Source organism: Alkalicoccobacillus porphyridii (genome assembly GCF_007293315.1).
Taxonomy (GTDB): Bacteria; Bacillota; Bacilli; order Bacillales; family Bacillaceae_D; genus Alkalicoccobacillus; species Alkalicoccobacillus porphyridii.
This window is the reverse complement of the sequence record NZ_VLXZ01000015.1, coordinates 1-57671: the sequence shown is the minus strand read 5'-3', so window position 1 is coordinate 57671 and position 57671 is coordinate 1. Positions and strand designations below refer to the sequence as shown.

The window sequence follows — 57671 nt, the reverse complement described above, 5'->3', positions numbered from 1 at the left end:
CTTTTGATTCACTTCAACTAAAAACCAATCGTCCACGCGCACATCTTTTAAAAGTAGGTTATGGCTTTCGGTGCTTCTCATTCCGACCATATTCCAGTTTTCTCGAATGGACAAGCCTGGTGTATCGCGATGAATGAGAAAGAATCCAACGGTTTGCTTTTCTTCGATCCAGACGCCAACAAGATAATAGGTTAGGTAGGGGGACATGGTTGTAAATGTTTTTTCTCCATTAATGACCCAGGAATCGCCATCACGCATGGCCTGTGTTCCCGGTTTGCCTCCGCGGGTCGGGCTACCTGTTTGAGCCTCACTTACGGCTCGGTTAATGACAGCCCCATTTCGCACTTCTTCAGCTAAAAATGAGAGCTGCTCGGCAGTCCATATCTTTTTATCAAAAATCTCTGCTAGGACACCCTGATGCCAGCTGATAGATAAAGCTGTAGCCCCATCCATGCTGCCGAGGGTTTCTTGAAAAAGTACAAGATCAGCCATACGAAGGCCAGCTCCCCCGTATTCTTCAGGAAGGGGAAGGGACGTATAGCCAATGTTAACTAATGCTTGTATATGCTGAGCAGGAAAGGTCCCTGTTTCATCATTTGATTGAGCAGTCTGTTCAATCTGGGGACGGAGATTCTCTAGTTTTTGCAGCCAATTTCTTTGAAAGGCTGTAGTGGCGAATAGGTTTTTTGACATGTTGCTCAGCTCCTCTGCTTTAAAATCGTTTATACCCTTTTTTATTATTATAAGTCAGTTAAGTCTCGGTCAAATCCTTACTATCTGTATAAATAGTAATACCGATGTCTATCTAAAACAAGCGAACGAAAATGAAGGGCCGATACCTGATAAAAATTAGGTCACTGAAAAGGAAGCTTTATATGATAGTAAGTCTTCTCTCAAACAAAAAACGGGAACATGAGCGGAAGGAGAAAACGAAGACTTCTACGGAACAGAACGTGGCAGACCGACATTGAAGTGGCGCTCTTCCACTTCAAGGGCTGAGGCCGTTCCCGTGGAAAGCGAAGTTTTCTCCTGTAGCGGTGTATGAGCTCATTACCTTCCCTTGGGTAAGTGCCCCCACCTTCGGTAGCGGCATCCGAAGAAACAAAACATGATCCGTCCTCTATTTCTTTACATCGATGTAATGAACACATAAGCATAGACTCTATCCTCTTACTCGGGTTGGCCTCTTAAAGATTGCATCCATATCTAAAGAAACGGTAAGATGCAGGTATAAAAACATAGGTATGGAGGGTAAATATGTTATTTGATACACATGTACATTTAAATGCAGATCAATTCGATGAAGACATAGAGGAAGTCATAGAGAGAGCTCGGGATGCCGATGTGGAACGAATGGTTGTCGTTGGTTTTGATGAGAAGACCATTCATAGGGCGCTAGAACTAATCGAAGCCTATGATTTCTTATATGCGGCGGTGGGTTGGCACCCTGTTGACGCCATAGATATGACAGACGACCATTTAATTTGGCTGGAGGAGCTGGCTGCGCATCCAAAGGTCGTCGCTCTTGGAGAAATGGGCTTAGATTATCATTGGGATAAATCGCCAAAGGACATTCAAAAAGAGGTGTTTGTGAAGCAGATTCACTTAGCTAAGAAGGTTAACCTTCCTATCATAATTCACAATCGAGACGCCGATCAGGATATTGTAGAAATATTGGAAGCTGAAGGTGCAAAAAAAGTTGGTGGCATTATGCATTGCTTTGGCGGAAGTGTAGAAATTGCGGATCGTTGTCTTAAAATGAATTTTTATATTTCATTAGGTGGCCCAGTTACGTTTAAAAATGCTAAAAGGCCTAAAGAAGTAGCTAAACACGTACCATTAGACAAACTTTTAATTGAAACGGACTGTCCGTATCTGGCACCTCATCCGAATAGAGGGAAGCGTAATGAACCGAGTTATGTGAGTCTAGTAGCTGAAGAAATTGCTTCACTAAGAGGGATGGAATATGAAGAGTTAGCTAAACAAACAACGCAAAATGCAAATAGATTATTCAAAATGTGATCTTCGTACAGGGACAATCCTTCTTCACCGTTTGACAAGTACTGACATTGTCCCTATGTAGACTTCTTGATTCTTGTTTCTTCAACATTTTTAGAACTGTAATGAAAATGTAATGTCGAGAAAAAAACCTTTTCTTTTAAAGGCTGTCAAGAGATAATGAGGTCATTCTTGTGGGGAAAAGTGAATTTTTTCTAAAGTTTATTTGACAAGGATGGGGACAATCGATATACTTCATAGCGTTAAGAGGAGGAATGTCTACATATGGAAGCGACAAAGACGTACAGGCTTCTGTTGGATCATGTTTCGAATCATAAGTACCTCATATCGATCATGGGGTTTGTCATCATTTTAGCAGGTATATTCTATACGGTGTATGAGATGACAAAGAATTCGGTTACCGTCAGTATCGATGGGAATGAAGATGTTACAATATCAACCCACGCTGACACGGTTGCAGACTTATTTGCAGAAGAGGATTGGAACCCTACACAACATGATGTAATAGAACCGTCATTAGATACAGAACTAATGAATGATACAGAAATACTTTGGAAACAAGCCAAAGAAGTAGCAGTAACACTAGATGGAGAGTCCAATGATGTTTGGACAACGGCTGATGATGTCAGCGGATTACTTGAAGAGCTTTCTGTTCAAGTGAAAGAGCATGATGAGATAGAACCAGCGTTAGATACTGATATTACAAATAATATGACCGTTCAATATGACCCGGCATTTCTTGTTACGTTAAAAAGCGATGGGGAAGAGCAGGAAATTTGGACAACTTCGACAACTGTCGCTGACTTTTTAGATAAAGAACAGATTGAACTAGGTGATCTGGATCGAGTTGAACCCGTTTTAGAGGATAGCTTAGATGAGAATACAGATGTTCAAGTAACGCGCGTTGAAAAAGTCACCGATGTGGTGGAAGAGGAAATTTCATTTGAGACCATCACTAAAGATGATGGAAACCTTGATAAAGGCAAAGAAGAAGTTCTTGAAAATGGAGCATTAGGTATTGTTAAGAATACCTTTGAGGTCATTTTAGAAGACGGAAAAGAAGTCTCAAGAGAACTTTTGGAAGAAGAAACCGTAAAAGAGAGCGTTGATCGAGTGGTGGCTGTTGGAACGCTTGAACAGGCCTCAACCGTAGCGAGCTCAGAGCCAATGAAAGAAGAGAAGACGAATACACAAATCGCTGGAGAAGTAGTCGAAGCGCCGGCGCAGAAGGAAGAGAAATCCTTTACAATGACAGCTACTGCTTATACGGCTGGTTGTGCAGGCTGCAGTGGAGTCACGGCGACTGGAATTGACTTAAATAGTAATCGGAACATGAAGGTAGTAGCTGTAGATCCAAGTGTGATTCCACTTGGCTCCACCGTTCATGTAGAGGGTTATGGAACAGCGATTGCCGGTGATACCGGAGGAGCGATAAACGGAAACAAAATCGACCTTCATATGCCAACCAAAGCAGAAGCGGAACGCTTTGGAAGGAAACAAGTAAAGGTTACGATTGTTGAATAGAATATAAATGTATGTTCGTTGAGCCGATCTGCCAAGCTATATTGGTATAGATCGGCTTCTTTTGTTTTGAGCGAATACAGAGTACAATAAGGAGCAGAATGACGGAGAGATCGGAGTCCCTATATGAAGGTGAAGGAAATTATTGTTGTTGAAGGTCGTGATGATACGACGGCTATTCAAAGGGCGGTAGATGCAGATACAATTGAAACAAATGGCTCTGCCATCGGAGAAGCCGTACTAGAAAGAATTGCTTTGGCAAAGGAGAGGCGAGGTGTCATTATTTTGACAGACCCGGACTACCCTGGTGAACGAATTCGTAAAATCGTCAGCCGGCATATCCCTGGCTGTAAGCATGCATTTCTGCCAATGGAGGAAGCCCTCTCCAAACGCGGGGACGACCTTGGAGTCGAAAATGCATCACCGGAAGCCATCCGCCAAGCGCTACAGACTGTTCATGAAGAGAGTGAGCAAGCACCTGCTCTTATTATATGGGAGGACCTCCATGCTGCTGGACTAATTGCTGGAGAGAATGCAAAGAAACGGCGAGAGAGACTGGGCAAGGAGCTTTCCATTGGATATGCGAATGGAAAACAGCTGCTAAAAAGGCTGCATATGTTCCAAATCACTAAGGAAGAATTTCGTACAGCATTAATGACCGTTTTTAAGGAGGAACATAAGAATGACTAAAGATATTGCCACGCCGCTACGAACGAAGGAAATCCTCGCAAAGCATGGCTTCCATTTAAAGAAAAGCTTAGGGCAGAATTTTTTAATAGATACCAATATATTAACGAATATAGTTGATGCTTCTGGTGTGGATCATGAAACGGGTGTGATTGAAATAGGCCCAGGTATTGGGGCCTTAACAGAACATCTTGCAAGAAGAGCTAAAAAGGTGGTAGCGATTGAAATTGACCAAAGGCTTCTTCCGGTTCTAGAGGACACATTATCACCCTACGAGAACACAACAGTTGTTCATTCAGATGTACTAAAAGCCGATCTTGAGCAGTTATTAATAGATCATTTTTCTGATGTGAAGCAGGTAAAGGTTGTAGCAAACCTTCCTTATTACGTAACCACTCCAATTCTTATGAGGTTTTTAGAAAGTAAAATAAATGTTCAGAGCTTGACGGTGATGATTCAGGCTGAGGTAGCGGAAAGAATTGCAGCAGAGCCTGGGACAAAAGAATACGGGGCATTATCCATTGCTGCCCAATATTACGCTGTCGCTGAAAGAACGATGATCGTTCCGGCTAGTGTATTTATCCCCCAGCCAAGAGTGGACTCAGCGGTTCTGCATCTGGAGGTCCGAGAAGAGCCAGCCGCAAAAGTGAAAGATGAATCCTACTTTTTTAAGGTGTTTCATGCTAGCTTTGCCAATCGCCGCAAAACCATTTTAAATAACCTGACACACAATTTAGGTACAAAGGAAGAGAAGCCAGCGATAGTAGAAGCTTTAGAGGAAGCAGGAATTGATCCGAAGCGTCGCGGGGAAACACTATCCATCCAAGAATTTGCGCTTTTAAGTGATGCCCTTTATACCCGGTTAAAAGCCTGAATACTGCACCGTTTTCCTCCTGTAATCATAGGCTGAACAGGAGGGGGCGGAGCGATGAAGCTTGTGGTGGGAGAAAGTGTAACGAGAATTTCCTATCAACATGATATGCTGTTTCGAATTGTTGAAATTGGGCAAGGAACAGCCATGCTTGCAGGTGAAGAGATGAGATTGCTTGCCGATGCTCCACTAGAGGATTTGCAGGTGGTCTCTGATATAGATAAGCGGAAAAGACGGCAGAAGGGCAAAGAAAAAGAAGACGTCTCGTATCGTCTGTTTCGCCAAGATGCCAAGTTAATGAAGAAACGTAACGAATATGATGCAACCTCAGGCTATGAGGCTGATGATGCTCAGTTTTTTGAGATGCGTGGTCGAGTGCTGCATCTTGACGGTGATGCATTTTATCTTCAACGCTGTACGGAGCTTTATGAACGGTTTGGTGTACCAGTATATGGCGTACATCTTGAGGAGAAAAAAATGCCTGAGCAGATTGAATCCCTACTTGAGATGGTGCAGCCTGATATTGTGGTAATAACGGGACATGATGCGTATTTAAATGATCGTGGGAATCAGGATGATCTGAGAGCCTATCGACATACAAAGTATTTTGCAGAATGTGTACGTATTGCACGCAGATATTGCTCTCATAGAGATGAATTAATTATTTTTGCGGGGGCCTGCCAATCACATTTTGAAACATTGATTAAGGCAGGAGCCAATTTCGCAAGCTCTCCAGAACGGATCAACATTCACGCGCTTGATCCAGTATATATTGCTGCAAAAGTAAGCCGAACCTCTTATAAAGACGCCATACGACTCTGGGAAGTCCTTCGGAACACGATAACCGGCGAAAAAGGCGTCGGTGGCATTGAGACAAAAGGCGTCATGCGTTTAGGAATGCCACTAAAGCAAGAGCATACGTAAGAAGCATTAAATAATTTAAGGACGCATTTAAGGGCCAACACCTGCAGGATGAACAGGAGGCCACTAAAAAAGTCATATAAGAATGAGCTGAATGACGCCGCTACAGGAGAACCCTGCGTTTTCCGCGGGAACGGCCTCAGACATTGAAGTGGAAGGGCGCCACTTCAATGTCGGTCTGCCGCGTTCTGTTCCGCAGGAGTCTACGGGTTCTCCTTTCGCTAACGTTGTGAAATAAACAATTGTAGAACTTCGCAGTCTTATAAAGATCGTTTTTCAATGACCTCGATAATGAGGCTGTTTAATATGAATAGGCTTGCCTAGTGCCTGTGGTAAGCGTGCCCCCAAATGTGTATAGATTATCTCAACACCTCAGTATACGAGGTGTTTTTTTAGTTTTACTTTTTATACATAAAATTCGACAAATTGCTTCAAACTAAGACAGACTAATAGTTGGAAGATTCTTTTTTTGTGCAAAAGCGTTGACATGATTCGAAGCATGTTGTTATAATTAAAAATTTATTTGACGAATTGTGGCGATTGTGCTATAATGAGCAAATAGCGAGGTGGGTGTCAGAATGGGAAAAACGTTGATCGATATCAAGCGAACACTGGATGCGAATGTTGGCAAGCGTATTACAATTAAAGCGAATGGTGGCCGTCGTAAAACCATGGAACGTTCTGGTCTATTGGAAGAAACTTACCCTTCAGTATTTATCGTTAAGCTAGATGAAGATGAAAATGCGTTTGAACGAGTATCTTACAGCTATGCGGATGTGTTAACTCAAACAGTTGAACTTCTATTATCTGAAGAAGGCGACAGTGAGGTAGTACTGAACGCTTAACATCATGATGAGACAGATGATTGTGACTTTCTGCTATATACAGGAAGTCATATTTTTTTTGGATTCAACCACACTAAGGATGCTGCCGTATTTCTTTTTTAAAAGGAGCTGTTCCTGATGAGTAGAAGACGCGGAGTCATGTCTGAACAATTGAAAGTAGAACTAGCTAAAGAGCTTGGGTTTTACGAAACAGTTGAAAAAGAAGGCTGGGGCGGCATCCGTGCCAGAGACGCTGGTAATATGGTGAAACGAGCAATTGAAATAGCTGAAAACCAATTAGCAAGCGAGCGAAACTCTAAGTAAAGATCGATCGGCAGCAGCTGCTCCATTCTCTGGGGCAGCTTTTATTATGTCCAAAGGTTTAAATTTATGGAGTGGGGGAATACTGAATCTAACAAACTACTAAAAAAGGAGGTTAGGATCATGAGTTTAAAAGAATATATTGAGTCCATCAACGAGATGCTTGAAGAAGCAAAGGACAATATGCAAAAGAGTGAAGATGCTCGCTCATAGGACTATGACCTAACCTCATACTTAATAGCAAGTAATATATGCTTTTCTACACGCAATGACTCTCAGATAAATTCTGAGGGTCATTTTTTTGTTTTTGGAGAAGATGTTTTTGGTCATGCTGTTAGATAATATGAATGGATGCGTGCCCCAATCTCGGTAGCAAAGCTGTAGCCACTAGATTTTTCTGTACGGAAATAACTAGCCGTTAGACCCCAGAATCGATCTGAGGTGGTATGATTAGGGAACTAGTGATAAAATAGCGTAAGCATAGGAGAAATAGAAGGTGAAGACGTGAAATGTTCAGTAAAAGCACCGGCAAAAATTAATTTGTCCCTTGATGTCTTAGGAAAAAGGGAAGATGGCTACCACGAGGTTGAAATGATTATGACAACGGTTGATTTAGCAGACCGTATTGACCTAACGGAATTGCCACATCCTCAAATAACGGTGGAAGTATCTGAAGGATATGTTCCAAGTGACCATCGAAACCTTGCGTGGCAAGCGGGTCATTTACTTCAAACGCGTTTTGGAGTAAAGAAGGGTGCTCACATTTATATTACAAAACGTATTCCCGTTGCAGCAGGACTTGCAGGTGGAAGCAGTGACGCAGCTGCAACCTTAAGAGGCCTGAATGAGCTATGGGGATTAGATCTGTCATTGGACGAGCTTGCTAAGCTTGGCAGTGAAATAGGCTCTGATGTTCCATTCTGTGTGTATGGGGGTACCGCCATTGCGACTGGCAGAGGTGAGATCATAGAACACATTGATGCGCCACCGCCGTTTTGGGTTATTCTTGCGAAGCCTCCCACTGGTGTTTCAACCGCAGACATTTATAGAGGCCTGCAATTAGATGCTGTGACACACCCTGATACACCTAAGATGGTTGAGGCTATTCGCGCTCAGGACTTTAAACAGATCTGTAGTCAGCTCCACAATGTGTTGGAGTCTGTCACTCTTGGTTTATATCCGGAAGTAGCGAATATCAAGAATCAGATGCAGAAGTTTGGTGCAGATGGTGTGTTAATGAGTGGCAGTGGACCGACTGTTTTTGGTTTAATTGAGAAAGAATCTAGAGTAAACCAAATTTATAATGGTCTGCGGGGGTTCTGTGAAGATGTATTTGCTGTAAGGGTGATTCGTTCCGCCAACACTTGCTTAAAACCGGATAAGAATGGTATCTTATAAATAATTATTCGGTTTTTGGCGGAGGTATTATGAAAAAACTTAAACGCAGTGGTCGCTTGGTAGACATGACATACTACTTATTACAGCACCCTCATGAAGTCATCTCCCTCTCTCTATTCTCTGAGCGATATCATTCGGCAAAATCCTCGATTAGCGAAGATTTAGTCATCGTCAAAGAGATTTTTGAGGAAGAGGGCTATGGTTCGTTACTTACGATACCTGGTGCAAGCGGAGGGGTTACGTTCATTCCTAGAATGAACAACCAGGATGCAGCAGACCTAGTAGAAAGGCTCAAGAAGCAGTTATCGGATCCTGAGCGAATTTTACCTGGTGGATACCTCTATATGATGGACCTGCTTGGAAACCCTCGTCTTATGAATGAAATAGGCCGTTTGTTTGCGTCTGTTTTAGCTGATAAGGAAATTGATGCTGTGCTGACAGTAGCAACTAAAGGCATTCCGCTCGCTTACGCGGTTGGCCACTTTTTAGATGTGCCTGTTCGTATTGTACGAAGAGATCTACGAGTCATGGAAGGGTCGATGGTAAGTATCAATTATGTATCGGGTTCCTCAAAAAGAGTACAAACCATGACACTTGCAAGACGCAGTCTCGCCCCAGGCGCACGGGTATTTGTCATTGATGACTTTATGAAAGCGGGCGGCACGTTAAAAGGCATGGTCGATTTATTAAAAGAGTTTGAAGCCAACTTAGTTGCAGTGGGTGTTTTAACAGAATCTGTGGGCGTGGAAGAGCGTTTGATTGATGATTATATTTCAATTACACGTCTGAGTGAAATGAATATTCGTGAGCGAACAATCCAGGTAGATGCAGGCAATGTGTTAGAAAAGGTGAAGGAATCACAGACATAGAGGGGGAGCTATTTTGAAAGCAGTTTATACAAATCAAGCACCTGAGGCGATTGGTCCTTATTCTCAAGGGGTTATCGTAAATAATCTATTCTACAGCTCAGGGCAAATTCCATTAAAACCGAGTGGAGAGTTATTAGAGGGAAATGTTCAAGAGCAAACGCATCAAGTGTTCGCTAACTTGAAGGCTGTGTTAAAAGAGGCTGGCGCGTCTCTTGATACTGTAGTGAAAGCTACTGTATTTATTAAAAACATGGATGAGTTTCCACTAATTAATGAAGTGTACGGTACGTATTTTGATACGCATAAACCAGCTCGTTCATGCGTAGAAGTTGCAAGGCTTCCAAAGGATGTATTAATCGAGATTGAGGTTATTGCATTAGTAAAATAAGCGGGACCGATTTGTTTCCTATTAAAGAAGAACCGAGCCATTATGTGATGTGTTAGCGCAATGGTTCGGTTCTTCTATGTTTCGACTAATTTCGTGGAAAAATTGGATATTTTCAGCGAAATTTTTTAATTATTTCATATATCAAGCAGGAATAACCAACTCTTCAGCGAATTCATGTAGTATCAAGAAAAGAATTTCACGGAGGGATAGCTACATGGAAATCACAGATGTCAGACTACGCCGCGTTCAGACTGATGGCCGAATGAGGGCAATTGCTTCAATAACAATGGACTTTGAATTTGTTGTTCATGACATTCGGGTTATTGATGGGAACAATGGTTTGTTTGTAGCTATGCCTAGTAAACGAACTCCTGAGGGTGAATTTAGAGATATTGCTCACCCTATTTCATCTAAAACCAGAGACAAGATTCAAGATGCTGTCTTAAAGGAATTTGATCGCGTTGGCGCAGCTGAAGAAGCATCTCTGGAAGAAGCGGGAGCGTCCTAACGGTTGACTGCTAGCCACTGCTGATTGTGCAGTGGTTTTTTTGATGCAAACGAAACTCATCTCATGTAACAATATATCCCTGTTGAAATAGGTCGATCTCTCCTTGAAATGACCCGGTATTTAGGATATATTCGTAAGGGATATAGAAGATGGGGAGGAAGCTATGAGTAATCGGTATGCGGTGATTTTAGCAGCGGGGCAAGGAACGCGTATGAAATCAAAGCTTTATAAAGTACTTCATCCAGTTTGTGGCAAGCCAATGGTACAGCATGTATCAGATATGCTTGGGCGAGTTGGGTTTGAAGAAACTGTTATTGTAGTAGGTCATGGTTCAGATGCTGTCAAAGCACAGCTCGGGGAAGACATGCATTATGTTCTTCAATCAGAACAGTTAGGAACTGGACACGCTGTCCTGCAAGCAGATGATCTTCTTAAGGATAAAAAGGGTATTACAGTGGTCTTAGCAGGGGATACACCACTGTTAACCGAAGAAACGATTACTGCTCTGATTGAAGAGCATCACAGTCAACAAGCCAAGATTACTGTGTTAACGGCCCTTGCTGATGATCCGAGTGGTTACGGCAGGGTCATTCGTGGTGAGGATGGATTGGTGCAACGAGTGGTAGAGCATAAGGACGCCACAGATGATGAAAGATTAGTAAATGAAATAAATACGAGCACATATTGCTTTGACAATGAACTTCTTTTTAAAGCGCTAAAGGAAGTAGGAAATGATAACGCGCAAGGAGAGTATTACTTGCCAGATGTGATTGAGATTCTTCAAAAACAAGGAGAAATTATTGCAGCGTATCAAAGTCCGGAGTTTTCGGAGACATATGGTGTAAATGATAGAGTAGCGTTAGCGAATGCCGAAACCTTAATGAAGCAGCGCATTAATGAGCGTTGGATGAGAGCTGGGGTAACCATTCTGGATCCTGCCAACACGTATATCTCTGCCAATGCTATCATTGGGCAGGATACGGTTGTGCATCCTGGTGTCTCCATTCAAGGAAATACTACGATCGGTCGGGACTGTATCATTGGAGCAAATAGTGAGATTGTGAACAGCTTTGTTTCCGATGGAGTGGAAGTTCGTCAATCGGTTATTCACGACAGCACAGTAGCTGAAAACGTAACAATCGGTCCTTTTGCTCATATTAGACCAGGCTCTGAGCTTGGAGCCGAGGTTCGAATTGGCAACTTTGTAGAGGTAAAGAAATCCTCACTAGCTAAAGGGGCAAAGGCTGCGCATTTAAGCTATGTAGGTGATGCGGAAGTTGGCGAGAATGTAAACTTAGGCTGTGGAACGATTACGGTTAATTATGATGGAATAAACAAACATAAAACAACGATTGAGGATGGGGCCTTCATTGGCAGTAACTCAAATTTAATTGCTCCTGTTCACATTGGTAAAGATGCATTGGTAGCAGCTGGGTCTACCATTACAGACGATGTACCCGGTAAGGCTTTATCTATTGCGAGAGCCAGACAAGTCAACAAGGATGATTATAAGAAAAACTAGCAGACGAACTAATGTGGAGGGAACGAATATTATGGCACAGTACGGTGATCCAAGTTTAAAGGTATTTACACTGAATTCAAATAAAGATTTAGCACAAGAAATTACTGAAAACATCGGTGTTACTTTAGGAAAAAACTCCGTGATGAGATTTAGCGATGGGGAAGTTCAAATTAACATTGAAGAAAGTATTCGTGGATGTGATATCTATTTAATTCAATCCACATCTGCTCCGGCAAACGAGCATATCATGGAGCTTTTAATCATGATTGATGCCCTAAAGCGTGCTTCTGCTCGTACCATTAATATTGTCCTTCCTTATTACGGATATGGTCGTCAGGATCGCAAAGCACGGGCTCGTGAGCCAATTACTGCTAAGCTGGTTGCTAACTTGCTTGAAACAGCAGGAGCGACACGTGTGTTAACTGTTGATCTGCATGCGACACAAATCCAAGGGTTCTTTGATATTCCAGTTGATCAACTAATGGGCGTACCTATTCTATCAGATTACTTTAAGGCTAAGAAGCTTGATGATGTTGTAGTTGTATCACCGGATCATGGTGGTGTAGTGCGTGCGAGAAAAATGGCTGATCGCTTAAAGACACCGATTGCTATTATTGATAAAAGAAGACCAAAGCCCAATGTATCAGAGGTCATGAATATTGTCGGTAATATTGAAGGGAAAACAGCAATCATTATAGATGATATTATTGATACAGCTGGTACAATTACGCTGGCTGCAAACGCGTTAGTAGAGCATGGAGCCAAAGAAGTATACGCGTGCTGTACACACCCTGTGCTATCAGGACCTGCGATTGAGCGTATTCGTAATTCTAAGATTAAAGAGTTAGTTGTGACCAATACCATTGCCCTTAAAGAAGAGCAACAAATTGATAAGATTTCCTCTTTATCAGTGGCGCCACTACTTGCTGAGGCAATTATACGTGTGCATGAGCACTCTTCCGTCAGCACTCTTTTTGATTGATTTAAAGCTTAAATCTTTTGTTTTTTTGTAAAGTCGGTTTGAAACGTTATGTTTAGGGGAACACATAGGATATAGACAGTGGAATCTAATCAGAGGTGATAATTATGGCAGTACTAAAAGCAGAAAAGCGCACAGATATGAGAGGTTCAGGTACGAGAAAGGTCCGTAATGCGGGATTTGTACCTGGAGTACTTTACGGTAGCAAAACTGAATCTACACCTGTCTCAGTTGAAAGTGTAGATTTCTTAAAAACACTTCGTGAAGTAGGAAGAAATGGTCTCTTTTCTCTTGAGGTTAGTGGAGGCAAAAAGCATCAGGTAATGGTACAAGAAGTTCAAACGGATCCTTTGAAGGATGCGTTTGTCCATATAGACTTTTTTGAGGTTGATATGAAGTCCGAAATGGATGCGGATGTACCAGTTCGTTTAGAAGGCGAAGCACCGGGAGTAAAAGAAGGCGGCGTCCTTGCACAGCTTAAACATGAACTTAGCGTGAAGTGTTTGCCAGCGGATATTCCTGAAGAGGTAGTCATTGACGTGTCCGAGCTAAATATCGGTGATGGCATCACAGTTGCCGACATTAAAGCAAATGTACCAGTTGATGTTACGAGTGAAGATGATGAAACACTTGTTACCGTTCAACCTCCAACTGTTGAGCCAGATCCAGAAGAGGGAGACGAAGAACCAGAGGATGTATCTCCTGAAGAAGTGGAAGCAACAGAGGAAAGACGTGACGAGAACAAAGATGGACGTGTAGAATAATATAAATAGATGAATCTTCAAAGGTATAGCCAGAAATGGTTATACCTTTTTGAGGAGTACGATTGTCAGGAAGTAGGGAGGATATGAAAGTTATCGCAGGTCTTGGGAATCCAGGCGCAAAATACGCAGGGACTAGACATAACATTGGGTTTGACATTATTGATTACACAGCTAAAGAGCTGGGGATTGAATTAAATCAATCAAAATTTAAAGGTATCTATGGGACGTATCTCCATAATGGAGAAAAAATAATTCTACTAAAACCCCTTACGTATATGAATCTGTCAGGAGAATCCGTCTCGGGGTTATTACAATATTTTGATATTCCGATTTCTGATTTGGTCATTGTATATGATGATATGGATTTACCTACAGGGAAGATACGACTTCGTCAGAAAGGCAGTGCCGGTGGTCATAACGGAATGAAATCGTTAATTGCCCATCTTGGTACAAACGAATTTAATCGTATTCGAGTAGGCATTGATCGCCCTGAAGCGGGAATGGGCATTACTCCGTACGTTTTAGGAACATATCGTCCCGATGAGAGGGAAGCTGTTCAGTCATCCATTGAACAATCTTCTAAAGCGATTGAAGCTTGGTTTGATAAGCCATTTCTTGAAGTCATGAATGCATTTAACTAACATACCTGTATAGCTGCTTTTGCCAATGCTTATACTAAACATAAGCAATAAAAGGGCAAAAGAGGTGAAACAAGTATGACGGTTTATTATCATTGTAGACATTGCCAGCTTCCACTCGGCATGCTTACACATTCGGTTCAAGCAAATGAGTTAGGTATACATCACTTAGAGAGCGATCACCGAGAGGAAGTATTGACATATATGGAGAACGGTGATATACATGTGAGAGCAATATGTGAGGACTGTCAGGAAGCACTTGCCTCAAACCCGACCCTCCACGAGCTCGATCATTTTATTCAGTAAGTGTAATGACAAACCATACATCAAGCTTTGGCAGAATAAGCCAAAGCATTTTTCTATTCAAATTACTGTCGCTATAGGCATAAGATAGATACCAAGTGAGTAGCAATAAATAGAAGTGTGCTTGAATCTTCTATAAAGGTTTGAGGAAACAGGGGGATCCACATGTTAGGATTGCAATCGTATTTTAGTAGTAGCCAGGAGTTTCACTCCGTTTCTACCAGTTTAGATGCGAGTATTAAGGAACAGTTAATTACCGGGCTGACAGGTTCATCCCGGACATTGGCGATGGCTTCTTTATTTCGTGAGACGAAAAAAAACCAACTAATTATTACCCACAATTTATTTCAGGCTCAAAAAATCTGTGAAGATCTAACCGACCTTCTTGGTGAAGAGCATGTATATCTCTACCCAGTGAATGAGCTAATTTCTGCTGAAATAGCTGTAGCCAGTCCTGAGATGAAGGCGCAACGATTAGATGTATTAAATACATTAACAGAAGGATTTTCTGGTGTAATTGTAGCTCCGTTAGCTGGAGTCAGAAGGCTTCTACCACCAAAAGAACTATGGATGAGTAGCTCCTATTCCTTTCAAACGGGATCGGATATTACATCCATTGATTCGTTGCTGACAAAGCTAATACGAATAGGCTATCGACGTGTTGATATGGTCTCAGCTCCAGGTGAAATCAGTGTGCGTGGGGGGATCATCGATTTGTATCCGCTCACAGAACCTAACCCTGTTCGCATTGAGTTATTTGATACAGAAATTGACTCCATTCGTACATTTGCTTTGGATACGCAACGATCACTTGAAAATATCACGGAGCTTAAGATTGGCCCAGCAGAAGAAATCATCCTTCAAGATGAGCACTTTTTGCATGCGGCGAATCAATTGGAGCAGCAGCTTGCAAATACCTTAAAACGAGTGTCCTCTAAAACAACACGGGCACTCCTAGATCAAAAGATTTCCTCTGATATAGACAAGCTTAAGCAACGCACCAGCTTTGAAGGAATGTACAAGTACATGTCCTTTTATTATACAGAGCCAGAGACGTTATTAAGCTATATGTCTGAAGATTCATTGATTATTATTGATGAGATGAGCCGGGTAAAGGAAATGGCTGACAGTTTGCAGAAGGAGGAAACCGATTGGAGCTTGTCGCTAATTGAGAGCGGTGATCTTGTCCACGATGTGGTCATGTCATTAGACGTTCTTTCGCAGCTGCAAAAAGGTAAACAGCCGATTTTATATCTGTCCCTTTTCTTAAAGCATGTACCATCCACTTCACCTCAAAATGTAGTTAATTTTAATTGCAAATCCATGCAGAATTTCCATGGGCAAATGCAACTGCTTGAGTCAGAGGTTAAACGCTGGAAAAAAGCTGGCTATGCGGTGTTATTTGTTGCGGGTACAAAAGAGCGGGCAGATCGACTAGCTCTTAACTTGGAGGATGAGCAAATTGAAACACATCTGGTGGATCGTTCAACAGAACTGACTGCCGGAACGATTAACATTATGCAGGGGCAGCTGCACTCCGGATTTGAGCTGCCATTACAGAAATTAGTGGTACTAACAGAGGAAGAGGTTTTCACAAAGCAGACGAAACGTCCACAACGACGCCAGAAGCTGACCAATGCTGAGCGAATTAAGAGCTATTCCGAGTTGAAGGTTGGTGACTTAATTGTTCACACCAATCATGGGATAGGAAAATATCTTGGAATTGAAACTCTTGAGATAAATGGACTTCATAAGGATTACTTGCATCTTCGGTATGCAGCCAATGATAAGCTTTATGTCCCAGTTGATCAAATTGATCAAGTGCAGAAATATGTGGGTTCAGAAGAGAAGAATCCAAAAATCTATGCACTTGGAGGAAGCGATTGGAAAAAGGTAAAGCGTAAGGTTCAATCCTCTGTAGAAGATATTGCTGATGACTTGATTAAGCTATATGCAGAACGCGAAGCAAGTAAGGGACACGCTTTCACGAAGGATAGTCATGAACAGCGTGAATTTGAAACATCCTTCCAATACGCTGAGACAGAAGACCAGCTCAGAGCTGCAGAAGAAATTAAAAAGGACATGGAACGAATCCGTCCAATGGACCGTCTTCTTTGTGGTGATGTGGGTTATGGAAAGACGGAAGTCGCGATACGTGCTGCTTTCAAAGCGATTATGGATGGCAAGCAAGTGGCCATCTTAGTGCCCACAACCATTCTTGCACAGCAGCACTATGAGACAATTATGGAACGTTTTTCTGAATTTCCTATTAATATCGGGGTTCTTAGTCGCTTCCGTTCACGTAAGGAGCAGAACGAAACACTGAAAGGTGTAAAAGCAGGATCGGTCGATTTAATTGTGGGAACTCATCGACTGTTATCTAAGGATGTTGTGTTTAAAGACCTTGGTCTATTAATTGTGGACGAGGAGCAACGATTTGGGGTAACACACAAAGAAAAAATTAAGCAGTTAAAAACAAACATTGATGTTCTCACCTTAACAGCTACGCCTATTCCACGAACTCTACATATGTCGATGCTTGGTGTGCGCGATTTATCTGTAATTGAGACGCCACCGGAAAACCGTTTTCCTGTACAGACCTATGTGGTTGAATTTAATGAATCACTTGTTCGAGAAGCGATTGAACGTGAGATGGCTAGAGGTGGACAGGTTTACTTCCTTTATAATCGTGTGGAGGATATTGAACGTATGTCTGAGAAGATATCCATGCTAGTCCCTGATGCAAAAGTAAGCTTTGCCCATGGTCAAATGAATGAAAGAGAGCTTGAATCTATCATGCTTGATTTCCTTGAGGGAGAAAGCGACGTTCTTGTAACAACCACGATTATTGAAACCGGGGTGGATATACCGAATGTTAATACACTCTTTATCTATAATGCAGATAAAATGGGTCTGTCTCAGCTCTATCAGATTCGCGGGCGAGTTGGTCGATCTAATCGTGTGGCGTATGCTTATTTCACCTACCAACGTGATAAGGTGCTCACAGAGGTTGCAGAGAAAAGACTGCAGGCGATTAAAGAATTTACAGAGCTAGGCTCTGGTTTCAAAATTGCGATGAGAGACTTAACCATTCGTGGGGCAGGGAATCTGTTAGGTGCTCAGCAGCATGGCTTTATCGAGTCTGTTGGATTTGACTTGTACTCGCAAATGCTGAAGGAAGCCATTGAAGAACGTAAGGGTGAGAAGCCTACGGAGCCACCATTCCAAACAGAGCTTGATGTGAAGATTGATGCGTATATTCCAGAAGCTTATATTACCGACGCGAAGCAAAAAATCGAGATGTATAAGCGATTTAAAGCGATAGAGGATGTTCAAGAATTAAGAGATCTAAAGGATGAAATGTTTGATCGTTTTGGGGAGTATCCTCAAGAGGTTCAGGATTTATTCCGATTAACAAAGATTAAGATGATTGCCGATCAGGAACGTATTGAGAAAATCACAGAAAGCAAGGATCAAGTGACGGTTCTTTTAACCGAAGAAAGTAGTAAGCAGATGGATGGAAGCAAGCTATTTGAGCTTGTGAATGCCTTAGGGCGCGAGGTATCACTTGGCACAGAGGGTCAAAAGATAAAAATAGTCATTAAATCAAGACGTTTAACAAACGAAGACCTTCTTACCATAATTGAAAAGGCCGTAGATGCCATTCCTAGCTCTAAGAAAAACACAGAAGCCACGCCTGCTTCTTAAATGAAACGCTCACTCCTTACAGAATGGCTAATGAATCCAATACACTCAAACAAATTCAAAAATTGGGGAATAGTTCTTGTTTGTAGACAAATACTATTCGTAACCCGAGCCTGAATGTTAGAGAAGAAAGTCCAGGGATTACACCATTGAAAGTGAGGAAACAGCATGAAAGCTACTGGAATTGTAAGACGTATTGATGATCTTGGAAGGGTGGTTATACCAAAAGAAATTCGTAGAACCTTACGAATTCGCGAGGGGGATCCGTTAGAGATTTTTGTCGACCGTGACGGTGAAGTGATTTTGAAGAAGTATTCACCTATCTCTGAGCTTGGTGATTTCGCAAAGGAATATGCTGAAGCTTTGTATGGCAGTCTTAACCACCATGTACTTATTTCAGATCGAGATACTTTTATTGCCGTTTCAGGGGCATCCAAAAAGGAATTTTCAAGTAAGGCCATCGGTGAGGTTGTGGAAACAGCGATGGAGCAAAGATCGACCAAATTGGAGTCGAATCCAGGAGAATATAATCTAGTTAGTGAGCACCATGATCATTATAAAGGCTTTGTGATTGCCCCGATTATTGCCAATGGGGACCCGATAGGAACGGTCATTATATTTAATAAAGAGCAACCACTTAACGGCGCATTAGAACAAAAAATGGCCGAAACGGCTGCGAGCTTTTTGGCTAGGCAAATGGAATAGAAGTAAAAAACCGTTTATCAGAGGGAGATACCTACTGATAAACGGTTTTTTTGATGGTTATTTTGGAAGCGAAGGACGAATGATGAGTCGCCTCTATCATAAAATCCTCAGGTTTATTTATACATAAACTTGGACACAGTCTTACTTCGTTGTGTACTTATCAATTTCAGAAAGGATCTGTTGAATAGCATCCGTATCTTGGGCGTCCGTCATGCTTTGTTTAAAGCTCGCTTCCTTCTCTTTAAGCTCAATCAGTTGTTCAAGCAAGCTTTCAGATGTAAGCATCTCTTCCTCAAGAGTAATGCTGTAGCCTTTTCGTTCAAATGACTGCGCATTTAAAATCTGATCACCACGGCTTTGAGCGCGGGATAGAGGAATAATAAGCATTGGTTTCTTTAATGCGAGAAACTCAAAAATAGCATTAGATCCACCGCGAGTCACCACATAATCGGTGGCCGCCAGTACATCTGGTAATTCATCATGTACATACTCAAATTGCTTGTAACCACTATGGTTGGAAAGGCTTGGATCAAGATGTCCCTTCCCGCATAGATGCACAATTTGGAATCGAGACAGAAGCTCAGGCAATGCTATTCGTACAGCGTCATTAACAGCCTTAGACCCTAAGCTCCCACCCATAATTGTTAATACTGGCACGCTTTTGTGAAAGCCCAAATAGTTCAAGCCCTTTTCCACACGGCCCTCTAACAAAGCTTTACGAATAGGCGATCCAATCGCTGTTGTTTTATCTGCCGGGAAATGAGCGGCCGCTTCATCAAATGAAGTAAAAATACGAGTGGTGAAGCGTTGAGCGATTTTATTTGCCAAACCAGGAGTCAAATCACTTTCATGTAAAAAAACCGGGATCTTTAAGCTGGATGCAGCGATCACAACGGGCACAGTGACAAAGCCTCCCTTTGAGAAAACGAGGTCCGGTTTAAGCTTTTTTAGTACCTTTCGTGCATCAAATATTCCTTTAACCACTCGAAAAACGTCTGTTGCATTTTTTCTATCGATATAACGTCTTAGTTTACCGCTTGAAATGGGATGGTAGGGAATATCGGTTCTATGAATGAGTTCTTTTTCTATTCCATTATGGGAGCCAATATAAGCAATATCCCACTCTGTACGATCTAGCTGTTCCATGATGGCTAGGTTCGGGGTAACATGACCAGCAGAGCCGCCACCTGTAAATACGATTTTTTTCATAATTATTCTCCTTAGATATAAAGCCTAAAAAAACGGCTTAGTTAAGCCAGATAACATACTCCTTCACTTTACTTGAAAATGAGGTGGAGCTCAACCTTTCAATTATGGTTGCTCTCATAGAACTACTTCAGCTCGCGCACATGAAATTTCAGATTGTCTGGCTAAAATAGTTTCGTTTAATGCCTGCCAAATAGTAAATCCCAATAGTAAATACATATCTCACCCAGCCAGTTATGGCGAATCAACTGGAAATTGAGTATGATAAGACTAGATAGATCTGTAGGGGGAAGGCGCTTGAGCATAGAAGTAAATCATAGAAAAACATTCCTCGGAGGCGCCGTATTATTATCAATTGCAGCCTTAATCACTAAAATAATTAGCGCGGGTTACCGCATTCCTTACCAGAATATGACTGGAGATTTAGGGTTCTACGTGTACCAGCAGATGTATCCATTCTACGGTTTTATGGCCATCGTTTCCTTATATGGCTTTCCCGTTGTCCTTTCTCGCAGGCTTGCCAGTGCAAACCAACGAGATGCACGCACAGATGCAGCTGCCTATTTTGTAGGGCTAATGATGTTCTCAATACTTGCGGCCTTGTTTATGATTGGAGCCGCACCTTGGCTAGCTATCAGCATGGGAGATCCGCAGTTAACAGGAGTCTTGAGAATTACCGGCTTTTCCTTTTTATTTCTACCATTTCTGAGCGTGACAAGAGGAATATCTCAAGGACAAGGAGATATGGTGCCTACTGCCGTTTCAAATGTCGGGGAACAATTGGTTAGAGTAAGTGCTATTCTTATTATTACGTATTTACTAATGAAATCAGGGGCCGATGCGTATCAATTCGGGACAGGAGCTATCTATGGCTCTTTGCTAGGTAGTTTCACGTCTGTTGTGATTCTATGCCTATTCTTGTTTAAAAGAGGCGGGTCATTTGGTTTAACTGAATTGAAAAAGCTCCCTATTTTATCAGGGATCAGACAAAGTGGGCATCTTCTAGCGCAGAGTGTATTTATCTGTATGAATGCGTTAGTGTTGATATTCTTTCAGTTTGCAGATGTGTTTACGATGATTCATCTGCTTGAAGGCTTCGGCATGAGTGAAGGACAAGCGTATCAAGTGAAGGGTGTGTTTGATCGCGGTCAGCCGTTTATTCAGTTGGGGACCATTCTGGCTACAACCATGGCTTTAGCGCTTGTGCCAGCTATCGCTCAGGCACAGGCGAATAAGAATCACACCTCGGCGCTTGCGTATCAAGATATGGCACTTAGACTCGCTCTACTTTTAGGGGGAGCAGCCACCATAGGCCTTATCATCATTATGAATCCAGTTAATCACATGTTATTTACTGATGAGCAAGGCTCTTCTGTATTAAGAATACTGGTGCTGTCGATTGCGCCTTGCTCCATCTATTTAACGACTGCAGCCATCCTGCAAGGGTACGGAAAAGTAAGATGGCCTGCGTTCATTATTTTAATTGGAGTTGTCGTAAAGCTGATTGCAAATGTCATCCTAATCCCGGTAATGGGGGCAATGGGCTCGTCATTGGCAACAACCATCGCATTTGTCTTGATGGCCACACTTGGTCTTTGTTTCATAAAGCGAGCGGCGGGGAATATATATACTCATTTCAAACCATACGGGGCAATTGCCGGAACCTTTGCAGCTCTAATAATAGTGGCTACCTTGTCATTATGGCTGTTGGACGGGTGGATTGGAATGGGTCAAACGAGAGCACTGGATACAGTGATTGCTCTAACAGTTAGCGTAATAGGAGGCCTGGCTGTCCTTATCTGTTTATTTACACTACCTATATTCACTGCAAGTGAGTGGGAACAGGTACCAAAGCTGAACCGATTAAAACGAGTGTTTTCAAGTAGGAAGGGTTGAATAAAGTGAGAACAATATATGTAGTAGGACTTGGGGCAGGGGATTTAGAGCAAATGTCCATTGGTCTGTATCGCCATCTAAAAAAAGCGCAGCAACTGTTTGTGCGAACTGAGGATCATCCAGTTCTACATGATCTCAAAAACGAAGGGGTGGCATGGACTTCCTTTGATGAAATATATGAGCAGCATGATCAATTTGAAGCCGTCTACCAAAACATTGTGCAGAGGCTCATTACTGCAGCGGCGAGCGGGGATATCACGTATGCAGTCCCGGGCCACCCTTTTGTGGCCGAACGGACCATCCAGCTTCTTTTGAAAGAGGCAGAGACTCAGGAGCTTAATTTAAAGTTTTTAGGAGGGGCAAGCTTTCTTGATTCCATGTACACGGCGCTACAAATTGATCCGATAGAAGGCAGCCAGATTCTTGATGGAACCTCTTTAAAGCGAGATGACTTTCAGCTTCAGCAGCATATCATTATTGTCCAAGTGTATGATGAAATGATTGCTTCAGATGTTAAGCTAACCTTAATGGAACGACTGCCAGATGATTATGAAGTAGTCATCGCTACTGCGGTTGGCTCCTCAAAGGAACAGTTGCTCCGAGTGCCGCTGTACGACTTAGATCGTGTGACGACATTAAATAACTTAACCGCTGTATATGTGCCGCCCGTTCGTGAAGAAGCGTTGCTGCAAGAGGAATTTGCAACATTACGGCAGGTAATCGCCCGGCTCCGGGGACCGGATGGCTGTCCTTGGGATAAAAAACAGACGCATCAGTCTTTAAAACCATATTTAATTGAAGAAGCTTATGAAGTACTTGAAGCTATTGATCAAGAGGACGATGAAAATCTTATAGAGGAACTTGGGGATGTGCTCTTGCAGGTTATGCTGCATGCCCAAATTGGTGAGGATAACGGCTGGTTCTCCATCCAGGATGTTCTGCAGTCCATCACAAGCAAAATGATTCGTAGACATCCTCATGTCTTTGGACAAGCAGCTGCCGATACAGCAGAGGATGTCGTGAGCAATTGGGAGGCAATTAAACAAGCTGAGAAGGGCGAACAGAAGGAAGGTCTATTATCGGGGATCCCGCAAGGCTTGCCTGGATTGATGAAAGCCATATCTATGCAAAAAGCCGCTGCAAAGGTTGGATTTGATTGGACGGAAGCCCAACCTATCTGGGACAAGTTAAATGAAGAGCTTTCCGAATTTAAAGAGGAAGTGGAAGCGGGTAGCCAGGAAGATCAGCTAAAGGAGCTAGGAGATGTTTTGTTTACAGTGGCTAATCTAGCTCGCTTTTATAAGCTTGATGCCGAACAAGCAATTGCCCAAACGAATCATAAGTTCAAGCGTAGGTTTGAATGCATGGAGCATCAGACTGAGTCATTAGGTGAAGACATGAAGGCTATGTCTTTGGATGAGCTAGAAGCGATGTGGCAGGAAAGTAAAAAAACAGATCAATAAAAAGGAGCAAAAACAATGAGATTAGATAAATTTCTAAAAGTATCACGCTTAATTAAACGCCGTACATTAGCAAAGGAAGTCTGTGATCAAGGTAGAATTTCGATCAATGGCAATCAAGCAAAGGCTGGCTCAGATGTAAAAGCAGGCGATGAGCTCATCATTCGTTTTGGTCAAAAGCTTGTTACGGTTTCAGTTGATATCGTAAAAGAAACCAGTCGCAAGGATGAAGCAGGAATGATGTATACGATTGTGAAAGAAGAGCAGGTGAATGGATAAGTGAAAGCTTTTATCTTTGATATGGATGGTGTCATTATTAATAGTGAACCGCATCATATAGAAGTGGAAATTGCTACAGCTGCAAAGTACGGAGCGACTATTACGGAAGAAGATCTTAGTAAGTATATGGGAATGGTAAGCACGGAGATGTGGGGCAGCGTGAAAACAGAGCACGGATTAACAGGCGAGCTTGAAGAGATTCTAGAGCATCAAATCACAGAAAAGCTACGTAAGCTAAAAGAATCGGATCTTGAGCCAATTGAAGGAATTAGAGAGCTGATGCAAAAGCTCTCTAAGGCAAATATCCCAATGGCAGTAGCCTCCTCCTCCCCAAGAGTGTATATCACGGCCGTTCTTGAGAAGTTTGGAATTGTTGATCAGTTTGCCTCTATTATTAGTGGTGAAGAAGTGAACGAAGGAAAACCGGCACCAGATATTTATCTTGAAACAGCGCGAGTATTAGGCGTTGAGCCAACGGACTGTGTTGTGTTGGAGGATTCTCGTAACGGCGTACGGTCGGCAAAGGCTGCGGGTATGACATGTATTGGATATTTGGCGCCAGATGCCGGCAGTCAGGACCTGTCCCAAGCAGACACCATTGTCTCTACGATCCGCGATATACAAATAACTAACGATTAGATTCGTCTGAAACGGAGGCTGAGATGAAACCGCATTTATTTGGGTCTGTTCATTTGTTGATTATACAAGAGCATCAGATTCTTATGCTGCAGAGGCAGAATACAGGCTTTGAGGATGGGAATTGGAGCGTTGTGGCAGGCAAAATTGACTTTGGAGAGGACATGCTCTCTGCTGTGCAGCGTGAGGCAAAAGAAGAAGTTGGGATTACGATTCAACAAGATCAAATTGAGGTGGCTGGTGTGCTGCACCGTTCCTCAGAAAATCTCAATTGGGTCGACTTCTTTGTTCGGATTCAAGAATGGGAGGGTCAACCATATAATGCGGAGCCAGACAAATGCAAAGCCTTAGCATGGTACCCATTAGATGAGCTGCCTAAAAACACGATTAACTATGTAAAAAAAGCGATTCACAAACAGGACTCAACAATGTGGTATGACAGTGACGGCTGGAGATAACATGGCTGAAAGGGGAGCTTCACATGAAAATAGGATTAGTCCGACACTTCAGAGTATCACGTGGATATCCTGAACGGCATTTTATTAACAGTCGTGACTTGGTTGAATGGGTGAAGGAATATGACGCATCTGATGTGGAGGAGAATCCAGTGGATCTCGGGAAGGTAAATTGGAAGGCTTGTTATTCTAGTGATTTACCCCGAGCCAAAACGACAGCGAAATCCATTTACACAGGGCCGATTAAAGAAACAAAAAAGCTCAGGGAAATTGAGTTGGTTCCGCCATTTAACGCGCCGTTCCGACTGCCTTTATTCTTACATCTCATATTGATTAGGCTGGCGTGGGTATTCACTCATGCATCTCAGCCTGAAAACAGACAACAAACAAGAGCCCGGCTCAATGATATTTTGACAAAAGCAGAAGCAGAGGGCAAAGACTGTTTAATTGTCAGTCATGGTGCCGTCATGGACATTATGAGACAACAGTTACTCAAACGCGGCTATAGAGGTCCTTATTTTAAATTACCTAGTAATGGCAAGTTGTATGTGTTTGAGAAATGAATGTAAGCTTCATAAAGTAGACTAGCCCCCTTCTGCCGTTTTAACATAGAAGACCCAAACGATAGTATGTTAAATCAACCTAATCGTTTGGGTCTTCATGATTTATTTAGATAGAGAAGCTTCTCCAGGTAGAACATACTCTTCTTTTACCACAGGCTTTTTGCTTACATTTCCTTGTTTAAAGTAACTAATGATTCTAGAGGTGACTGCAATGGATACAATGGAAAAGAATCCTTTTACAATGCCGATAGTGTAGACGCTTGTTAACACAACCATCAAATCAAATAAAAAGTTTGTTTTCCCAGGGTCAAATCCATAACGCTTCTGAAGAAAAAGAGCGAGAATATTCGATCCTCCAAGTGAGGCTTGGTTTCTAAACAAGAGACTTAGTCCCAAACCAATAAGTACCCCGCCTATTAAAGCCCCACTCCAATACGAAATCACAAACGAAGGAAGCCATACATCCGCCGCCGTTAGCACGGACAGAAGGGAAACCGATAAGATGGTGGTTACCGTAAAGGACAAGCCCATCCGAATCACAGAAAAAATATAAAACGGAATGTTAATAACAAAAAATAAAAGCGCAAACGGTAGCTGTGTAAGGTAACTTAAGCCCAAAGATAAACCGGCTGTGCCCCCGGTAACCAAATCTGAATGCTTAAGAATCAATACGCCGCATGCCACCACAAAACAGCCCAACCAAATGTGTATCCATTTTCTCATATATTCGTGCCACTCCTTATCTGTACAAACCGATCCAATTCTACTACCTTAATAATATAAAGATATAGATGGTAAACCCATATAAATATGAAGGAATATCTTACGATGAACCTTTTTATTGCAGGATTATCGCTTATAATAAAATAAAAATGAAGGGAGAGGTTGAGATGGACCTTATTGATTGTAAGATTCTCACCCATTTACAAGAGAACGCCCGGATATCGGTGAGCGAGCTTTCGAAATTATTAGCTCTTAGTCGACCAAGTACAGCAGAGCGTTTGGTTAGACTGCAGGAGAAGGGTATTATTGATGCCTTTACAGCACGAATTTCTCTACCAGCCATTGGCAGAGAAATCATGTTGATTATTCAAGTTAGTGCATTAAAAGTATCGCTTCAAGAATTTGAGGAGATGATCCAACAAGAAGAGGCGATCATTGAATGTCACCGTGTCACTGGTGAAGTGAGTTATTTTTTGAAAGCAGCTGTTCATGATATGAATACGATGAGGATGTTAATAGACCGGCTGATTCCATTCGGAACGATTAATACATCTACCGTGCTCACCTCTCCAGTTCCTTATCGAATTCTAACTCCTTAATTAGAAAAGAGGAGGTAGCGCTATGTTTGTTGAATAGAATAAGAGGATAGCTCGAATTTTGACTTAGGAAGGATGTTGTATGAATGAAGTTTTCGGAAATGCCCTACAAAAGACCAGAGAAGGAAGAAGTGGAAAGTACCTTTACGAAGTATTTGAAGGTATTCAATGAGTCTACAACCGTAGAGGAGCAGGTCGACGCATTAAAAGATATTCAGTCCTATAGCAATTGGTTGGAAACACAATCAAATCTAGTCACAACCAGACATTCAATTGATACAGAGGATGCTTTTTATAAAGCAGAAAAAGAATACATAGATGACATTATGCCGATTATCCAAGAGTTTGTAACTGACTATTATAAGGCGCTGCTTCAATCGACATTTCGTGATGAGCTCGAAAAGAGATGGGGGCGTCAGTTGTTTATGCTTGCGGAGCTTCAGCTAAAAACATTTAGTCCCGATATCATTCCAGATCTACAGCGGGAAAATAAATTAACAACAGAGTATGGACAGCTTATTGCTTCAGCAAAGGTTCACTTTGACGGGGAAGAACGTACGCTTGCTCAATTAACTCCTTATGAACAGTCAAAGGATCGTGGCACTCGTAAGCAGGCATCTACTGCTAAGTTTCAGTTTTTGGCTGAGCAGGGCGAGCAGTTAGACCGGATCTATGATGATTTAGTTAAAGTACGTACTCAAATGGCAAAGAAACTCGGCTACGAAAGCTTTGTGGAGCTAGGATATGCAAGAATGACGAGAACGGATTATAATGCTGAAATGGTCGCCAATTTTAGAAAGCAGGTAGAGGAATATATTGTGCCTGTAGCTACAAGGCTGAGACAGCGTCAGCAACAGCGGATCGGTGTAGACAAACTAAAGTTCTATGATGAGAATTTTAGCTTTCAATCCGGTAATGCGGTTCCTAAAGGGGATGCAGACTGGATTATTGAAAATGGAGCAAAGATGTACAAGGAGCTTTCACCTGAAACCCATGAGTTCTTTACTTTTATGGTAGAGAATGAGTTGATGGACCTAGTAAGTAAAAAAGGAAAAGAAAGTGGGGGATACTGCACGTATTTCCCTGAGTACGGCTCCCCCTTTATTTTCTCTAACTTTAACGGGACCTCAGGCGATATTGACGTACTAACCCATGAGGCCGGACATGCCTTTCAGGTTTATGAAAGCCGTCACCTGGGAGTACCTGAGTACAGCTTTCCAACCATGGAGGCTGCAGAGATTCACTCAATGAGTATGGAATTTTTTGCGTGGCCTTGGATGGACCAATTCTTTAAAGAGGATACGGAAAAGTACAAATTCTCTCATCTTGCCGAATCCTTGTTGTTTATTCCTTATGGAGTAGCTGTAGATGAGTTCCAGCACTTTATCTATGCAAATCCGGAAGCGACACCCGAGGAGCGTAAGCTGCACTGGCGGAAGCTAGAAGAGAGATATCTGCCACATCGTGATTATGATGGAAACAGCTATCTGGAGGCAGGCGGTTTCTGGCAAAGACAGTCACATATCTATCAGGTTCCATTCTATTATATTGATTATACGCTCGCCCAAATTTGTGCACTGCAGTTCTGGCAACGGATGCATCAGGATAAAGAGACTGCATGGCAGGATTACCTGCAGCTCTGTCAAAAGGGAGGAAGTCTATCCTTTGTAGAGCTAGTCAAAGTGGCAGGCCTCCGCTCTCCATTTGAAGATGGCTGCGTGGAATCAGTCATTGGTGAGATTGAAGAATGGCTCAATAGCATACAAGATCAAACATTATAAACCTCCTATAAACAACCCCGTACTGCATGAAAAAATGTGGTGCGGGGTTTTGTCGTGTTGCAATGGGTAAAGGGGCTTCGGCTGCCGCTCCCTGGATGGAGGGGCACGCTTTCCGCGGGCGGGCGTTGAACTAAAACTGGCTGTGCCAGTTGTATTTCAACCTTGCCCTTTCCTCCCGCAGGAGTCGGCCCTTCCATCCCGGCCGCTAATTACGTCTATGATCTAGTAACCGAACATTTGCCCTTTGAATACAGCCCTTACTTTCTTAGAACACCAGCTAAGGCACGGAGAAATAAATGAATGAATACCACTATGAAAATTGAAAACTATAATCTGATTATCTTTTAGGATATACGTAAGCATCATGGACTCCCCTCTTCTCAAGCGGACGAAATTGGAGGGCCGACGCCTGCGGAAGGAAAAGGAGGCTACTGAAAAAGAAGTTTTTTATTACAATGAATCTTATTTCTAATTAAAAACAACCTTGATTTCCTTAAATAGGAATGTTGGTCATTTGTTTAATCCAAAACATGAGCGGAAGGAGAAACGTAGACTCCTACGGAACAGAACGAGTCTGAAGACATTGAAGTGGCGCACTTCCACTTCAAGGGCTGAGGCCGTTCCCGTGGAAAGCGAAGTTTTCTCCTGTAGCGGTGCATGAGCTCATTACTAGATGATTTTTTCAGTAACGTCGATAAAAAGGTTCATTGAGATAAATCGACGTAGGCGGGTTAGCGCGGATACTCCCGCGGAAAGCGTGCCCTTTCATCCAGGTAGCGGCAGCCGAAGCACAATACACTCATTCACTAATAACCACCTCTCTTTTTTTCCAATTGTTCATGTATTTCGCCTTTTCTTCTCGATTAAAGCTTGCTATAATTAAGAATGAGAATCATTTTTAATGAAAAGCGTGAGTAATTATAGATAGTACGTTCTGATCAGGAGGGAAGACGTTTTGGGAAATCAAGAGGATATATATGATGTGACCATTATAGGCGGTGGACCTGCTGGCTTGTATAGTGCGTTTTACAGCGGTATGCGTGACTTAAAAACAAAAATTATTGAATATCAATCTCAGCTCGGTGGAAAAGTTCTACTCTATCCCGAGAAGATCATTTGGGATATTGGCGGTTTGCCTCCTACACCTGGGCAACAGGTCCTTTCTAACCTAAATCAACAGGGCAGAACATTTGATCCGACCATATGTTTAAATGAACAAATTAAAGAGCTGACCCGGCGTGAAGACGGTGTCTTTCTCCTACGTGGATCCTCTGGGGAGACCCACTACTCAAAATGTATTATTTTAGCTGTAGGTCACGGTATTTTTAAAACGACCAAGCTTGAAATTGAAGGTGCCGATCGATACGAGGTCACAAACCTGCATTATACCGTGCAGCAGCTGGATACATTTAAAGGCAAGAATGTCCTAATATCCGGTGGAGGGAATTCAGCCGTTGATTGGGCCAATGCGTTAGAGCCGATTGCTTCGTCTGTGAAGGTTGTGCATCGCAGGGACCAATTCGGAGGTCATGAAAGCAATGTAAGGCAGATGAAGAACTCATCAGTTGAGGTGTTAACGCCATATTGTGTTGAAGAGCTACATGGTGATGCGGAAGGGACTCAAATTGAACGAGTAACCTTAAAGCAGCTTGAAACGGAAGAACGTGTGGAGCAGCAGGTGGATGCAGTCATTGTTAATCACGGTTACAAAATGGACCTTGATTTTCTTCTTGAGAGTCCTCTAAATTTTGAGACTCAAGAAGGGATTCTGACAGTAAACGAAAAGATGGAAACGAGTGTACCAGGAGTGCTTGCTGCAGGAGATTTAGTGAGTAATGATGGTAAGCTGCGACTAATTGCAGGAGCCTATGTAGATGGGGCGAAAGCCGTTAATCAGGCTAAGCTGTTTATTGAGCCGGAGGCCACTGAGCAGGCATACGTTTCCTCACATAACGAGCGGTTTAAGGAAAAGAATGAAGAGCTTACTAAAAAAGGTCTACTGGCGTATGCAGGGGGAAGCAAGTAGGGTTTATGATAAAAAGGGAGAAACGCATCGGCGTCTCTCCCTTTTTGAGGTTTATCGAACCTCAAAGGTTTTACAATCGGTTTCGGCAGAATCCTTTGCATCGGATTTCGAATGGTGATTCACCACATAAATCTCTGATGCGCCGCAATGATTGTCACCAGCCCAGTGTAAGCAGCTAGATACTTCACACAATATCTGTTGTGCCATCTTACATCGCCTCCTGTGATTCCTAATTTTGTACCACCAGAAGTAGGAATGCACATGACCAGAGTAAGGCTTTTTTTAAAGCGGACCGGGTGATAAGTCCGGTCGAACGTATCATAGCAGATCGGTACCACCTAATCAAGAAATGATTGGTATTATATGTAATATCAATATTGGGATTTTAGCCATATATTCATACAAATTTATGTGTAATAATAGAAGTATAAGATAAAAGGTTTGTAGGGGCGAGATGAAAGGAGAGAGAAGGGTTGTTTGATGCAGTCATCGATTTTTTAAGGGATTTTGGGGCATGGGGATTATTTATACATTCCTTCGCTGATGCAGTTATCTTTCCAATCCCTGCTTTCTTTCTTCAGGTTTCACTCAGTTTAATTAATCCTTCCCAAGCATTATGGCTGGCGACCGTTGGATATGTGGCCTGTATACTCGGAACGCCTCTTGGTTATCTCATTGGTCGCCTCCTTGGAGACTCCGTGCTTCAAAGGTTTCTAAAGAAGGGCTCTATGCAGTCGGCTCAGGCCATGTTTACGAAAAATGGGGAAGCTGCGATTTTAATAGGAGCATTCACTCCCATCCCATTTAAAGTGTTTACTATTATGGCAGGGGCTATGAAATTCTCAATGTGGAAGCTAATTGGCTATGCTTCTATTGGCAGAGCTGTGAAGTTCTATGCTGTTGGGTTTCTGTTTTATTTTTATGGAAGAGCGGCAGAAAATTTAATTGACTCTTATCTAACATACATTTTCCTTGGTATTGCTGTGTTAATTTTTATCGCGGTTGTGATGAAAAGAAAAATTCAAAAGAATAAGCAAATGACCACGGAAGAAGCAGGCTCTCAGGAGAAGGCAGTAAAATAAGGCTGTCCAAAGCGATTTTCCATGTGGAAAAATACCCCCTAGCTCAAGTAAATGTGCTAGGGGGTATTTATTATACCTGTGTACGGAAGCGTTCGAGGAAGTTTCTAAGTCGATCGCTTTTCGGATTATCAAGAACCTCACTAGGCTTGCCGTGTTCAACAAGCTGTCCGTCTGCAATAAATACAATTCGATCCGAAACCTGCCACGCAAAATCCATTTCATGTGTCACAAGGATCATGCTCATATCACCTTGCTGAGCTAAATCCTTAATAACTTCTAGGACTTCGCCAACAAGCTCTGGGTCTAGGGCAGAGGTAGGCTCATCAAAGAGCATAACCTTGGGCTGCATGACTAGTGCACGGGCGATCGCCACACGTTGCTGCTGACCACCTGATAGCTGCATAGGATAATTATCCACCTTGTCACCAAGCCCTACTTTCTCAAGCATCTCTTTTGCGCGCGTTTCAGCTTCTTTTTTTGATAAACCCAGTACATGAATAGGAGCCTCTGTACAATTTCTAAGAATCGTCATGTGAGGGAAAAGATTAAAGTGCTGAAACACCATCCCAACATTTGAGCGAACCTTACGCAGATGCCTTTCATCCGCTGGAACAAGCTTTCCTTTTGACTCCATTTTCCATAGGTTTTCGCCTTCTACGATAATGTCTCCGCCAGTCGGCTTCTCAAGTGTCATAAGCATTCGAATAATGGTTGTTTTACCAGATCCACTCGGGCCGATAATAGAGACAATTTCTCCTGGATCTACATCTAAAGTGAAATCCTTCATTACTTCTAATTCATCAAAAGATTTGCTGATTGATTTAAATTGAACGATGGGCTCTGTCATGTCGTCGCCTGCTCCTTTTCAACTTTTTTTGCTTTTCTGCTAATGCGATTATTCATACGTTTCTCTGCATAGCCAACTAAGAGAGAGGATGGATAACTAAGCAGAAGGAATAGCAGACCTACAATCGTATACACCTCTGTATATTGAAAACTCGATGCCCCGATCTCGCGGGCTGCAGCTAGCATCTCATATACAGAAATAGCCATCAAAAGCGGCGTCTCCTTAAATAATACAATTAAATAGTTCCCCATCATAGGAATAACAGGTGGTATGGCCTGTGGCAAAATAACTTTGATCCAGGTTTTGGTTCTACTGAAATTTAACGCACGACTCGCTTCCCACTGACCTTTAGGTACAGCGTTAATGCCTGAACGATAAATCTCCGATAGATAGGTGGCATAATGAATGCCTAGCGTTGCAATACCTGCAGTGATAGGACTCATAGATACCCCAATCACAGGAATCTGTGGCCATGCATAATACACAAAGAATAACTGTACAAGTGGTGGTGTACTTCTGACAAACTGAACGAATCCATACACTAGCCAAGCGAGTGGTTTAAAGGAGGATCGTCCAAGTAGCGTTAATACCAAACCAAATGTCACTGATACAAGGTAGGCACCTATTGTGATACCAAGTGTCATAAACATTGCCCTAAATATCATAGGGAATGAATCAACAACTAGTTGCCAATCGATCATGTGCTAGCCACCCCCCGTGAAGCTCTCTTCTCAAAGTATTTTGAGAGCAGTATGAGTGGTAAGGCAACAAGAAAGTACATCATTAATAAAATAGCAAATACCGGAAGAGCAATGCTGAAGTCACCACTGCGTAGGTTTTGTCCCCAATACATCATGTCCTGTAAGGCAATTAATGCAACAAGGGATGTTCCTTTAAGTAACTCAATTGAATTATTTGTTAATCCAGGAATCATTGTTCTAAAAGCCTGGGGTAAGATAATTCGAAACATTTGTTGTCTACTCGACATATTAAGAGCAATACCTGCCTCAGATTGTCCTTTTGGTACAGAAAGAATGGAGCTTCTGACAATTTCAGAACCGTATGCTCCGTAGTTCAAACCTAAGGTAATCACACCGGCTAAAAAAGGATCAAGCCTTACGCCAAACGCCTCAGGTAGTACGTAATATAGCCAAAAGAGCTGAATAAGAAGGGATGTCCCTCTAAAAAATTCAACATAAACAAGCGTGCCGACACGAATAAATTTAAACCTTGAAACCCTTGATATACCGGCAATAAATGCAATAGCAAAAGCAAGTGCAGTTGCCGCCAAAAGAAGTGAAACGGTAGTTGGCAGTCCTCGCATGATTACGCTTATGATATCTGCTGTGCTCAAAGTGTGTTCACTCCTTAGATTAATTAAAAAAACAGGGATATCTCATAAAAGACGAAATTCAAGCGTCCTTTAAGTAATAGAGACATCCCTTAAGCTAAACTTATTAAAACGTTATCCTGCGCAAAGCTCTTCAGTCGTCATATCTGTAACCATGTTATCCTCTGTAAAGCCAAACGGCTCCATAATTTCAAGGACTCTTCCTGACTCTTTTAATTCAGCAAGGACTTCATTATAAGCATCTCTAAATTCTTCATCATCTGGATGGAACACGGCAGCTCCATAGCCGTATACTTCTTCGCCATCAATAACAGGCTGCTCAAAATCCTCAACAATTTCAAAATTGCCGTCATCCTGATCCTCAAGTGCTGTTCTTAATGTAAGGTCGGTCATCGTAATAGCATCAGTTCTTCCGGCAGTTAATGCAGAGATATTATCGGTGATGCTCGATACCTGATCAATTTGCGAATCATCAACACCCATTGCACGTAAATACTCTAGTTCAATCGCCCCGGACATAACAGTAACTGATATATCAGGGTTATCAGCGATATCCTGATAGCTAGTGATATCATGTGGGTTACCAGGAGCTACGGCTAACCCTTCACCAATTCGGTAGTCTGGCTCTGAGAATATCGCATTCTCACATCTTTCAGGGGTTACATAAACGCCTGCTGTCACAATATCAAAGTTCCGTGAATTTACCCCGTTAATTAACGCATCAAAATCTACGACATTTCCTTCAATCTCGTCGATCCCTAATTCAGTTAGTACAGCTCTAGCAACTTCTACTGAAGCTCCAGTTACTCCCCCTTCTTCACCGCTTTCTTCATAGCCATAAGGGCGTTCGTTCGCTACCCCAACGTCGACACTGCCTCTTTCCTGAAGATCCTCTAACGAATTTTCGCCTACACTTGTACATGCACCGAGTGTGATAGCTGATAAGATAATGCCTGTTATGTACCCAAATCTCTTCAAATAAACCAACCCCTTCTAATGGAATAAATGTAAATGATAAACTTACTATGTTAGATTTTTCTCTAATTGCACTATATTAGCTTAACAAAATCAAGGACGTAAGACAAAACGCTTAAAGTCGCATATTGGCTAAACATATGGCAAGAGAGAGTATTAGGTGGGAGGAAACTGCTCTTTCATAGATTCAAGGCGGGAAAACGTCCGAATCATCAAAATTGCGGAAAAAATAGAGAAGTTACATGAACTAAGTCTGATACATGGATACCCTTAATAAAACAGGTGTAAACCTTAAAAATGAATTTTTCTTTTTTACAACGATCGAGGTTACTTTGTAAAGGTATGTAGGAATGACAGAGGGACAAATGAATAAAATGTAAGAGGGGGTGTCTTTATGCCAAATCGTTCGATTGTCGTTAGCCTTTCTGGACATCAGTTAACATTATTAAATGACGGACAGCCGGAAAAAACGTATCCAGTTGCAGTTGGAAAAATCGCAACAATGACCCCGCACGGTCAATTTACCATTATAAATAAACAAGCAAATCCTGGAGGACCCTTTGGCGCATTTTGGATGGGGCTATCCAAGCCTCATTATGGCATTCACGGAACCAATGACCCTGATTCAATAGGGAAGTCGGTCTCTCATGGCTGTATCCGAATGTATAACGATGACGTACTGGCACTGTCTAAATTGGTCTCTGTTGGTACACCGGTGACTATTGTTCCTTAATTCACCTATTCAAATGAGAAAGAGGTCCGGTCGGGACTCTTGTCACAAGGATATCGGGAATGAGAGGTAGATCCATCGGGAGGAAAGCCGAATACATCGCAAAGTGCAGGAAATACATCGGAAGACGATCTAAACTCGCGTTCGTAATTCGGTAAGCACAGCCAATCCACCACCATCCCGACCCCACGGATGGAAAATGCGCGATAATAGGTGGGGTATGCGCGAAAAAAAGTAAAATGCGCGAAAAGCATCGGGTCATGCGCGGAAAGATCAAGCCAGTGCGCGAAAAAAACGAGAATGCGCGAAAAGCGTCATCTGAGGCGCGGAAAAGCGGAGTGCGTGCGCGGAAGCCAGTAAAAGCAACCAATCGGAATGTTGGTCAATTAAATTATCTGATTGGAAACATACGCGGAAGGAGAAAACGAAGCTTCACCGAGACAGCACGTGGCAGACCGACATTGAAGTGGCTCCCTACCACTTCAAGGGTTGAGGCTGTATCAATGGAGATTCCTGTAGCGATGCAAATGAGCTCAGGCACTCCCGCGGTAAATGTGCCCCCGTTTTCGGGAGCGGAAGCGAAGAAGCGATATTTAGATACCCTCCAATTCCTCTATCTACTTACGCAAGTAAAATGTACTAAAATACTAGCCTCCCTCTGTAGGATAGTTATCTAGACTCAGCTTGTGTATTTACTCATAAATTTGCTGCCCGCCACTCATCAAGCGGAGACTTTTTTAGAAGCTACAGTCAATGGGCATGGTTTATGGAATACCTCAATGGGTACACATATACATAAATAATGCTTTTTGAGGGAGAGAAGAATTATGGGACACTATATAGAAGTAGAACCAAATGTAAAGGTGTTTGTAGAAGACATAGGTGAAGGGAAGCCTCTTATTTTTATCCATGGGTGGCCAGTCAGCCATAAGATGTTTGAATATCAGCAAACGGAGCTGCCAAAGCACGGGTACAGATTTATTGGGATTGATTTAAGAGGGTATGGAAAATCAGATGCTCCGTGGTCGGGTTATGACTATGACACGATGGCGTCTGATGTACATGCCGTTGTAACAAAATTAGAGTTACAGGACGCCGCATTAGCCGGGTTTTCCATGGGAGGGCCGATTGCCATTCGCTACTTGGCTAATCACAAGGACAATCCAATCTCTCAGCTCATCCTACTTGGTGCAGCTGCGCCAAGTTTCACTCAAAGAGAAGAATATCCATATGGGCTTGAGAAGTCGGGTGTGGATGACATTATCTCCAACCTTAAAAAGGATCGCCCGGGTATGCTTAAAGACTTTGGAGGGATGTTCTTTCATCAGGACATGTCCGATGCGTTTAATGAGTGGTTTCTGCATTTAGGCCTAACTGGTACGCCTCATGCAACCATTCATTCAGCTGAAGCGCTTCGAGATGAAGATGGGCGCGTTGATTTAGCGAGCGTCCATGTACCAACCTTAATCCTGCATGGTAAACACGATGAAATTTGTCCATTTGACTTTACCTCCGTTCTTAAAGAAGGCATTGCAGAATCTAAGCTTGTCGCCTTTGAAAATAGTGGGCATGGACTGGTATTTGAGGAAACAGAGAAGGTTAATCAAGAGATTCTAAAATTTTTACAAACATAAAGCCTATTAAAAGCTGTCGTCTTAAGGCGGCGGCTTTTTTGGTGCGTATACTTGGCTTGTTCTATTTTTGATTCCTTCATCATATCTTGTAGTACTAAGTTTGTTGGAGGGGATTCGGGATGGACCAGTATGAATTTGGGGCACCGATGGGCAGGGCAAATGAAAGCAAAGATCATGATGTTACACTTGTTGGACGTAAGCAACTCGATATAACCGGGGTAAAGCAGGTTGAGAGTTTCGATAATGAAGAGTTCCTAATGGAGACTAATATGGGCTTCCTCTCTGTACGGGGTCAAAATCTTCATATGAAGAATCTAAATGTAGAGCAAGGGTTTGTTTCAATAGAGGGTAAGATTCATGACATGATTTATTTAGATCAAAATCAGCAAGGCAAGTCAAAAGGCTTCTTAGGGAAGTTATTTAAGTGAGTTTGACCATTCAGCTTCAGACGATGTTGTCGATGCTGGCTATGGGGGCGTGGATTGGTGCATCCTTGGATACATATGGGAAGCTAACATACCAACCACGCTCCTTCCGCTGGACGGTGGCCATTCGTGATCTTTTGTTCTGGTGTGTCCAAGCTTTACTCGTTTTTTATGTTCTGTACCAGGCTAACCTTGGTGAACTACGAGGGTATATCTTTGTAGCACTTCTTTGCGGGTATGCCGCCTATCGTGCTTTATTACAGTCTGTTTATACGTATCTATTGGACAGGCTTATTATGTTGGTTGTTTCGATTGTTCGCTTTATTAGAAAAAGCGTGTATTACATTCTTATTAATCCTGTCAAATGGTTATTGAAACTGACATTAAGCTTATGTATGATAGTATTAACTCTAGTTTGGAAGATTTGTCTAGTTATAAGTTCGATAATCTGGAAGCCGCTCTGGTGGCTATTTCGGCCACTTTTTCAGAGCCTGAGTAAATCAAAGATTTATGGAAAAATGGTCCCTTATTTTAGAAAGTTGAAGGAAAAGAGCCAGTCTGTATGGAAGAAGAACGACAAGAGGTGATAGCATGGCTAACAAGCAACCGTCCATTAGAGAATTGGATTCAGCATATATTAAGCAACGTGAGCAGGAAAAAGAGCTACAATCTAAAAGACGCCGAGGGTTAATTAGGCGTCTAAGTGCACTAGGTATCATTGGTGCCATTTTGATCGGAATCATCTCTGTAACATTAATGGCTCAAGCATCAACCATTAATGAGAAGAAAGAGGAGCAAGCTTCTTTACAGGAAGAACAGGAAGCGCTGTTGGCTGAACAGGAAAGGTTGGAGCAGGAGATAGAGAATTATAATAATCCTGATTACATAGGAGAGGTGTTAAGGAGAGATTACTTTTTGACCCGCCCTGGTGAAACATTATACAAATTACCTGAATCATCATCAGATTGACACATTTTTTTGCTTTCGGGTATACTATAATTCAAAGTGATTTTTTTACAGATATTTAAGGAGGATCTATCTTTTCATGTCAATAGAAGCAGGCAGCAAGGTGCAGGGCAAAGTGACAGGTATTACACATTTCGGTGCATTTGTTGAGTTACCGGGCGGAACAACAGGACTTGTTCATATCAGTGAAGTTGCTGATAATTATGTGAAAGACATTAATGAATTTCTAAAGGTTGGCGAAGAGGTCCTAGTTAAGGTTGTAAATGTAGAGAAAGATGGCAAGATTGGGTTATCTATTAGAAAAGCCCAAGACCGCCCTGCAAGTGCGCCGGAACAGACTTCGCGTCCAAGTGCCGCCTCACGCCCTTCAAGACCATATAATAGCCGTCCACAGGGTGGAAATCGTGGAGGAGCAAGAGGAAACGTAAGGCAAACTGTTACATTTGAAGACAGGGTAAGTCGCTTCTTAAAAGATAGTGAAGAACGATTGTCTACGATTAAGCGCCAAACGGAATCAAAACGTGGTGGCCGTGGTGCCAAAAGAGGGTAGACATTGTTTCTTTCAGGCTCCTTATGAATAAACGAAAAGACAGACGCAGAGTCTGTCTTTTTTTTATAGAAAAAAGATTGACTTATAGGCAGGTAACGAGGTATATTTAGTCTTGTCGTCATTGGCGGCTAGGAATTGAGGCGGTGTAGCTCAGCTGGCTAGAGCGTACGGTTCATACCCGTGAGGTCGGGGGTTCGATCCCCTCCGCCGCTATATATAAATACAAAAAGAAGATCAACTGAGACGTCTCGGTTGATCTTCTTTTTTGTCGTATGCCTGTCTTTACAGTGTTTTAATTCATTTTTAAGGACTTCTAACAAAACCGTCCGTCAAATTATCGCAGGCGTTTGTATAATGAACGGTAATGTGCGTAGTGGGAAGCAAAAAAGGTAAATAACTATGTGTCATTGCTATACATTCAGCCGAATCTAGTCGAACGATTCTTTTTTGTTGTACTGTGATTATGACAAATTCTTGCTTGGAAGCGTGTTTATAATGAGACCACGAATCTAAGAGGGTGGTGGGTCTATGTTAAGAAAGACAATGAAGTTTTGGGGAGAGCCTGCGTGGGCACTAAGGGCTGGTCAAATCTATCAAAGTACCACGGATTCATTTAAGCAGCAATGTGCGTCATGGTTCCAAACGGTGTTTTATCAGTGGGGATTGCTAATTGCCATTATGGGCTTTTTGCTTGGACGAGCTGTGATTTTGACGGAACTCACTCCGTTTGTCCTGCCATTTTTAGCAGCTGTTTATCTATTAAAACGAGATAAAGCTGCCATCGCATCCTTTTCTCTTCTGGCAGGAGCTATCTTCAGCTACCACGGCCAAATCGGCTTTGTTATTGCTGCCATTATCGTTTATATTCTTCTCCAAAAAGCGGTGGCCCGGCATGTGAGAAGTCCAACTCAAGCCCTTCCTTACATTGTTTTTTCTGCCAGCTTACTTGCTCGACTGAGTTTGGTCTTCTTTGAGTCAGGAACGATCACAGGCTATGCCTGGATGATGGCGGCGGTCGAATCAGGATTAAGCTTTATCTTAACAATGATTTTCCTTCAGAGTGTTCCTTTTATTACAGCTAAACGGGTACAACGCCCTCTAAAAAATGAAGAAATTATCTGTCTTATTATTTTGCTAGCTTCTGTTATGACCGGAACGGTCGGTTGGGCATGGAATGATGTAACGATTGAACATATATTGGCAAGGTATTTGCTCTTAATCTTTGGTCTTGTTGGTGGAGCTGCGATTGGATCTACGGTTGGTGTCGTAACAGGTTTGATATTAAGCCTAGCGAGCTTGGCCAACCTTTATCAAATGAGCCTGTTAGCTTTCTCGGGATTATTAGGTGGACTGCTAAAAGAAGGGAAGAAAGTAGGTGTCGCTGCAGGTTTATTAATCGGGACGTTACTAATTGGTATGTATGGAGAAGGAGGGCCGGGAATTTCTGCCACCATCATAGAATCGTTTGTAGCGATAAGCTTATTCTTTCTAACCCCTAATCGAATCATTCATAATATAGCGCGCTACATACCGGGCACAGTAGAATATGCTGCAGAGCAACAGCAATACCTTAGAAAAATACGTGATGTGACAGCTGGGAGGGTTGAACAATTTTCAACCCTATTTCAAACTCTATCAAAAAGCTTTCAAATGCCTACACAGACGGAGGAAGCAGATCGTGATGAAAGAGAGGTGGACTATTTTCTAAGTAATGTAACGGAAAAAACATGCCAAACCTGCTTTAAAAAAGAGCGGTGCTGGGTGCAAAACTTTAATAAAACCTATGATTCTATGAATAAGATTATGACTGAAACGGCCAAAAATGGTGAATTAAAAGATCAACTGCTTCAGCTAGAGTGGAATAAGCATTGTATTAGGCCAGATAAGGTAGTGCAGGCCATTCTCACAGAGCATAGTCATTACCAAGTGAATCAAATGCTAAGAAAGCAGGTGAATGAAAGTCGTAAGTTAGTGGCGGACCAACTCTTGGGAGTTTCACAAGTTATGGGTGATTTTGCAAAAGAAATTCAACGGGAAAAGGAGGCGCATTTTCAGCAGGAAGAGGAATTATTGGATCTGTTGAGGGGAGCAGGTCTGGAAATAGGGCATTTGGAAATTTACAGCTTACGACCTGGACAGGTTGAAATTGAATTAAGTACGTCCTTTGACAATGGTCAGGGCATAGGAGAAAAGATTATTGCTCCCATGCTGTCTTCTCTATTAAATGAAATCGTTGTTCTGCAAAAAGAGGAGCAGCAGTTTTATTCTAATGGGCATAGTCATATGGCCTTTCGCTCAGCAAAGCAGTTTGTCGTTGAAACGGGTGTAGCCAATGTGGCAAAAGGGGGGGCATGGGTATCGGGTGACAGTTATTCTACGCTTGAGCTTGGATCAGGGCAGTATGCAATAGCCATCAGCGACGGCATGGGGAATGGGGAGCGAGCTCATTTAGAAAGTACGGAAACATTAAAGCTGCTTCAAAAGGTGCTGGAGTCAGGAATAGAAGAAATGGTGGCAATTAAATCCGTAAATTCGGTTTTGTCGTTACGGACCACCGATGAAATTTTTTCGACGCTTGACTTAGCGATGATTGATTTGCAGACGGCCAAAGCAAAATTTCTGAAGATTGGATCCATTCCGACGTTTATTAAGCGGGGAGATAAAGTGATAAAGATAGATGCCAGCAATTTGCCGATGGGCATGTTTCAGGACTTTGATGTGGATGTCGTAAGTGAGCAGTTAAAAGCAGGTGATGTTCTCATCATGGTCAGTGATGGCATATATGATTCCCCTTCCCATGTTGAGAATAAAGATCTATGGATGAAGCGAATGATCATGGAACTCGATCTGGCCCAGCCACAGGAGATGGCTGACATGATCTTAGAGCGAGTCATACGCTCAGAGCGAGGCATTCAAATCGAGGACGACATGACCGTTATTGTTGCTCAGGTGAAGCGGAACACGCCGAAGTGGGCCTCTATTCCACTTTATCAATCAACTCCTCCTCTAAAAAAACGAGCGTAAAGAGACTTAGAAGTATAGATTCCCTCTAAGAAGTAAAGGCTGTTACCATTCATGAAACTTGGAGGGATGAAGGGATGAAGGGCTCACTTAAACAAATTCTATTAATCACAGATGGGCATTCCAATCAGGGGGAGGACCCCATTGCGATTGCAGCAATTGGTAAAGAACAAGGGATTACAGTGAATGTCATTGGTATCGTTGATGGGGATTCACTAAATGAGCAGGGGATCCAAGAGGTTGAAGCCATAGCCCTGGCTGGTGGGGGCGTGAGTCAAATTGTATATGCCAAACAACTTGCTAAAACCGTACAAATGGTTACAAGAAAAGCGATGACTCAAACACTGCATGGCGTGATTAACAAGGAGCTTCAAGACATACTGGGTAAAGATCAAGTGCTAGAGGATTTATCACCCGAAAAAAGAGGGCAAGTCATGGAGGTAGTGGATGACTTAGGGGAAACCATTACCTTAGAGGTATTAATCTTAGTTGATACGAGTGCTAGTATGAGAGATAAGCTGCCTATGGTGCAGGAGGCATTAACTGATCTTTCAATAAGTTTAACATCTCGTGTAGGTGATAATCGTTTCTCTCTTTATTCTTTCCCAGGAAAACGGCGTGAAGTCGATCGCCTTCTCGAATGGACACCTAAATTGAGTAGTTTGACAAGTACGTTTCAGAAGCTCTCACCTGGAGGAACGACTCCAACAGGACCAGCTATTTCTGCAGCTATACGAGTCTTTACGCAAAAAGGTTCGAGAAGGAGCTTATTAGACCATGAGGAATCATTCTTCGACGAAACGGCCGATTAAGTGTACCCCCGGCACGATATTAACTGGCAAGTGGCATCAGCATAACTATACGATCATTCGTTTACTTGGAGAAGGGGCGACCGGTGTTGTTTATCTAGCTCAAACGACAAAGGGGTTAGTTGCAGTTAAAGTAGGAATAGACAGTATGGCTATCACAACAGAGGTGAATGTGTTAAGACAGTTTTCCAAGCAAAATAGTGTTTCATTAGGACCGGAGCTGCTTGATGTTGATGACATCCTATTTTCGGGGCATACCTACCCTTTTTATGTAATGGAGTATCTAAGTGGCGAACCCTTCATTACATTTATGAATGGAAAGGGACCAGAATGGCTTGGACTACTTATTATGCAATTGCTGGGAGACTTGGAAAGACTACACCATAAAGGCTGGGTCTTTGGTGACCTAAAGCCGGACAACCTCCTTGTATCGGGCCCACCCACTAGAGTTCGTTGGCTGGATGTAGGAGGTACGACCTTGCTTGGGCGGTCTATCAAAGAATATACGGAGTTCTTTGATCGAGGTTATTGGACGCTAGGATCAAGAAAGGCGGATCCTGCATACGACCTGTTTTCGGTGGCGATGGCTATGATTAATTGCGCATATCCTAGGCGTTTTGATAAAAAAAGCGGCGATGCGCTTAAGCAATTAAGAACAGTCATCAAAGGTCATGCACTGACAAAGGCTTTTGAGCCTATTCTGGTGAAAGCTTTAACGGGAAGATATGCTAGCGCTTCTGAAATGAAATATGACCTGACACGGTATATGCAGCAGTATCAATCAGAAGTGCAAACACAAAGCACACAGAGTCGATTGAAACAAACGAGAGTCCAAAAGCGTCGCTCGGGTTATAAAGTAGAACTTATACTTAGTGGCTTCTTAGTCCTAGTAGGCTGTCTTGTATATGTATTTATCATAACGATGTGAGAGGCCTATGAACGTGATGGCCTTTTCTTTTTGCAAATAAAACATGTTTCTTCTAAAACGCGTTATAATAATATACAAATCTAAAAATTAAAAGGAGTCGTGTGATCGTGGAAGCAGTGGTCAGGGCTTTTTTGAAGCAGAAGAACCTGCTTTCAGAGGGGCAGCATGTGGTGGTAGCTGTATCCGGAGGACCTGATTCTCTTGCATTGTTACATTTTTTATGGAATGAAAGAGCAAGCATGGGTATTCGGGTTACAGCCGCACATATTAATCATCAGCTTCGAAAAGAAGAATCTGATGCAGAAGAAGAGCTAGTTCGCAGGTTTTGCCAAAATAATAAAATTCCCTTTGAACGAGCAGCTGTTGATGTTAGAGCCTATGCAAAACAGCATAACAAAGGGATGTCTCTCGCGGCGAGAGAGCTAAGATATGAGCAGCTGAGCCATATCATGCAAAGCGTAGGGGCAAAGCGACTGGCTGTGGCACATCACGGAGATGATCAGATTGAAACGGTATTTATGAAGCTGGTCCGTAGTGCAAATGCTTTGCAAAGGCCCGGGATGGACGCCATGCGCAGGATAAATCAAGGCCAAATAATACGTCCGTTATTATCTGTGACTAAGCAGGATATCTTAGATTATTGTAAGAGACATCACCTGCAGTATGCCCTGGATTCAAGCAATACGTCACCTGCCTATACGCGTAATCGGTTCAGAGAGTCGGTGTGGCCGTTTGTAACCAAAGAAAATCCAGCGTTATCTAAGCATATACAGAGATATCATGAATGGCAGACAGACGATCAAGAGTATTTGTATGTATTAGCTGAGGAACAATTACAAGCTATGTTGGTTCATAAAAGTGAACATTTACTTACAATTAAAAGAGATCGCTTCCTATCGGTGGGACTCCCTTTACAAAGAAGAGTGATTCATCTAATATTAAATTATCTTTACAACGAGTCTGCCCTTATTACATCTGTACATATTGAGCAAACCATTAACATGTTACACGCTGATAACCCCTCTGCAACATTAGAACTTGCTAATAGAACAACGGTGCTTCGAGAATATAACGACTGCCACTTTTCAGTTGCCAGCCAAGAGGTTAGCATCCAACCTTCAGAGATCCTTACTATACCAGGACACGTGAGTCTTTTAATTGGAGAACTAAAGACAGAATGGTTACAAAAGCCATTGGAATCACACAGCCTTGAGCGCATCCATATAGATACGGACAATATTTCACTTCCTCTATCTGTCAGGTCTATCCGACCTGGTGACCGAATGGCTCCCGTGGGTATGGAAGGTTCAAAGAAACTGAGCAGAATCTTTATTGATCGAAAAATCCCCAAATCAATGCGTTCGAAATGGCCCGTAATTGTGGACGCGAATGATCAGATTTTGTGGCTTCCACTATTACAAAAATCACGTTTAGCAGAAGGTAGAGCTTCATCAGGCAATGTCGTAACATTAACATTTTGTGGAGAAACAAAATACTTGCTAAAACAGCAGGAGCTGTATTAATAGGAGGATAAATTGTCTTTGATGAGAGATGAATTGAAAGAGATATTAATTTCGGAAGAAGAAATTCAGAATAAAGCACGTGAATTAGGTAGTGAAATTTCGGAACACTATAAAGAATCCTTTCCTTTGTTTGTTGGTGTTTTAAAAGGAGCATTGCCTTTTATGGCAGAGCTGATTAAACATGTTGATGTACATTTGGAAATAGATTTTATGGATGTTTCAAGCTATGGAAATGCAATGGTTTCAAGTGGAGAAGTCAAAATCATTAAAGATTTAAATACTTCAGTTGAAGGTCGAGATGTCTTAATTGTAGAAGATATTATTGACAGTGGACTTACGTTGAACTATTTAATCGAGCTTTTTCATTATAGAAAAGCAAAGTCGGTTAAAGTTGTGACGTTATTGGATAAGCCAGAAGGACGCAAGGTAGACCTCGTCCCAGATATGAGCGGTTTCACTGTTCCAGATGAGTTTGTTGTAGGCTTTGGTCTGGATTATGCGGAACGATATCGAAATCTTCCGTATATCGGTATACTGAAACCGGAGATTTATGAGGGGTAATATTTGTGGACTTAAAGTCCATTGTGGTACTATTATTGCAGCTTTGTTGGACGTGGGAGGAGGTCTAGAATGAATAATCGTGTTTTTAGAAATACCATCTTTTATTTGCTTATCTTTTTGGTCATTATTGGTATTGTGAGTGTCATTAACACGGATCAAAGTGACATTGAAGAACTCAACTACAATGATTTTACTCAACGACTTGAACAAGGTGACGTTGATACCTTCAGTATAAAACCGGAACGAGAAGTTTATTTGATTCGAGGTCAGTTTGAAGGAGCAGAAGATGATGCGTACTTTGAAACGTATGTCTTACGTAGTGAACAAACATCTGAACTTTTAGCTCAGGCTCAAAGTGATGTAGATATCTTGCCTGCTGATGAAACAAATAGCTGGGTAGCTATCTTTACATCGTTAATTCCGTTTGTCATTATTATTATCCTGTTTATTTTCCTTATGAGCCAAGCACAAGGTGGCGGTAACCGTGTCATGAGCTTTGGTAAGAGTAAGGCGAAAATGGTAAGTGACGACAAGAAAAAAGCAAAATTCAAAGACGTAGCAGGTGCTGATGAAGAAAAAGCAGAACTGGTTGAAGTGGTTGAATTTCTAAAGGATCCACGTAAGTTCTCAGCTATTGGTGCGCGTATCCCTAAAGGGGTCCTTCTAGTGGGTCCTCCGGGTACAGGTAAAACGCTACTTGCACGAGCTGTTTCGGGTGAAGCGGGCGTTCCATTCTTCTCTATTAGTGGTTCTGACTTCGTCGAAATGTTTGTAGGTGTAGGTGCTTCACGTGTTCGTGATTTATTTGAGAACGCTAAGAAAAATGCACCGTGTATCATTTTTATCGATGAGATTGATGCAGTTGGTCGTCAGCGTGGTGCCGGACTTGGTGGCGGACATGACGAGCGTGAACAAACACTAAACCAATTGCTTGTTGAAATGGACGGATTTAGCTCAAATGAAGGAATTATTATCATTGCCGCGACAAACCGTTCTGATATTCTTGACCCTGCATTATTACGTCCAGGTCGTTTTGACCGTCAGATTCAGGTAAACCGTCCAGATGTTAAAGGGCGTGAGCAGGTACTTCATGTACATGCACGTAATAAGCCTTTATCTGATGACGTTAAATTGGATGTTATTGCAACTAGAACACCAGGATTCTCTGGTGCCGATCTTGAGAACCTTCTAAACGAAGCAGCGCTTGTAGCTGCCAGGGACAATAATACTCAAATTGGCATGACTCATATTGAAGAGGCCATTGATAGAGTTATTGCCGGACCAGCTAAGAAAAGCCGTGTAATCTCTGAGAAAGAGAAAAACATTGTTGCTTGGCATGAAGCAGGTCATACGGTTGTTGGTGTAAAGCTTGAAGGCGCAGATATTGTGCATAAGGTAACCATCGTTCCTCGTGGTATGGCTGGAGGCTACGCCATGATGCTACCGAAAGAAGATCGTTACTTTATGACAAAGCCTGAGCTTATCGACAAAATTATTGGATTGCTTGGTGGACGTGTAGCTGAGGAAATTCAATTCGGTGAGGTAAGTACTGGTGCTCATAATGATTTCCAACGTGCAACCGGTATTGCCCGGAAAATGGTCACTGAATATGGTATGAGTGAAAAGCTTGGACCGATGCAATTTGGTCAAAGCTCAGGAGGCCAAGTGTTCTTAGGCCGTGATATTCAAAATGAACAGAACTATAGTGATGCAATCGCTCACGAAATAGACTTAGAAGTTCAAAAAATCATTAAGGATGCATACGAGAAGTGTAAGCAGATCCTTCTTGAAAATAAAGAAAGCCTAGATCGAGTGGCTGAATCATTAATTGAGCTAGAAACACTTGATGCAGAGCAAATTCTTTCATTGGTTAACGAAGGTAAGCTACCTGAGAATCATCATGGTAACAAACCAAAGGGTACTGATGTTAAAGTGAATATTAATGGTAAGGATGACCAGGCAAGTGGTACTCCATACGAAGAAACAACCAACCTGGAGCAAGGTGAAAATGAACCACCTGCTGAGGGCGGAGATCAGGATATTGATCGACGTTAATGCTGTATGAATTAGAAGGTGCCCTTATTGGGTATCTTCTTTTTCTTTTTCAGGCAGTTTTTTTGCCGTGTTGCAGGTTTAAGGGCATAATAAACTAGAGAGCAAGAAGGATGTGAAGGGTAAATGATTTTGGTCATGGATGTGGGCAATTCATCAATCGTTTTGGGAGTATATCAAAAGGGTACACTGATTAGATCGTGGCGGGTAGCAACAGACCGCCAAAAAACATCGGATGAGTATGCGATGCTTCTCCGTTCGTTATTTGCGGACGAACAAATCACATTTGCTGATATCTCTGGAATTATCATGTCTTCCGTTGTTCCACCCATTATCTATACATTAGAGCGGATGTGCAATTTGTATCTGAAGCAAAAACCAATGGTCATTGGGCCAGGGGTGAAAACCGGACTGAACATCTTATATGAGAACCCTCGGGAAGTAGGGTCTGATCGCATTGCGAATGCAGTTGGCGCAACCACCTATTATGGATCCCCAGCTATCATAGTTGATTTTGGTACGGCTACTACGTATTGTTATATCAATGAAAAGGAACAATACGTGGGAGGGGCTATCGCGCCGGGAATGACGGTGGCTGCTGAAGCCCTATATCAAAAAGCATCAAAATTGCCAAAGGTTGAGCTTGCAAAGCCGAAGCATATACTAGGAAAAAACACCGTTCATGCCATGCAAGCCGGTACGTTTTATGGCTATATCGGTCAAGTAGAGGGTATTATTGCCCGTATAAAAAAAGAAGCTAAGCCTCACACCAACCCAACCGTTATTGCAACAGGGGGATTAGCGGAGCTATTAGGACCAGAGACCACATCCATTGATGTTGTTGATCCTTTGTTAACGTTGAAGGGGCTTAAAACCATTTATGAAAAAAATACGTGAAGTGGAGTGGACAGCATGAAGGATTATTTAGTGAAATCAACAGCATATAATGGAACCGTTCGCGCATACGCCTTAGTAGCTACAGACATGGTAAATGAAGCGGTAAAACGACAAGGCACGTGGCCTACCGCCTCAGCGGCTCTTGGAAGAACCATGATGGCAAGCTCTATGATGGGTATGATGCTAAAGGGGAATGAAAAACTGACTGTGAAAGTGGAAGGTGGCGGTCCTATTGGCGCGATCGTCTGTGACAGTAATGCACATGGTGAGACCCGTGGTTATGTGTCTAATCCCCAGATTCATTTTGACTTAAATCAGCATGGGAAGCTTGACGTCGCAAGAGCAGTGGGTACAACTGGCGCACTCTCCGTTGTGAAAGATCTTGGCATGAAGGAACCCTTTACGGGTAGCGTGCCTATCGTGTCTGGAGAGCTTGGCGATGATTTCACCTACTACTTTGCAAATTCCGAACAAACTCCTTCTTCTGTAGGGGTAGGCGTGTTAGTTAATCCCGATAATACTGTGAAGGCAGCTGGGGGATTTATTATTCAGTTAATGCCGGGGGCTACGGATAAGGTTATTTCTGAAATTGAAAAGCGTTTGTCGAGCATCCCTCCAATTTCTAAGCTAGTTGAGCTTGGTATGCCACCTGAAGAAATGCTTTATGCTATTTTAGGGGAAGAGGCCGTGACCATTCATGAAACGATTGATATCCTCTTTAACTGTACGTGCTCGAAAGAACGAATTGGTCAGGCAATTATTAGTCTTGGTCAAGCGGAGATTGGTTCTATGATTGAAGAGGATGGCGGTGCTGAGACGGTTTGTCATTTTTGTAATGAGAAGTATCAGTTTACCGAAAATGAATTAAAAGAACTGAAGCTGCAAGCTGCGAAGTAATTGGTAAAATCCTTCAATTCTATTAGTAGATTCATTGACTTATCTAGGGAGTTCTGCTAAGATTATTTTATTAAACCAATAAAATTACTAGGAATTAAGGAGGCACATTATGACTGCTGTAAATTCTGTACTTGATTTGATTGGAAATACGCCGTTAGTGAAATTAAATAGGTTAACAAGTGACAAACATGCTGATGTTTATTTAAAGCTTGAGTATTATAATCCTGGAAGCAGTGTAAAGGATCGCATTTCTCTAGCGATGCTTGAAGCTGCGGAGGAAGCTGGTAAAATTAAGCCTGGTGATTCATTTGTTGAGCCTACAAGCGGTAACACAGGAATAGGCCTTGCTATGGTAGCGGCCGCAAAAGGTTTTAAAGCGATTTTAGTTATGCCTGAAACCATGAGTTTAGAGCGACGTAATCTTCTTCGTGCTTATGGTGCAGAGGTTGTTTTAACACCTGGACCTGAAGGTATGGGTGGAGCTATTCGCAAAGCGACAGAGCTTGCAAATGAGCATGGCTACTTTATGCCTCAACAATTTGAGAATGAAGCTAACCCGGCTATTCACCGTTCGACAACGGGTAAAGAATTGCTTGAACAAGTCGATGGTCAACTGGATGCTTTTGTTTCAGGTATCGGAACAGGAGGAACCATTACGGGAGCAGGTGGCTTGTTGAAGGAGCACTTTCCAGAGGTGCAAATTGTTGCAGTTGAGCCAGCGGATTCGCCTGTTCTGTCGGGTGGAAAGCCTGGACCACATAAGATCCAAGGGATTGGGCCTGGATTTGTACCAAAAATATTAAATCAAGAAATTTATGATGAGGTTATCCAGGTGACAACGGATCAATCGTTTGAATTTGCTCGCAAGGCAGCACGTGAAGAAGGGATCCTGGGTGGAATTTCTTCTGGTGCAGCGATTTATGCAGCACTTCAAGTCGCTGAGAAGCTTGGACCGGGTAAAAAGGTTGTAGCTGTGATTCCTTCAAATGGAGAAAGATATCTAAGTACAGCTCTTTATCAGTTCGAAGAAGAATAATGAAAATGGCTCTCGGGGACTCCTCGGAGCCTTTTTTATTATGACAGTGCTGGAAATAGAGATAGTCCTGTGAGGTGGGACTGTCTTTTCTTATGTGCAGATGTCATGTACAATAGAAGCCATATCTGACAGGTGAAAGAGGGAGAACACGTCATGGCTGCTCCGAAAAATACAGCGTCAAGAATTACCAGAGTCTCGTCCTTTTCTCTTACTGAATCGAACTGGTTCACTACCTATCAAGCGTTTGCCGAACAGTCCGAGAGACATGTTCTCTTAGAAAGTGGAAGAGGTGGGCGCTATAGTATGATGGGGATCGATCCATTTGCAGTAATTGAAGGCAGAGCCAAGAAACTAACACTTACGATCGGCGAAGAGAAAAAAGTTTGGGAAGGATCATTATTAGAAAGTCTAGAAGAAGTAATGAAGCCATATGCTATTAATCCATCAGAAGTAGCTGAATATGATATCCCTTTTCAAGGCGGAGCTATTGGTTACTTTAGCTATGATGTGGTACGTGAGATTGAAAAGCTACCAAATTCATCAAAAGATGATTTAGGATTACCGGAAGTATTCCTCATGCTGTTTAATGATGTATTTGTTTTTGATCATAGAGAGAAAACGTTGAGTATCTGCGTGAACGGTGAGGCGGAGGAGGAGCAGGATCTTCTCGCAAAGCTAGATCGCTACCAAGAAGCATGGAAGCAGAAGCCATCCAACGTTTCAAAAGTAAAAGGCCGTCACGTTCAGGTACGTGAGGAACAAAAGCCATCTGCTAGTATGTCGGAAGAACAGTTCGTTCAAGCGGTGAAGGTTATTCAAGAATATATAGCGCAGGGAGATGTGTTTCAGGTTAATTTATCCTTGCGTGAAACAAAGCCACTTCATGTTGAACCGATGCACGTCTACGAGCAGCTCAGAAAACTAAATCCCTCACCTTATATGGGCTATATGCATACACCGGATTTTCAATTGGTAAGTGCCTCTCCTGAATTGCTCGTAAAAAAGAAGGGTAGTGAGCTAAGTACAAGGCCTATCGCAGGGACGCGCTCCAGGGGTGAAACAGAGCAAGACGATCAAAGGCTCGCACATTCATTGTTCTCAAATGAAAAAGAACGAGCAGAGCATGTCATGCTCGTTGACCTGGAACGGAATGACCTTGGCCGAGTCTCGGAATACGGCACGGTTCAAGTGGATGAACTAATGGTTATTGAACGATATTCCCATGTGATGCACCTAGTTTCTAATGTCATTGGAAAGCTAGCAGAGAATTTATCCGTCTATGATGTGATAAGAGCTGTATTTCCAGGAGGAACCATCACGGGGGCTCCCAAAGTAAGAACGATGGAAATTATTGAAGAGCTAGAGCCTGTGCGTAGGGGGATTTATACGGGGGCTATTGGCTGGATTGGTTTTCATGGCGACATGGAGCTAAATATTACAATCCGCACAATGATCTGCTATGATGGGTGTGCACATGTACAAGCTGGTGCAGGCATTGTAAGTGATTCAAATCCCTATCAGGAATACAAGGAATCGTTTAAGAAGGCACGTGCCCTTTGGCGTGCGCTTGAGTTGAGTGAAGATGAGCATAGGAAGAAAGAAAAACAGATGAGCTGAGGAGGAAAAGCAAAATGATTCTTATGATTGATAACTACGATTCGTTTACGTACAATTTAGTTCAATATTTAGGGGAAATGGGACAGGAGCTTGTTGTAAAAAGAAATGATCAAATCACCCTTCAAGAAATTGAAGAGCTGGCTCCAACGATTTTAATGATTTCGCCAGGTCCTTGCAGCCCTAATGAGGCAGGTATTAGCATGGAAGCGATTCGTTATTTTGCAGGCAAGATCCCTATTTTCGGAGTATGTTTAGGTCACCAATCTATTGCTCAAGTATTTGGTGGCGATGTCATCCGTGCAGGGCGTCTGATGCATGGCAAGACCTCAGAAATTAACCATGATAAGCAAACAATTTTTGCGGGACTGCCATCCCCGATGGTTGCTACGCGATACCACTCATTAATTGTAAAAAAAGAAACGCTTCCTGAATGCTTTGTTATCTCAGCTGAGACGGAAGAAGGCGAAATAATGGCTATTCGTCATAAAGAGCTGCCAATAGAGGGTGTACAGTTCCATCCCGAATCGATTATGACTGGTGAAGGGAAGCAGCTTCTACGTAATTTTATTGAAATGCATACGGGAGATCATGCATGTACATCTATTTAAACGGGGAATTTGTGGAACAAACAAATGCAAAGATCCCCATTATGGATCATGGTTATCTTTATGGGCTAGGACTATTTGAAACATTTCGTATATATAACGGTCATCCTTTTTTACTGGATGACCATTTTCAGCGTATGGAAGAGGGTTTAAAGGAAGTAGGCATTAAATGGTCGATCTCAAGAAAGGAAGCACTACGTATTCTTCAACGCCTTCTTGAGCTTAATCAATTAGAGGATGCCTATGTCAGGTGGAATGTGTCAGCCGGTAGTGAACAGCTTGGCCTTTATACGGGATATTACGAGCAGCCGACGGTTTCGGTTTTTATGAAGCCACTGCCAAAACAAATAAAGGATAAATCAATTGTTATACTTAATCAAAGACGTAACACACCAGAGGGAACGAAGCGATTAAAGTCACACCATTACCTGAATAATGCTCTTGCTAAAAGGGAAATTGGAGATGCTCCACATAAAGAAGGCATTTTCTTGACGGAGGCTGGCTGGGTGGCTGAAGGGATTGTATCGAATGTGTTTTGGGTAAAATCAAATAAGGTATATACTCCTGCTGTAGAAACAGGAATTCTGGATGGCGTGACCAGAAGGTATGTTCTCGCTCACTTAAAGAAAACAGGCATACCAGTTGAAGAGGGATATTTTACCCAAGAAGCATTACTGCAGGCTGATGAAGCTTTTTTAACTAATTCGATCCAGGAGTCTGTTAGGGTGGAAAGTTGTATGGAACAATCGTATGCTAGAGAAAGTACAATCATTACAGAGCTTAAAGAAGCATTTAAACGGGATACCAATCGGCGATGGAGTATCGCTGAAGTAGGAGTGTAAGGTGTATGGTAGCAGGACAGGATGGGTCTTCAAGAGAACAAGAGAAGACTCAAATTATGGGCATTTTAAATATTACGCCTGATTCCTTCTCTGATGGAGGGCAATACAATCAACTAGAGGTTGCTATCAGAAGAGCACGTGAGTTGGTCGCTGAAGGTGCAGATATCATAGACGTTGGTGGTGAATCCACTCGACCAGGTGCGGAGAAAGTAGATAAAGATGAAGAGCTGAGTCGAGTGATTCCTATTATAGAAGCACTCGTTCAGGAGGTAGACGTACCGCTATCAATTGATACGTATAAGGCTGAAGTAGCTGAACGTGCTTTGCAAGCGGGTGCATCTATTATTAATGACGTCTGGGGGGCTAAAGCAGATCCAGAGATGGCCAAGGTGGCAGCGAAAAATGGGGCTACTATTGTCTTGATGCATAATCGTAACGATCGGGAGTACGCTTCTTTTATGGATGATGTGCGTTCAGATTTAAGAGAGAGTATAGCTATTTGTAAAAAAGCAGGGGTGACAGACGAACAGATTATTCTTGATCCAGGTGTTGGCTTTGCGAAATCGTATGAACAAAACCTTGAAGTAATCCGACGATTGGATGAGATTACGAAGCTTGGATATCCTGTGCTGCTTGGTGTTTCAAGAAAATCATTTATCTCAAAGGCGCTTGATCTTCCTGTTGAGGACCGACTTGAAGGAACAGGCGCAGCAAATTGTCTCGGTATGTCAAAAGGCGCTAGTATCATCCGAGTTCATGATATTAAGGAAATGAGCAGGATGGCCAAAATGATGGATGCCTTGCTTGGAAAGGGGCAATAATGATGGATAAAATACAGTTAAATCGCATGAAATTCTATGGGTATCATGGGGTCTTTGATGAAGAGCAAAAACTAGGCCAGCGCTTCCAAGTTGATCTTACTTTAGAGCTTGATCTATCGGAAGCTGCAGAGAACGATGACCTAAATCAATCGATTGATTACGGAGATGTTTATTCTAGGGTGCAAAGGATTGTAGAAGGAGAGCCACGCAAATTGTTGGAGGCAGTGACGCAGCGCATTACAGCTGACCTTCTTGCAGCCTACCCGCATTTGCAGCGGTGTACCGTAGTGTTAATCAAACCGGATCCGCCAATACCTGGTCATTATGAGTCAGTTTCTGTGGAAATGACGAGATCGAGGTGACGTATGGCTAACGTATATATTTCTCTTGGATCAAACATGGAAGACAGATACGGCTATATCCAAGATGCTATTACACAATTGCGGGCTGTTAAAGATATAGATATCCTGATGGTATCATCTATTTACGAAACGGAGCCTGTAGGGTATGTGGATCAGCCTGCCTTTTTAAACTTGGTTGTCTATTTACAGACGAGCTTATCACCCTTAGAGCTACTTTCAGAAACGCAACGAATTGAGCTGGAGCTTGGCAGGAAACGTGAAATAAAGTGGGGCCCAAGAACAATAGACCTTGACATTCTTCTATACGATCAAGAAAATATGAAGTTGGAGAGGTTATATCTTCCTCATCCGAGAATGTGGCAAAGGGCATTTGTTATCATTCCATTATTAGAAGTTGCACCTAATTTATATTTTAAGGATATCGGTTTATCCATTCAGGATATATATGAGCAATTAATTGATAAAGAAGGTGTTCAAGTGTGGAATCCTTAAACTGGGGGAGGCGCATTCGAGCGTTTCGCAAATTGAAGGGCTACACGCAAGAGAGCTTTGCAAAGAAAATCGGTGTGTCGGTTTCTATTTTAGGTGAGATTGAACGGGATACACGTGACTTGGATGAACAATTACTTCGTAGAATGGCTTCAGTTTTAGAAATATCCATCGAAGAACTGCGTCCATAGCTCCATAGATTGAAAAGGGATTTACGTAGCGGTGAGAAAAGGGTTTTGTAAGCCTATTATCTACACGCAGGTGCAAAGACACCTGCTTTTAACTAGGAGATGAATGTGGAATGAGTGAAGAGTTAGAACTACATGATTTATTAGCGGTTAGAAGAGACAAGCTAAAGCAGCTTGAGGATCAGGGCATTGATGCATTTGGGCAAAAATTTGAGCGGACCCATTCGGCATCTACTATGACCGAGCAATTTGACGAGTTCTCAAAAGATGAGCTGGCAGATAAGGAAGCACCGGCTGTTTTGGCGGGACGTATTATGACGAAGCGTGGCAAGGGGAAGGCTGGCTTTGCTCATATCCAGGATTTAACGGGACAAATCCAAATTTATGTACGTAAAGATGCTATCGGCGAAGAACAGTATGCTTTGTTTAACACATTAGATATTGGAGATATTATCGGTGTGGAAGGAACAGCATTTAAAACAAATGTAGGGGAGTTATCGCTTAAGGTTTCCGATCTAAAGCTCCTAAGTAAATCGCTTCGTCCGTTACCTGATAAGTTTCATGGTTTAAAAGATGTAGAGCAGCGTTACCGTCAGCGCTACGTTGACTTGATTGTAACACCCGAGGTACGTGACACGTTTATTGTACGTAGTCGCATCCTGCAATCCATGCGCCGTTATCTTGATAACAATGGATACTTAGAGGTAGAGACGCCAATGATGCATTCGATCGCTGGTGGCGCATCTGCAAAGCCATTTATCACTCATCATAATACACTCGATATGACACTCTATATGCGTATTGCAATTGAGCTGCACCTGAAAAGGCTAATTGTAGGTGGCCTAGAGAAAGTCTACGAAATTGGACGCGTTTTCCGGAATGAGGGGGTCTCTACACGTCATAACCCTGAATTTACAATGATTGAGTTGTATGAAGCCTATGCAGATTACAAGGATATCATGGCTTTAACAGAAGGGTTAATAGCCCATATCGCAAAAGAAGTACTGGGTACAACAGTTGTTCAGTATGGGGAATATGAAGTGGATTTAACTCCAGAGTGGAAAAGAGTTCACATGGTAGATGCCATTAAGGAGCAGACAGGCGTAGACTTCTGGCAGCAAATGAGCGATGAGGAAGCACGTGCTTTGGCTAAAGAACATAATGTCCCAATTAAAGAAACGATGAGTTATGGTCATGTAGTGAATGAGTTCTTTGAGCATTTTGTAGAAGAAACATTAATTCAGCCTACGTTTATTTATGGACACCCGTTAGCCATTTCACCTCTTGCTAAGAAAAACCCGGAGGACGGACGATTTACTGATCGCTTTGAGTTATTTATTGTTGGCCGTGAGCATGCTAATGCATTTACCGAGTTAAATGATCCAATTGATCAAAAACAACGCTTTGAGCAACAGCTTGTTGAACGTGAACAAGGGGATGACGAAGCTCACATGATGGACGAGGATTTCATCGAAGCACTTGAGTATGGAATGCCTCCAACAGGTGGCTTGGGTATTGGTATTGATCGCGTAGTCATGCTATTAACCAATTCAGCTTCTATCCGAGATGTATTGTTGTTCCCACAAATGCGTAATAAGGAGTAAAGAAGTCTTTTTAGGGTAGGTTCACCTGATGGTGATAACGTGTCAGGTGAACTTCTTTATATTTTCTTTACATTTGTTTTAAAAAACTGTTGCAATCGCTTAGTGAGGATGTTATATTATTTCTTGTCGCCAAGAACGAAGCGCCTTAAAGAAATTTAATATTGACAATCAGAAATTGATTTGTTAGTATAGAAAAGTCGCAGACAGCGACACGTTATGAAGTTCTTTGAAAACTGAACAGAAGCCAAGCGTACGAAGAGATACACGATATCTCATAGTCATAAAAAGTCGCAAT

At 42.4% G+C, this 57671-nt stretch carries 59 protein-coding genes and 1 tRNA gene (1 of these 60 running past the window's edge); 52 read left to right on the top strand and 8 right to left on the bottom strand.

From position 1 onward, the window contains the following. Nucleotides 1–693, bottom strand: partial view of an acyl-CoA dehydrogenase family protein gene (locus tag FN960_RS18310; protein WP_143850316.1) — the 5' portion only. It extends 468 nt beyond the left edge of the window; only the first 693 of its 1161 coding nucleotides appear in the window; its start codon is at nt 691–693; the stop codon falls past the left edge of the window. A gap of 564 nt (nt 694–1257) precedes the next feature. On the opposite strand from FN960_RS18310, the gene FN960_RS18305 reads away from it, so the two are divergent. From FN960_RS18305 to spoVT, 18 genes are all read left to right on the top strand, one after another. Beyond that, on the top strand, nt 1258–2022 hold the full coding sequence (locus tag FN960_RS18305) for a TatD family hydrolase (RefSeq protein ID WP_143850315.1): 765 nt from the start codon (nt 1258–1260) through the stop codon (nt 2020–2022). Nucleotides 2023–2283: 261 nt separating this feature from the next. Further along, the gene (locus FN960_RS18300; protein ID WP_143850314.1) at nt 2284–3543 is read left to right on the top strand and encodes a G5 and 3D domain-containing protein; all 1260 of its coding nucleotides are present in this window, start codon (nt 2284–2286) and stop codon (nt 3541–3543) included. Between the two features lie 123 nt (nt 3544–3666). Beyond that, complete coding sequence (gene rnmV / locus FN960_RS18295; RefSeq protein ID WP_143850313.1) at nt 3667–4230, top strand: ribonuclease M5; 564 nt, start codon at nt 3667–3669, stop codon at nt 4228–4230. After that, nucleotides 4223–5101 (top strand): 16S rRNA (adenine(1518)-N(6)/adenine(1519)-N(6))-dimethyltransferase RsmA, encoded by an 879-nt coding sequence (rsmA, locus tag FN960_RS18290; protein ID WP_143850312.1) that lies wholly within the window; start codon nt 4223–4225, stop codon nt 5099–5101. The genes rnmV and rsmA overlap by 8 nt, the downstream gene beginning before the upstream one ends. Nucleotides 5102–5155: 54 nt before the next feature. Further along, complete coding sequence (gene yabG / locus FN960_RS18285; protein ID WP_143850311.1) at nt 5156–6022, top strand: sporulation peptidase YabG; 867 nt, start codon at nt 5156–5158, stop codon at nt 6020–6022. A gap of 575 nt (nt 6023–6597) precedes the next feature. Beyond that, the gene (veg, locus tag FN960_RS18280) at nt 6598–6864 is read left to right on the top strand and encodes a biofilm formation stimulator Veg (protein WP_143850310.1); all 267 of its coding nucleotides are present in this window, start codon (nt 6598–6600) and stop codon (nt 6862–6864) included. A gap of 117 nt (nt 6865–6981) precedes the next feature. Continuing rightward, nucleotides 6982–7167: a small, acid-soluble spore protein, alpha/beta type gene (locus FN960_RS18275; RefSeq protein ID WP_143850309.1), complete on the top strand. Its 186-nt coding sequence runs from the start codon at nt 6982–6984 to the stop codon at nt 7165–7167. A 501-nt stretch (nt 7168–7668) separates the two neighbouring features. Continuing rightward, on the top strand, nt 7669–8562 hold the full coding sequence (gene ispE / locus FN960_RS18270; RefSeq protein ID WP_143850308.1) for a 4-(cytidine 5'-diphospho)-2-C-methyl-D-erythritol kinase: 894 nt from the start codon (nt 7669–7671) through the stop codon (nt 8560–8562). Between the two features lie 29 nt (nt 8563–8591). After that, entirely contained in the window at nt 8592–9431 is an 840-nt protein-coding gene (gene purR / locus FN960_RS18265) for a pur operon repressor (RefSeq protein WP_143850307.1), read from the top strand. Nucleotides 9432–9441: 10 nt separating this feature from the next. Beyond that, nucleotides 9442–9819 carry a RidA family protein gene (locus FN960_RS18260; RefSeq protein ID WP_143850306.1) on the top strand — a complete coding sequence of 126 codons (378 nt, stop codon included), beginning with the start codon at nt 9442–9444 and terminating at the stop codon, nt 9817–9819. A 214-nt stretch (nt 9820–10033) separates the two neighbouring features. After that, nucleotides 10034–10327: a septation regulator SpoVG gene (gene spoVG, locus FN960_RS18255; protein ID WP_143850305.1), complete on the top strand. Its 294-nt coding sequence runs from the start codon at nt 10034–10036 to the stop codon at nt 10325–10327. Nucleotides 10328–10490: 163 nt separating this feature from the next. Next, on the top strand, nt 10491–11849 hold the full coding sequence (glmU, locus tag FN960_RS18250) for a bifunctional UDP-N-acetylglucosamine diphosphorylase/glucosamine-1-phosphate N-acetyltransferase GlmU (protein ID WP_143850304.1): 1359 nt from the start codon (nt 10491–10493) through the stop codon (nt 11847–11849). 31 nt (nt 11850–11880) lie between these two features. Further along, complete coding sequence (locus FN960_RS18245; protein ID WP_308419956.1) at nt 11881–12831, top strand: ribose-phosphate diphosphokinase; 951 nt, start codon at nt 11881–11883, stop codon at nt 12829–12831. A gap of 104 nt (nt 12832–12935) precedes the next feature. Next, the gene (locus FN960_RS18240) at nt 12936–13592 is read left to right on the top strand and encodes a 50S ribosomal protein L25/general stress protein Ctc (RefSeq protein ID WP_143850303.1); all 657 of its coding nucleotides are present in this window, start codon (nt 12936–12938) and stop codon (nt 13590–13592) included. 83 nt (nt 13593–13675) lie between these two features. Continuing rightward, nucleotides 13676–14233, top strand: coding sequence for an aminoacyl-tRNA hydrolase (gene pth, locus FN960_RS18235; RefSeq protein WP_143850302.1), 558 nt, complete (start codon nt 13676–13678; stop codon nt 14231–14233). A 75-nt stretch (nt 14234–14308) separates the two neighbouring features. Next, on the top strand, nt 14309–14536 hold the full coding sequence (fin, locus tag FN960_RS18230; protein ID WP_143850301.1) for an anti-sigma-F factor Fin: 228 nt from the start codon (nt 14309–14311) through the stop codon (nt 14534–14536). Between the two features lie 162 nt (nt 14537–14698). Next, entirely contained in the window at nt 14699–18241 is a 3543-nt protein-coding gene (gene mfd, locus FN960_RS18225) for a transcription-repair coupling factor (RefSeq protein WP_143850300.1), read from the top strand. 165 nt (nt 18242–18406) lie between these two features. Beyond that, complete coding sequence (gene spoVT / locus FN960_RS18220) at nt 18407–18943, top strand: stage V sporulation protein T (protein ID WP_143850299.1); 537 nt, start codon at nt 18407–18409, stop codon at nt 18941–18943. A 141-nt stretch (nt 18944–19084) separates the two neighbouring features. Here the strand turns inward: spoVT and murG are convergent, their stop codons facing one another. After that, nucleotides 19085–20152 carry an undecaprenyldiphospho-muramoylpentapeptide beta-N-acetylglucosaminyltransferase gene (murG, locus tag FN960_RS18215; RefSeq protein WP_143850298.1) on the bottom strand — a complete coding sequence of 356 codons (1068 nt, stop codon included), beginning with the start codon at nt 20150–20152 and terminating at the stop codon, nt 19085–19087. A 294-nt stretch (nt 20153–20446) separates the two neighbouring features. On the opposite strand from murG, the gene FN960_RS18210 reads away from it, so the two are divergent. Genes FN960_RS18210 through FN960_RS18185 form a run of 6 tightly spaced genes read left to right on the top strand, consistent with a single transcriptional unit; the run spans nt 20447 to nt 25438 of the window. Beyond that, nucleotides 20447–22045, top strand: a complete 1599-nt coding sequence (locus FN960_RS18210) for a putative polysaccharide biosynthesis protein (RefSeq protein ID WP_185971101.1) — start codon at nt 20447–20449, stop codon at nt 22043–22045. A gap of 5 nt (nt 22046–22050) precedes the next feature. Continuing rightward, a complete protein-coding gene (gene yabN / locus FN960_RS18205) occupies nt 22051–23508 on the top strand; it encodes a bifunctional methyltransferase/pyrophosphohydrolase YabN (RefSeq protein ID WP_143850296.1) in 1458 nt (485 codons plus the stop codon). A gap of 15 nt (nt 23509–23523) precedes the next feature. Continuing rightward, nucleotides 23524–23784 carry an RNA-binding S4 domain-containing protein gene (locus FN960_RS18200; RefSeq protein ID WP_143850295.1) on the top strand — a complete coding sequence of 87 codons (261 nt, stop codon included), beginning with the start codon at nt 23524–23526 and terminating at the stop codon, nt 23782–23784. Continuing rightward, the gene (locus FN960_RS18195) at nt 23785–24423 is read left to right on the top strand and encodes an HAD family hydrolase (protein WP_143850294.1); all 639 of its coding nucleotides are present in this window, start codon (nt 23785–23787) and stop codon (nt 24421–24423) included. Nucleotides 24424–24446: 23 nt separating this feature from the next. Beyond that, complete coding sequence (locus tag FN960_RS18190) at nt 24447–24878, top strand: NUDIX hydrolase (RefSeq protein ID WP_143850293.1); 432 nt, start codon at nt 24447–24449, stop codon at nt 24876–24878. Between the two features lie 23 nt (nt 24879–24901). After that, complete coding sequence (locus FN960_RS18185) at nt 24902–25438, top strand: histidine phosphatase family protein (protein WP_143850292.1); 537 nt, start codon at nt 24902–24904, stop codon at nt 25436–25438. Between the two features lie 102 nt (nt 25439–25540). Here the strand turns inward: FN960_RS18185 and FN960_RS18180 are convergent, their stop codons facing one another. Beyond that, nucleotides 25541–26161: a YitT family protein gene (locus FN960_RS18180; protein WP_143850291.1), complete on the bottom strand. Its 621-nt coding sequence runs from the start codon at nt 26159–26161 to the stop codon at nt 25541–25543. 167 nt (nt 26162–26328) lie between these two features. On the opposite strand from FN960_RS18180, the gene FN960_RS18175 reads away from it, so the two are divergent. From FN960_RS18175 to FN960_RS18165, 3 genes are all read left to right on the top strand, one after another. Further along, a complete protein-coding gene (locus FN960_RS18175; protein WP_143850290.1) occupies nt 26329–26760 on the top strand; it encodes an Lrp/AsnC family transcriptional regulator in 432 nt (143 codons plus the stop codon). Between the two features lie 83 nt (nt 26761–26843). Beyond that, nucleotides 26844–28538 carry a M3 family oligoendopeptidase gene (locus tag FN960_RS18170; RefSeq protein WP_143850289.1) on the top strand — a complete coding sequence of 565 codons (1695 nt, stop codon included), beginning with the start codon at nt 26844–26846 and terminating at the stop codon, nt 28536–28538. A 955-nt stretch (nt 28539–29493) separates the two neighbouring features. Then, nucleotides 29494–30564: an NAD(P)/FAD-dependent oxidoreductase gene (locus FN960_RS18165; RefSeq protein WP_143850288.1), complete on the top strand. Its 1071-nt coding sequence runs from the start codon at nt 29494–29496 to the stop codon at nt 30562–30564. Nucleotides 30565–30615: 51 nt separating this feature from the next. Here the strand turns inward: FN960_RS18165 and FN960_RS18160 are convergent, their stop codons facing one another. Then, nucleotides 30616–30771 carry a DUF1540 domain-containing protein gene (locus tag FN960_RS18160; protein WP_143850287.1) on the bottom strand — a complete coding sequence of 52 codons (156 nt, stop codon included), beginning with the start codon at nt 30769–30771 and terminating at the stop codon, nt 30616–30618. A gap of 266 nt (nt 30772–31037) precedes the next feature. On the opposite strand from FN960_RS18160, the gene FN960_RS18155 reads away from it, so the two are divergent. Beyond that, a complete protein-coding gene (locus tag FN960_RS18155; protein ID WP_143850286.1) occupies nt 31038–31646 on the top strand; it encodes a YqaA family protein in 609 nt (202 codons plus the stop codon). Nucleotides 31647–31716: 70 nt separating this feature from the next. Here the strand turns inward: FN960_RS18155 and ehuA are convergent, their stop codons facing one another. From ehuA to ehuB, 4 genes are all read right to left on the bottom strand, one after another. Then, nucleotides 31717–32493: an ectoine/hydroxyectoine ABC transporter ATP-binding protein EhuA gene (ehuA, locus tag FN960_RS18150; RefSeq protein WP_143850285.1), complete on the bottom strand. Its 777-nt coding sequence runs from the start codon at nt 32491–32493 to the stop codon at nt 31717–31719. Further along, a complete protein-coding gene (gene ehuD, locus FN960_RS18145) occupies nt 32490–33194 on the bottom strand; it encodes an ectoine/hydroxyectoine ABC transporter permease subunit EhuD (RefSeq protein WP_143850284.1) in 705 nt (234 codons plus the stop codon). The genes ehuA and ehuD overlap by 4 nt, the downstream gene beginning before the upstream one ends. Further along, the gene (gene ehuC / locus FN960_RS18140; RefSeq protein WP_143850283.1) at nt 33191–33847 is read right to left on the bottom strand and encodes an ectoine/hydroxyectoine ABC transporter permease subunit EhuC; all 657 of its coding nucleotides are present in this window, start codon (nt 33845–33847) and stop codon (nt 33191–33193) included. Before ehuC ends, ehuD begins: the two co-directional genes overlap by 4 nt. A 111-nt stretch (nt 33848–33958) precedes the next feature. After that, entirely contained in the window at nt 33959–34822 is an 864-nt protein-coding gene (gene ehuB / locus FN960_RS18135; protein WP_143850282.1) for an ectoine/hydroxyectoine ABC transporter substrate-binding protein EhuB, read from the bottom strand. Between the two features lie 391 nt (nt 34823–35213). Here ehuB and FN960_RS18130 point away from each other — a divergent pair, with 391 nt between their 5' ends. The 24 genes from FN960_RS18130 to lysS all read left to right on the top strand — a co-directional run bounded on the left by FN960_RS18130 (nt 35214) and on the right by lysS (nt 57376). After that, the gene (locus tag FN960_RS18130; RefSeq protein WP_143850281.1) at nt 35214–35552 is read left to right on the top strand and encodes a L,D-transpeptidase; all 339 of its coding nucleotides are present in this window, start codon (nt 35214–35216) and stop codon (nt 35550–35552) included. 824 nt (nt 35553–36376) lie between these two features. Beyond that, nucleotides 36377–37183, top strand: a complete 807-nt coding sequence (locus FN960_RS18125) for an alpha/beta fold hydrolase (protein WP_143850280.1) — start codon at nt 36377–36379, stop codon at nt 37181–37183. A 146-nt stretch (nt 37184–37329) separates the two neighbouring features. After that, nucleotides 37330–37611 carry a sporulation protein YabP gene (gene yabP, locus FN960_RS18120; RefSeq protein ID WP_438799902.1) on the top strand — a complete coding sequence of 94 codons (282 nt, stop codon included), beginning with the start codon at nt 37330–37332 and terminating at the stop codon, nt 37609–37611. Continuing rightward, nucleotides 37608–38195: a spore cortex biosynthesis protein YabQ gene (gene yabQ, locus FN960_RS18115; protein ID WP_143850278.1), complete on the top strand. Its 588-nt coding sequence runs from the start codon at nt 37608–37610 to the stop codon at nt 38193–38195. The genes yabP and yabQ overlap by 4 nt, the downstream gene beginning before the upstream one ends. Before the next feature lie 4 nt (nt 38196–38199). After that, nucleotides 38200–38577 (top strand): FtsB family cell division protein, encoded by a 378-nt coding sequence (locus FN960_RS18110; RefSeq protein ID WP_143850277.1) that lies wholly within the window; start codon nt 38200–38202, stop codon nt 38575–38577. A 76-nt stretch (nt 38578–38653) separates the two neighbouring features. Continuing rightward, nucleotides 38654–39124, top strand: coding sequence for a S1 domain-containing RNA-binding protein (locus FN960_RS18105; protein ID WP_143850276.1), 471 nt, complete (start codon nt 38654–38656; stop codon nt 39122–39124). 139 nt (nt 39125–39263) lie between these two features. Continuing rightward, a tRNA-Met gene (locus tag FN960_RS18100) sits at nt 39264–39337 on the top strand. 315 nt (nt 39338–39652) lie between these two features. Next, a complete protein-coding gene (gene spoIIE, locus FN960_RS18095) occupies nt 39653–42148 on the top strand; it encodes a stage II sporulation protein E (RefSeq protein ID WP_143850275.1) in 2496 nt (831 codons plus the stop codon). Nucleotides 42149–42222: 74 nt separating this feature from the next. Further along, a complete protein-coding gene (locus FN960_RS18090; RefSeq protein ID WP_143850274.1) occupies nt 42223–42957 on the top strand; it encodes a VWA domain-containing protein in 735 nt (244 codons plus the stop codon). After that, complete coding sequence (gene prkT, locus FN960_RS18085) at nt 42923–43882, top strand: serine/threonine protein kinase PrkT (protein ID WP_143850273.1); 960 nt, start codon at nt 42923–42925, stop codon at nt 43880–43882. Before FN960_RS18090 ends, prkT begins: the two co-directional genes overlap by 35 nt. 107 nt (nt 43883–43989) lie before the next feature. Continuing rightward, the gene (tilS, locus tag FN960_RS18080; RefSeq protein ID WP_143850272.1) at nt 43990–45405 is read left to right on the top strand and encodes a tRNA lysidine(34) synthetase TilS; all 1416 of its coding nucleotides are present in this window, start codon (nt 43990–43992) and stop codon (nt 45403–45405) included. A 21-nt stretch (nt 45406–45426) separates the two neighbouring features. After that, nucleotides 45427–45966 (top strand): hypoxanthine phosphoribosyltransferase, encoded by a 540-nt coding sequence (hpt, locus tag FN960_RS18075; protein ID WP_143850271.1) that lies wholly within the window; start codon nt 45427–45429, stop codon nt 45964–45966. A gap of 69 nt (nt 45967–46035) precedes the next feature. Further along, a complete protein-coding gene (gene ftsH, locus FN960_RS18070; RefSeq protein WP_143850270.1) occupies nt 46036–48021 on the top strand; it encodes an ATP-dependent zinc metalloprotease FtsH in 1986 nt (661 codons plus the stop codon). Nucleotides 48022–48144: 123 nt separating this feature from the next. Further along, on the top strand, nt 48145–48915 hold the full coding sequence (locus tag FN960_RS18065; protein ID WP_143850269.1) for a type III pantothenate kinase: 771 nt from the start codon (nt 48145–48147) through the stop codon (nt 48913–48915). Between the two features lie 15 nt (nt 48916–48930). Next, entirely contained in the window at nt 48931–49812 is an 882-nt protein-coding gene (gene hslO / locus FN960_RS18060; protein ID WP_143850268.1) for an Hsp33 family molecular chaperone HslO, read from the top strand. A 109-nt stretch (nt 49813–49921) separates the two neighbouring features. Next, nucleotides 49922–50848 (top strand): cysteine synthase A, encoded by a 927-nt coding sequence (gene cysK / locus FN960_RS18055; protein ID WP_143850267.1) that lies wholly within the window; start codon nt 49922–49924, stop codon nt 50846–50848. Between the two features lie 153 nt (nt 50849–51001). Next, on the top strand, nt 51002–52465 hold the full coding sequence (gene pabB, locus FN960_RS18050) for an aminodeoxychorismate synthase, component I (RefSeq protein WP_306461627.1): 1464 nt from the start codon (nt 51002–51004) through the stop codon (nt 52463–52465). 14 nt (nt 52466–52479) lie between these two features. After that, on the top strand, nt 52480–53073 hold the full coding sequence (gene pabA, locus FN960_RS18045) for an aminodeoxychorismate/anthranilate synthase component II (protein WP_143850266.1): 594 nt from the start codon (nt 52480–52482) through the stop codon (nt 53071–53073). After that, nucleotides 53058–53912: an aminodeoxychorismate lyase gene (gene pabC, locus FN960_RS18040; protein ID WP_143850265.1), complete on the top strand. Its 855-nt coding sequence runs from the start codon at nt 53058–53060 to the stop codon at nt 53910–53912. The genes pabA and pabC overlap by 16 nt, the downstream gene beginning before the upstream one ends. A gap of 5 nt (nt 53913–53917) precedes the next feature. Further along, the gene (folP, locus tag FN960_RS18035) at nt 53918–54733 is read left to right on the top strand and encodes a dihydropteroate synthase (RefSeq protein WP_143850264.1); all 816 of its coding nucleotides are present in this window, start codon (nt 53918–53920) and stop codon (nt 54731–54733) included. Nucleotides 54734–54735: 2 nt separating this feature from the next. Continuing rightward, the gene (gene folB / locus FN960_RS18030; protein WP_143850340.1) at nt 54736–55095 is read left to right on the top strand and encodes a dihydroneopterin aldolase; all 360 of its coding nucleotides are present in this window, start codon (nt 54736–54738) and stop codon (nt 55093–55095) included. Nucleotides 55096–55098: 3 nt separating this feature from the next. After that, nucleotides 55099–55587 carry a 2-amino-4-hydroxy-6-hydroxymethyldihydropteridine diphosphokinase gene (gene folK, locus FN960_RS18025; RefSeq protein ID WP_143850263.1) on the top strand — a complete coding sequence of 163 codons (489 nt, stop codon included), beginning with the start codon at nt 55099–55101 and terminating at the stop codon, nt 55585–55587. Beyond that, complete coding sequence (locus FN960_RS18020) at nt 55575–55775, top strand: helix-turn-helix domain-containing protein (protein ID WP_143850262.1); 201 nt, start codon at nt 55575–55577, stop codon at nt 55773–55775. The genes folK and FN960_RS18020 overlap by 13 nt, the downstream gene beginning before the upstream one ends. Before the next feature lie 110 nt (nt 55776–55885). Beyond that, entirely contained in the window at nt 55886–57376 is a 1491-nt protein-coding gene (lysS, locus tag FN960_RS18015) for a lysine--tRNA ligase (protein WP_143850261.1), read from the top strand. Nucleotides 57377–57671: the final 295 nt, after the last annotated feature.

Excerpts from the sequence above, each read along its gene's own strand:
- spoIIE (WP_143850275.1), top strand. The coding sequence starts at position 39,653 with ATGTTAAGAAAGACAATGAAGTTTTGGGGAGAGCCTGCGTGGGCACTA.
- folB (WP_143850340.1), top strand. The coding sequence starts at position 54,736 with ATGGATAAAATACAGTTAAATCGCATGAAATTCTATGGGTATCATGGG.
- rsmA (WP_143850312.1), top strand. The coding sequence starts at position 4,223 with ATGACTAAAGATATTGCCACGCCGCTACGAACGAAGGAAATCCTCGCA.
- pabB (WP_306461627.1), top strand. The coding sequence starts at position 51,002 with ATGGCTGCTCCGAAAAATACAGCGTCAAGAATTACCAGAGTCTCGTCC.
- pabC (WP_143850265.1), top strand. The coding sequence starts at position 53,058 with ATGTACATCTATTTAAACGGGGAATTTGTGGAACAAACAAATGCAAAG.
- ehuA (WP_143850285.1), bottom strand. The coding sequence starts at position 32,493 with ATGACAGAGCCCATCGTTCAATTTAAATCAATCAGCAAATCTTTTGAT.
- FN960_RS18300 (WP_143850314.1), top strand. The coding sequence starts at position 2,284 with ATGGAAGCGACAAAGACGTACAGGCTTCTGTTGGATCATGTTTCGAAT.
- lysS (WP_143850261.1), top strand. The coding sequence starts at position 55,886 with ATGAGTGAAGAGTTAGAACTACATGATTTATTAGCGGTTAGAAGAGAC.
- pabA (WP_143850266.1), top strand. The coding sequence starts at position 52,480 with ATGATTCTTATGATTGATAACTACGATTCGTTTACGTACAATTTAGTT.
- FN960_RS18110 (WP_143850277.1), top strand. The coding sequence starts at position 38,200 with ATGGCTAACAAGCAACCGTCCATTAGAGAATTGGATTCAGCATATATT.
- folK (WP_143850263.1), top strand. The coding sequence starts at position 55,099 with ATGGCTAACGTATATATTTCTCTTGGATCAAACATGGAAGACAGATAC.
- purR (WP_143850307.1), top strand. The coding sequence starts at position 8,592 with ATGAAAAAACTTAAACGCAGTGGTCGCTTGGTAGACATGACATACTAC.
- FN960_RS18275 (WP_143850309.1), top strand. The coding sequence starts at position 6,982 with ATGAGTAGAAGACGCGGAGTCATGTCTGAACAATTGAAAGTAGAACTA.
- FN960_RS18175 (WP_143850290.1), top strand. The coding sequence starts at position 26,329 with ATGGACCTTATTGATTGTAAGATTCTCACCCATTTACAAGAGAACGCC.
- FN960_RS18065 (WP_143850269.1), top strand. The coding sequence starts at position 48,145 with ATGATTTTGGTCATGGATGTGGGCAATTCATCAATCGTTTTGGGAGTA.
- murG (WP_143850298.1), bottom strand. The coding sequence starts at position 20,152 with ATGAAAAAAATCGTATTTACAGGTGGCGGCTCTGCTGGTCATGTTACC.
- hslO (WP_143850268.1), top strand. The coding sequence starts at position 48,931 with ATGAAGGATTATTTAGTGAAATCAACAGCATATAATGGAACCGTTCGC.
- FN960_RS18160 (WP_143850287.1), bottom strand. The coding sequence starts at position 30,771 with ATGGCACAACAGATATTGTGTGAAGTATCTAGCTGCTTACACTGGGCT.
- FN960_RS18185 (WP_143850292.1), top strand. The coding sequence starts at position 24,902 with ATGAAAATAGGATTAGTCCGACACTTCAGAGTATCACGTGGATATCCT.
- glmU (WP_143850304.1), top strand. The coding sequence starts at position 10,491 with ATGAGTAATCGGTATGCGGTGATTTTAGCAGCGGGGCAAGGAACGCGT.
- folP (WP_143850264.1), top strand. The coding sequence starts at position 53,918 with ATGGTAGCAGGACAGGATGGGTCTTCAAGAGAACAAGAGAAGACTCAA.
- rnmV (WP_143850313.1), top strand. The coding sequence starts at position 3,667 with ATGAAGGTGAAGGAAATTATTGTTGTTGAAGGTCGTGATGATACGACG.
- ftsH (WP_143850270.1), top strand. The coding sequence starts at position 46,036 with ATGAATAATCGTGTTTTTAGAAATACCATCTTTTATTTGCTTATCTTT.
- FN960_RS18170 (WP_143850289.1), top strand. The coding sequence starts at position 26,844 with ATGAAGTTTTCGGAAATGCCCTACAAAAGACCAGAGAAGGAAGAAGTG.
- FN960_RS18200 (WP_143850295.1), top strand. The coding sequence starts at position 23,524 with ATGAGATTAGATAAATTTCTAAAAGTATCACGCTTAATTAAACGCCGT.
- yabP (WP_438799902.1), top strand. The coding sequence starts at position 37,330 with ATGGGCAGGGCAAATGAAAGCAAAGATCATGATGTTACACTTGTTGGA.
- fin (WP_143850301.1), top strand. The coding sequence starts at position 14,309 with ATGACGGTTTATTATCATTGTAGACATTGCCAGCTTCCACTCGGCATG.
- cysK (WP_143850267.1), top strand. The coding sequence starts at position 49,922 with ATGACTGCTGTAAATTCTGTACTTGATTTGATTGGAAATACGCCGTTA.
- spoVT (WP_143850299.1), top strand. The coding sequence starts at position 18,407 with ATGAAAGCTACTGGAATTGTAAGACGTATTGATGATCTTGGAAGGGTG.
- FN960_RS18125 (WP_143850280.1), top strand. The coding sequence starts at position 36,377 with ATGGGACACTATATAGAAGTAGAACCAAATGTAAAGGTGTTTGTAGAA.
- FN960_RS18305 (WP_143850315.1), top strand. The coding sequence starts at position 1,258 with ATGTTATTTGATACACATGTACATTTAAATGCAGATCAATTCGATGAA.
- pth (WP_143850302.1), top strand. The coding sequence starts at position 13,676 with ATGAAAGTTATCGCAGGTCTTGGGAATCCAGGCGCAAAATACGCAGGG.
- spoVG (WP_143850305.1), top strand. The coding sequence starts at position 10,034 with ATGGAAATCACAGATGTCAGACTACGCCGCGTTCAGACTGATGGCCGA.
- ehuD (WP_143850284.1), bottom strand. The coding sequence starts at position 33,194 with ATGATCGATTGGCAACTAGTTGTTGATTCATTCCCTATGATATTTAGG.
- mfd (WP_143850300.1), top strand. The coding sequence starts at position 14,699 with ATGTTAGGATTGCAATCGTATTTTAGTAGTAGCCAGGAGTTTCACTCC.
- FN960_RS18245 (WP_308419956.1), top strand. The coding sequence starts at position 11,881 with ATGGCACAGTACGGTGATCCAAGTTTAAAGGTATTTACACTGAATTCA.
- FN960_RS18090 (WP_143850274.1), top strand. The coding sequence starts at position 42,223 with ATGAAGGGCTCACTTAAACAAATTCTATTAATCACAGATGGGCATTCC.
- FN960_RS18105 (WP_143850276.1), top strand. The coding sequence starts at position 38,654 with ATGTCAATAGAAGCAGGCAGCAAGGTGCAGGGCAAAGTGACAGGTATT.
- hpt (WP_143850271.1), top strand. The coding sequence starts at position 45,427 with ATGAGAGATGAATTGAAAGAGATATTAATTTCGGAAGAAGAAATTCAG.
- veg (WP_143850310.1), top strand. The coding sequence starts at position 6,598 with ATGGGAAAAACGTTGATCGATATCAAGCGAACACTGGATGCGAATGTT.
- yabG (WP_143850311.1), top strand. The coding sequence starts at position 5,156 with ATGAAGCTTGTGGTGGGAGAAAGTGTAACGAGAATTTCCTATCAACAT.
- FN960_RS18130 (WP_143850281.1), top strand. The coding sequence starts at position 35,214 with ATGCCAAATCGTTCGATTGTCGTTAGCCTTTCTGGACATCAGTTAACA.
- prkT (WP_143850273.1), top strand. The coding sequence starts at position 42,923 with ATGAGGAATCATTCTTCGACGAAACGGCCGATTAAGTGTACCCCCGGC.
- FN960_RS18240 (WP_143850303.1), top strand. The coding sequence starts at position 12,936 with ATGGCAGTACTAAAAGCAGAAAAGCGCACAGATATGAGAGGTTCAGGT.
- FN960_RS18190 (WP_143850293.1), top strand. The coding sequence starts at position 24,447 with ATGAAACCGCATTTATTTGGGTCTGTTCATTTGTTGATTATACAAGAG.
- FN960_RS18180 (WP_143850291.1), bottom strand. The coding sequence starts at position 26,161 with ATGAGAAAATGGATACACATTTGGTTGGGCTGTTTTGTGGTGGCATGC.